The 56589-nt window shown below is 62.8% G+C and carries 52 protein-coding genes (2 of these 52 only partly in view); 32 read left to right on the top strand and 20 right to left on the bottom strand.

All coding sequences use genetic code 11. The features are described 5' to 3' along the window. Positions 1-362, bottom strand: the start of a protein-coding gene (locus tag ACZ5U1_RS14225; RefSeq protein ID WP_464780560.1) for a crotonase/enoyl-CoA hydratase family protein. Its footprint begins 439 nt before the window's first position; only the first 362 of its 801 coding nucleotides appear in the window; it begins with the start codon at positions 360-362; the stop codon falls past the left edge of the window. A gap of 105 nt (positions 363-467) precedes the next feature. Here ACZ5U1_RS14225 and ACZ5U1_RS14220 point away from each other — a divergent pair, with 105 nt between their 5' ends. The 9 genes from ACZ5U1_RS14220 to ACZ5U1_RS14180 all read left to right on the top strand — a co-directional run bounded on the left by ACZ5U1_RS14220 (position 468) and on the right by ACZ5U1_RS14180 (position 11395). Next, positions 468-1337, top strand: coding sequence for a LysR family transcriptional regulator (locus ACZ5U1_RS14220; RefSeq protein WP_464780559.1), 870 nt, complete (start codon positions 468-470; stop codon positions 1335-1337). Positions 1338-1425: 88 nt separating this feature from the next. Beyond that, positions 1426-2580 (top strand): acyl-CoA dehydrogenase family protein, encoded by a 1155-nt coding sequence (locus ACZ5U1_RS14215; RefSeq protein ID WP_464780558.1) that lies wholly within the window; start codon positions 1426-1428, stop codon positions 2578-2580. 13 nt (positions 2581-2593) lie between these two features. Beyond that, entirely contained in the window at positions 2594-3517 is a 924-nt protein-coding gene (locus ACZ5U1_RS14210) for an acyl-CoA dehydrogenase family protein (RefSeq protein WP_464780557.1), read from the top strand. A gap of 133 nt (positions 3518-3650) precedes the next feature. Next, positions 3651-5087 carry an NAD-dependent succinate-semialdehyde dehydrogenase gene (locus tag ACZ5U1_RS14205; protein ID WP_464780556.1) on the top strand — a complete coding sequence of 479 codons (1437 nt, stop codon included), beginning with the start codon at positions 3651-3653 and terminating at the stop codon, positions 5085-5087. Between the two features lie 128 nt (positions 5088-5215). Further along, positions 5216-6162, top strand: a protein-coding gene (locus tag ACZ5U1_RS14200; protein ID WP_464777875.1) for an IS630 family transposase whose coding sequence is annotated in 2 segments (ribosomal slippage) — positions 5216-5552 and positions 5552-6162 — 948 coding nt in all. Because the reading frame shifts where the segments join, the coding sequence is not laid out codon by codon here. 170 nt (positions 6163-6332) lie between these two features. After that, the gene (locus ACZ5U1_RS14195) at positions 6333-7412 is read left to right on the top strand and encodes a zinc-dependent alcohol dehydrogenase (RefSeq protein WP_464780555.1); all 1080 of its coding nucleotides are present in this window, start codon (positions 6333-6335) and stop codon (positions 7410-7412) included. 33 nt (positions 7413-7445) lie between these two features. Then, positions 7446-8717 carry a sulfotransferase family protein gene (locus ACZ5U1_RS14190; protein WP_464780554.1) on the top strand — a complete coding sequence of 424 codons (1272 nt, stop codon included), beginning with the start codon at positions 7446-7448 and terminating at the stop codon, positions 8715-8717. Beyond that, positions 8717-9376 (top strand): TetR/AcrR family transcriptional regulator, encoded by a 660-nt coding sequence (locus ACZ5U1_RS14185; RefSeq protein ID WP_464780553.1) that lies wholly within the window; start codon positions 8717-8719, stop codon positions 9374-9376. Before ACZ5U1_RS14190 ends, ACZ5U1_RS14185 begins: the two co-directional genes overlap by 1 nt. A 75-nt stretch (positions 9377-9451) precedes the next feature. Then, on the top strand, positions 9452-11395 hold the full coding sequence (locus ACZ5U1_RS14180; RefSeq protein ID WP_464780552.1) for a flavin-containing monooxygenase: 1944 nt from the start codon (positions 9452-9454) through the stop codon (positions 11393-11395). Between the two features lie 82 nt (positions 11396-11477). Here the strand turns inward: ACZ5U1_RS14180 and ACZ5U1_RS14175 are convergent, their stop codons facing one another. Genes ACZ5U1_RS14175 through ACZ5U1_RS14155 form a run of 5 tightly spaced genes read right to left on the bottom strand, consistent with a single transcriptional unit; the run spans position 11478 to position 15888 of the window. Beyond that, complete coding sequence (locus ACZ5U1_RS14175) at positions 11478-12230, bottom strand: SDR family NAD(P)-dependent oxidoreductase (RefSeq protein ID WP_464780551.1); 753 nt, start codon at positions 12228-12230, stop codon at positions 11478-11480. Then, positions 12227-13354, bottom strand: coding sequence for a Gfo/Idh/MocA family protein (locus tag ACZ5U1_RS14170; RefSeq protein WP_464780550.1), 1128 nt, complete (start codon positions 13352-13354; stop codon positions 12227-12229). The genes ACZ5U1_RS14175 and ACZ5U1_RS14170 overlap by 4 nt, the downstream gene beginning before the upstream one ends. Then, positions 13351-14208 carry a sugar phosphate isomerase/epimerase family protein gene (locus ACZ5U1_RS14165; protein ID WP_464780549.1) on the bottom strand — a complete coding sequence of 286 codons (858 nt, stop codon included), beginning with the start codon at positions 14206-14208 and terminating at the stop codon, positions 13351-13353. The genes ACZ5U1_RS14170 and ACZ5U1_RS14165 overlap by 4 nt, the downstream gene beginning before the upstream one ends. After that, positions 14205-14618 (bottom strand): VOC family protein, encoded by a 414-nt coding sequence (locus ACZ5U1_RS14160; protein ID WP_464780548.1) that lies wholly within the window; start codon positions 14616-14618, stop codon positions 14205-14207. Before ACZ5U1_RS14160 ends, ACZ5U1_RS14165 begins: the two co-directional genes overlap by 4 nt. Before the next feature lie 4 nt (positions 14619-14622). Next, positions 14623-15888, bottom strand: a complete 1266-nt coding sequence (locus ACZ5U1_RS14155; protein ID WP_464780547.1) for a DUF1214 domain-containing protein — start codon at positions 15886-15888, stop codon at positions 14623-14625. Between the two features lie 241 nt (positions 15889-16129). Here ACZ5U1_RS14155 and ACZ5U1_RS14150 point away from each other — a divergent pair, with 241 nt between their 5' ends. Continuing rightward, complete coding sequence (locus ACZ5U1_RS14150; RefSeq protein WP_464780546.1) at positions 16130-17200, top strand: hypothetical protein; 1071 nt, start codon at positions 16130-16132, stop codon at positions 17198-17200. 70 nt (positions 17201-17270) lie between these two features. Here ACZ5U1_RS14150 and ACZ5U1_RS14145 read toward each other — a convergent pair whose 3' ends face one another. After that, complete coding sequence (locus tag ACZ5U1_RS14145) at positions 17271-17681, bottom strand: nuclear transport factor 2 family protein (RefSeq protein ID WP_464780545.1); 411 nt, start codon at positions 17679-17681, stop codon at positions 17271-17273. A gap of 180 nt (positions 17682-17861) precedes the next feature. On the opposite strand from ACZ5U1_RS14145, the gene ACZ5U1_RS14140 reads away from it, so the two are divergent. From ACZ5U1_RS14140 to ACZ5U1_RS14125, 4 genes are read left to right on the top strand one after another with little or no spacing between them, the layout of a single operon-like run. Continuing rightward, a complete protein-coding gene (locus tag ACZ5U1_RS14140) occupies positions 17862-18941 on the top strand; it encodes a Rieske 2Fe-2S domain-containing protein (protein WP_464780544.1) in 1080 nt (359 codons plus the stop codon). A gap of 13 nt (positions 18942-18954) precedes the next feature. Next, positions 18955-19818 (top strand): SDR family NAD(P)-dependent oxidoreductase, encoded by an 864-nt coding sequence (locus ACZ5U1_RS14135; protein WP_464780543.1) that lies wholly within the window; start codon positions 18955-18957, stop codon positions 19816-19818. 11 nt (positions 19819-19829) lie between these two features. Beyond that, entirely contained in the window at positions 19830-20582 is a 753-nt protein-coding gene (locus ACZ5U1_RS14130) for an SDR family NAD(P)-dependent oxidoreductase (protein ID WP_464780542.1), read from the top strand. A gap of 30 nt (positions 20583-20612) precedes the next feature. Next, a complete protein-coding gene (locus ACZ5U1_RS14125) occupies positions 20613-21410 on the top strand; it encodes a sugar phosphate isomerase/epimerase family protein (RefSeq protein WP_464780541.1) in 798 nt (265 codons plus the stop codon). Positions 21411-21579: 169 nt separating this feature from the next. Here ACZ5U1_RS14125 and ACZ5U1_RS14120 read toward each other — a convergent pair whose 3' ends face one another. From ACZ5U1_RS14120 to ACZ5U1_RS14105, 4 genes are all read right to left on the bottom strand, one after another. Next, positions 21580-22722 carry an LLM class flavin-dependent oxidoreductase gene (locus ACZ5U1_RS14120; RefSeq protein WP_464780807.1) on the bottom strand — a complete coding sequence of 381 codons (1143 nt, stop codon included), beginning with the start codon at positions 22720-22722 and terminating at the stop codon, positions 21580-21582. A 74-nt stretch (positions 22723-22796) separates the two neighbouring features. Further along, positions 22797-23873 (bottom strand): helix-turn-helix transcriptional regulator, encoded by a 1077-nt coding sequence (locus tag ACZ5U1_RS14115; RefSeq protein ID WP_464780540.1) that lies wholly within the window; start codon positions 23871-23873, stop codon positions 22797-22799. A gap of 56 nt (positions 23874-23929) precedes the next feature. Further along, the gene (locus ACZ5U1_RS14110; RefSeq protein ID WP_464780539.1) at positions 23930-26197 is read right to left on the bottom strand and encodes a TonB-dependent receptor; all 2268 of its coding nucleotides are present in this window, start codon (positions 26195-26197) and stop codon (positions 23930-23932) included. Between the two features lie 123 nt (positions 26198-26320). Beyond that, positions 26321-26854, bottom strand: coding sequence for a nuclear transport factor 2 family protein (locus ACZ5U1_RS14105; RefSeq protein WP_464780538.1), 534 nt, complete (start codon positions 26852-26854; stop codon positions 26321-26323). Positions 26855-27031: 177 nt separating this feature from the next. Here ACZ5U1_RS14105 and ACZ5U1_RS14100 point away from each other — a divergent pair, with 177 nt between their 5' ends. Continuing rightward, complete coding sequence (locus ACZ5U1_RS14100; protein WP_464780537.1) at positions 27032-27805, top strand: SDR family oxidoreductase; 774 nt, start codon at positions 27032-27034, stop codon at positions 27803-27805. Positions 27806-27847: 42 nt separating this feature from the next. On the opposite strand, the gene ACZ5U1_RS14095 is transcribed toward ACZ5U1_RS14100, so the two are convergent. Genes ACZ5U1_RS14095 through ACZ5U1_RS14080 form a run of 4 tightly spaced genes read right to left on the bottom strand, consistent with a single transcriptional unit; the run spans position 27848 to position 32127 of the window. After that, positions 27848-28702, bottom strand: coding sequence for an SDR family NAD(P)-dependent oxidoreductase (locus ACZ5U1_RS14095; protein ID WP_464780536.1), 855 nt, complete (start codon positions 28700-28702; stop codon positions 27848-27850). 30 nt (positions 28703-28732) lie between these two features. Further along, positions 28733-29527: a glucose 1-dehydrogenase gene (locus ACZ5U1_RS14090; RefSeq protein ID WP_464780535.1), complete on the bottom strand. Its 795-nt coding sequence runs from the start codon at positions 29525-29527 to the stop codon at positions 28733-28735. A 28-nt stretch (positions 29528-29555) separates the two neighbouring features. Then, positions 29556-30500, bottom strand: a complete 945-nt coding sequence (locus ACZ5U1_RS14085; protein ID WP_464780534.1) for an SDR family NAD(P)-dependent oxidoreductase — start codon at positions 30498-30500, stop codon at positions 29556-29558. Positions 30501-30534: 34 nt separating this feature from the next. Then, positions 30535-32127: a GMC family oxidoreductase gene (locus ACZ5U1_RS14080; protein WP_464780533.1), complete on the bottom strand. Its 1593-nt coding sequence runs from the start codon at positions 32125-32127 to the stop codon at positions 30535-30537. A gap of 291 nt (positions 32128-32418) precedes the next feature. Here ACZ5U1_RS14080 and ACZ5U1_RS14075 point away from each other — a divergent pair, with 291 nt between their 5' ends. The 10 genes from ACZ5U1_RS14075 (at position 32419) to ACZ5U1_RS14030 (ending at position 42717) form a co-directional block, all read left to right on the top strand. Then, positions 32419-32937, top strand: a complete 519-nt coding sequence (locus ACZ5U1_RS14075; protein WP_464780532.1) for an SRPBCC domain-containing protein — start codon at positions 32419-32421, stop codon at positions 32935-32937. Positions 32938-32953: 16 nt separating this feature from the next. Next, positions 32954-33859, top strand: coding sequence for a LysR substrate-binding domain-containing protein (locus tag ACZ5U1_RS14070; RefSeq protein ID WP_464780531.1), 906 nt, complete (start codon positions 32954-32956; stop codon positions 33857-33859). Between the two features lie 125 nt (positions 33860-33984). After that, positions 33985-34971: an NADPH:quinone oxidoreductase family protein gene (locus ACZ5U1_RS14065; protein ID WP_464780530.1), complete on the top strand. Its 987-nt coding sequence runs from the start codon at positions 33985-33987 to the stop codon at positions 34969-34971. A gap of 14 nt (positions 34972-34985) precedes the next feature. Beyond that, positions 34986-37070 (top strand): 3-hydroxyacyl-CoA dehydrogenase NAD-binding domain-containing protein, encoded by a 2085-nt coding sequence (locus ACZ5U1_RS14060; protein ID WP_464780529.1) that lies wholly within the window; start codon positions 34986-34988, stop codon positions 37068-37070. Continuing rightward, a complete protein-coding gene (locus ACZ5U1_RS14055; RefSeq protein ID WP_464780528.1) occupies positions 37067-38269 on the top strand; it encodes an acyl-CoA dehydrogenase family protein in 1203 nt (400 codons plus the stop codon). The genes ACZ5U1_RS14060 and ACZ5U1_RS14055 overlap by 4 nt, the downstream gene beginning before the upstream one ends. Continuing rightward, positions 38262-39305, top strand: a complete 1044-nt coding sequence (locus ACZ5U1_RS14050; RefSeq protein WP_464780527.1) for a phosphotransferase family protein — start codon at positions 38262-38264, stop codon at positions 39303-39305. The genes ACZ5U1_RS14055 and ACZ5U1_RS14050 overlap by 8 nt, the downstream gene beginning before the upstream one ends. Next, the gene (locus ACZ5U1_RS14045; RefSeq protein WP_464780526.1) at positions 39302-40342 is read left to right on the top strand and encodes an alpha/beta fold hydrolase; all 1041 of its coding nucleotides are present in this window, start codon (positions 39302-39304) and stop codon (positions 40340-40342) included. The genes ACZ5U1_RS14050 and ACZ5U1_RS14045 overlap by 4 nt, the downstream gene beginning before the upstream one ends. After that, entirely contained in the window at positions 40339-41166 is an 828-nt protein-coding gene (locus ACZ5U1_RS14040; RefSeq protein WP_464780525.1) for a TIM barrel protein, read from the top strand. The genes ACZ5U1_RS14045 and ACZ5U1_RS14040 overlap by 4 nt, the downstream gene beginning before the upstream one ends. Positions 41167-41296: 130 nt before the next feature. Then, positions 41297-41503, top strand: a complete 207-nt coding sequence (locus ACZ5U1_RS14035; RefSeq protein ID WP_464780524.1) for a ferredoxin — start codon at positions 41297-41299, stop codon at positions 41501-41503. Continuing rightward, a complete protein-coding gene (locus tag ACZ5U1_RS14030) occupies positions 41500-42717 on the top strand; it encodes a cytochrome P450 (RefSeq protein WP_464780523.1) in 1218 nt (405 codons plus the stop codon). Before ACZ5U1_RS14035 ends, ACZ5U1_RS14030 begins: the two co-directional genes overlap by 4 nt. A gap of 41 nt (positions 42718-42758) precedes the next feature. Here ACZ5U1_RS14030 and ACZ5U1_RS14025 read toward each other — a convergent pair whose 3' ends face one another. Both ACZ5U1_RS14025 and ACZ5U1_RS14020 read right to left on the bottom strand, forming a co-directional pair. After that, a complete protein-coding gene (locus ACZ5U1_RS14025; protein WP_464780522.1) occupies positions 42759-43616 on the bottom strand; it encodes a helix-turn-helix transcriptional regulator in 858 nt (285 codons plus the stop codon). Between the two features lie 175 nt (positions 43617-43791). Continuing rightward, a complete protein-coding gene (locus ACZ5U1_RS14020) occupies positions 43792-44661 on the bottom strand; it encodes a helix-turn-helix domain-containing protein (RefSeq protein ID WP_464780521.1) in 870 nt (289 codons plus the stop codon). 124 nt (positions 44662-44785) lie between these two features. Between ACZ5U1_RS14020 and ACZ5U1_RS14015 the strand changes: the two genes are divergently transcribed. The 5 genes from ACZ5U1_RS14015 (at position 44786) to ACZ5U1_RS13995 (ending at position 51126) form a co-directional block, all read left to right on the top strand. Beyond that, the gene (locus tag ACZ5U1_RS14015; protein ID WP_464780520.1) at positions 44786-46507 is read left to right on the top strand and encodes a methylmalonyl-CoA mutase family protein; all 1722 of its coding nucleotides are present in this window, start codon (positions 44786-44788) and stop codon (positions 46505-46507) included. 5 nt (positions 46508-46512) lie between these two features. After that, entirely contained in the window at positions 46513-46938 is a 426-nt protein-coding gene (locus ACZ5U1_RS14010) for a cobalamin B12-binding domain-containing protein (protein WP_464780519.1), read from the top strand. Then, complete coding sequence (meaB, locus tag ACZ5U1_RS14005; protein WP_464780518.1) at positions 46938-47900, top strand: methylmalonyl Co-A mutase-associated GTPase MeaB; 963 nt, start codon at positions 46938-46940, stop codon at positions 47898-47900. Before ACZ5U1_RS14010 ends, meaB begins: the two co-directional genes overlap by 1 nt. Next, positions 47897-48514, top strand: a complete 618-nt coding sequence (locus ACZ5U1_RS14000) for an EthD domain-containing protein (protein WP_464780517.1) — start codon at positions 47897-47899, stop codon at positions 48512-48514. Before meaB ends, ACZ5U1_RS14000 begins: the two co-directional genes overlap by 4 nt. 230 nt (positions 48515-48744) lie before the next feature. Next, positions 48745-51126, top strand: a complete 2382-nt coding sequence (locus tag ACZ5U1_RS13995; protein ID WP_464780516.1) for a TonB-dependent receptor — start codon at positions 48745-48747, stop codon at positions 51124-51126. 239 nt (positions 51127-51365) lie between these two features. On the opposite strand, the gene ACZ5U1_RS13990 is transcribed toward ACZ5U1_RS13995, so the two are convergent. Genes ACZ5U1_RS13990 through ACZ5U1_RS13980 form a run of 3 tightly spaced genes read right to left on the bottom strand, consistent with a single transcriptional unit; the run spans position 51366 to position 55506 of the window. Then, complete coding sequence (locus ACZ5U1_RS13990; protein ID WP_464780515.1) at positions 51366-52775, bottom strand: efflux transporter outer membrane subunit; 1410 nt, start codon at positions 52773-52775, stop codon at positions 51366-51368. An 8-nt stretch (positions 52776-52783) separates the two neighbouring features. Next, positions 52784-54331, bottom strand: a complete 1548-nt coding sequence (locus tag ACZ5U1_RS13985; protein ID WP_464780514.1) for an MDR family MFS transporter — start codon at positions 54329-54331, stop codon at positions 52784-52786. Further along, positions 54328-55506 (bottom strand): HlyD family secretion protein, encoded by a 1179-nt coding sequence (locus ACZ5U1_RS13980; protein ID WP_464780513.1) that lies wholly within the window; start codon positions 55504-55506, stop codon positions 54328-54330. The genes ACZ5U1_RS13985 and ACZ5U1_RS13980 overlap by 4 nt, the downstream gene beginning before the upstream one ends. Before the next feature lie 393 nt (positions 55507-55899). On the opposite strand from ACZ5U1_RS13980, the gene ACZ5U1_RS13975 reads away from it, so the two are divergent. Continuing rightward, positions 55900-56415, top strand: a complete 516-nt coding sequence (locus tag ACZ5U1_RS13975) for a nuclear transport factor 2 family protein (protein ID WP_464780512.1) — start codon at positions 55900-55902, stop codon at positions 56413-56415. Next, on the top strand, positions 56412-56589 hold the 5' end (the start) of the coding sequence (locus ACZ5U1_RS13970; protein ID WP_464780511.1) for an alcohol dehydrogenase catalytic domain-containing protein. The gene runs 896 nt beyond the window's last position; the window shows 178 of its 1074 coding nt (coding positions 1-178); the start codon lies at positions 56412-56414; the stop codon falls past the right edge of the window. Before ACZ5U1_RS13975 ends, ACZ5U1_RS13970 begins: the two co-directional genes overlap by 4 nt.

The raw sequence follows: 56589 nt of genomic DNA, 5'->3' as shown, positions 1-56589 counted from the left end.
ATGTCCAGGCCAAGGCCGATCGCCGGGCCATTGATCGCCGCAATGATGGGCACTTCCAGTTCATGGATAGCCGGGCCAATCATCTGCACGCTGGTGCGATAGGCGTTGCGGATCTCATAGGGCGTGCCGCCGAACATGCCGGAACGCTCGGCCATATATTTGACATTGCCGCCCGCGCTGAACGCCTTGCCATTGCCGGTCAGGACGATCGCTCGCACCGAATTGTCGCGCACCATCTGGCGGCAGAAATCGACGATCTCCTCGCTATGCGCGACCTCGGTGATGGTGTTGCGTTCTTCGGGGCGGTTCAAACGGGCGATGACGACGGGGCCGTCGCGCTCGACGAGAAGAAACGGGTCCAAGCGGGGCTCTCCCAATCCAAACATGAAAAGTTCGCGGCGACGCTAGGCGCTCGCTCCCTATCAAGCTAATATTGATTTTCGATTGTTCGATATATGAAAGCTATCATGGAACTGCGCCAGCTCCGCTATTTCGTCATGCTTGCCGAAACCGGCAATTTCCACCGCGCGGCGGAGCGGCTCAATATGTCGCAGCCCCCGCTGACCGTCGCCATCCGCAAGCTGGAGGACGAACTGGGCGCTGCTCTGTTCGTGCGAAGCGCGCGCGGCGTTACGCTGACGGCGGCGGGCCGTGCCTCGCTCGACATGGCGCGGGCGACCTTGGCGCAGGCCGATCGTTTCCGGGAAGCCGCGCGGGAAGGCGCGGCGGGGGAACGCGGTCAGTTGCGGGTGGGCTTTGTCGGATCGGCCACCTTCGAACTGCTCCCCCGCCTCATCGCCGAATATCGCCGCCGCTATCCCGCCGTCGAACTGGTGCTGGAAGAAGCGACCAGCGCCGAAATCGCGCGAAAACTCGCCGCCGCCGAGTTGGACGTCGGCCTCGTCCGCCTGCCGCTGCTCCAGATCGCGGCCGTGGACACGCAGGTCATTGACCCCGACGAACTCCACGCGGCCTTGCCCGAAGGCAGCCCCTTCGCCGATGCGGACAGCGTGGAACTGGGCGATCTGGCGCAGCAACCCTTCATCCTGCAAAGCCGCATCAGCGTCCTCCACTCGATCACGCTCACCGCCTGTCAAAAGGCCGGCTTCATGCCCATCGTCGCGCAGGAAGCCGCGCAATTGAGCGCCGTCCTCGCCCTGGTCCGCTCCGGTCTCGGCGTCGCGCTCGTCCCCTCCCGCGCCGCAGGCTCAGTGCCCCAAGGCGTCCGCCTCGTCCGCCTTGCGAGCCAAGTGCCCGTCCTCACCGGCGTAGCCCTCCCCCGCGACGCTAGCCCACTAGCCAAAAACTTCGCCGCCATCGCCTCCGATAGTCATTGAATATCGAATAACCAAAATTCGATATTGGACTATAAAGTCACAAAACGCGATCTATTCGCCACTTCCTTAATGGTTTCACGAGGCCGGCTTGTTCGAAACACTGACCCTTTCCACCCTGCCGCCCGAGGATGAGGCAATCCGCCCCGCCCTCCGCGCTCTTATCCAGGAAGCCATCGCCGAACTGCCGGTACACCGCCGCGCCCGATCCTGGCAGGGTTTCGACGCCGCCTTCAGCCGCAAGCTGGGGCAGGCGGGTTATCTCGGTCTCTCCCTTCCCAAGGAATATGGCGGCGTCGGCCGCGGCCCCTTCACCCGCTTCGTCGTGGTCGAAGAACTGCTCTCCGCAGGCGCCCCGGTCGCCGGTCACTGGATCGCCGACCGCCAGAGCGGTCCCCTGATCCTGCATTATGGCACCGAAGAACAGCGCCGCTTCTACCTCCCCCGCATTTCAAAGGGCGAAGCGCTTTTCTGCATCGGCATGAGCGAGCCGGGCTCCGGCTCCGACCTCGCCAGCGTCCGCAGCCGCGCCGATCAGCAGCCGGACGGCGGCTGGTTGCTGAATGGCCAGAAGATCTGGACCACGAACGCGATGCACAGCGATTACATGATCGCTCTCGTCCGCACATCGGGCACCAGCGCCGATCGCCAGCAGGGCTTGTCGCAGCTGATCGTCGATCTGAAGGCGCCGGGCATCACCATCCGTCCGATCGTCGATCTCACCGGCGACGCGCATTTCGCCGAAGTCTTCTTCGAAGACGTCCGCCTCGCCCCCGACGCGCTGATCGGTGCGGAAGGGCAGGGGTGGAAGCAGGTCACCGCCGAGCTGGCCTTCGAACGCAGCGGCCCCGAACGCATCTATTCCTCCGTCGTGCTGATCGACGCCTGGGTCCGCCATCTGGAGGCGGTCGGGCGGAAGGACAGCGCAACGCTGCGCCTCGTCGGATCGCTGATGGCGCAACAGGCGGTGCTGCGCGAAATGTCGCTCGCGGTGACGGCGCGGCTGGTGGCGGGGGAAAGCCCGGTCGTCGAAGCATCGCTGATGAAGGACCTCGGCACCAGCTTCGAACAGGCTGTGCCGCAGCTGATCGGCGATGATCTGGCGGCTAACCCGGACGAGCCGGTCGATCCCGAACTGTACCGCACTTTGCTTTACGTAACCCATATCGCGCCCAGCTTCTCGCTGCGTGGCGGCACGCGCGAGATTTTGCGCGGCATCATCGCCCGCGGCCTTGGCCTGCGTTGAAGGGAGCCACTTCATGGACATGTCCGAACTGATCGATCCCTTCGCTCGCCTGATCGAAGACGCCTGCACCCCCGCCGCGATCCGCGAGGTCGAGCAGGGTGGCGACAGCAGCCCGATGTGGAATGCCTTTGTCGAATCCGGTTTTCTTGACGCCCTCGTCGCCGAAGAGTCGGGCGGGGCAGGGCTCTCGCTGGAGGACGCCGCGCCGCTGATCGCCTTGCTCGGTCGCCATGCCGTCCCTCTGCCGGTCGGCGATACGATGATCGCCCGTGCGCTCCTCGCCGCAGCTGGCATCGAAGCGCCCGAAGGCCCGATCGCCATCGCCACCGGCGCGGGCGCAGTGCCCTTCGCCGCAGTCGCCTCGCACATCCTGTCGGGCACCCCGGACGCGCCGGTGCTGACCGCCGCAAAGGTCGAGCCGACCGGCGTTCCGCATGATGGCGACGCCTATGTGGCCGGGCTGAACGGGGCCGCATTGCGCCCCATCGCTGCTGTGCTGCGCGCGCAGCTGATCTCCGGCGCGGCGGGTCGGGTGATGGAAATGACCGTCGCCTATGCCAATGAGCGTGTCCAGTTCGGCAAGCCCATCGGCAAGCAGCAGGCAGTGCAGCAGCAATTGTCCGTCCTCGCCGAACAAGCCGTAGCCGCCCGCATCGCTGCCGCGATCGGCGCGCGCTCGGGACTTCAGCCAAAGCTCACCGACGCCGCGATCGCCAAGCATGGCACCAGCCTCGCGGCAGGGCAGGTTGCGGCGATCGCCCATGCCGTGCATGGCGCCATCGGCATCAGCGAGGAATATGACCTGCAACTGCTCACCCGCCGACTGCATGGATGGCGGTTGGCCGATGGGTCGGAAAGCTATTGGGCCGGTGTTCTGGGCGAATTGAGGCTGGCGTCCGCCGCATCGCCGACCGCCGACTTCATTCGCGGGGCCTGAACGGGCCTTTTTCATTGGCGGCTGGGTCTTGTCCCTTCCATGGCGGGAAGGGTAAGAGGCCGCCAACTAATGCGCGCGCAGCTGTCCAGTGGATGAGCTTTGCAGCGCATGCCGGACCTGGAGGATCAAGCACATGACCAATTCGACGCCCCGTCCCATCATCGACGGTCAGGAACGCAGCCAGGGTTCGCTCGGCACGATACAGCTGGTCAACCCGGCCACCGAGGAACTGATCGCGACACTGCCGTCCTGCGGGGCTGAAGAAGCCGCTGAAGCTGCGCGCCTGTCGGTTGAGGGTTTCGCGCAATGGTCCGCCATCTCGCCCTTCGAACGCAGCAAGGTACTGCGCCGCGCCGCCGACTTGATGCGCGCAGAGGCTGACGAAGCCGCCGCCGAAATGACGCGCGAAGGCGGCAAGCCGCTGGCGCAGGCGCGGGGCGAATGGCTGGGATCTGCCGACCTGCTCGACTGGTATGCGGAAGAAGGCCGCCGCGCTTACGGACGTCTGATCCCCACACGGGCGAGCGACATGCGCTGGGCGGTGCAGCGCCGTCCGGTCGGCCCGGTCGCGGCCTTCACGCCGTGGAACTTCCCGGCATGGACCGTCATGCAGAAGGTCGCACCAGCATTGGCGGCAGGTTGTTCGGTCATTCTGAAGTGCGCCGAAGAAACGCCCAGTGCGGGCTGGCGCATCGGCCGGGCGCTGCTGGCCGCTGGCCTGCCGCCCCGTGCGATCAGCGTGATCTGGGGTGATCCCGCTGCGATTTCCGCCACCCTTTGCGCGGCGCCGGAAATTCACAAGGTGACGCTGACGGGATCGACCCGCGTCGGCCGCCTGCTCGCAAGCGCCGCCGGGCAGCACTTGAAGAAGGTGACGATGGAGCTTGGCGGACATAATCCGGTGATCGTCGCGCGTGATGCCGATCTTGCCACGGTCGTTCCGCTGGCGGCGGAATTCAAGTTCCGCAATGCAGGCCAGGTCTGCGTATCGCCCACGCGCTTCCTGATCGAAAAGCCGCTCTATGCCGATTTCGTCGCGGGCGTGACCGAAGTGGCCAGCAAGCTGCGCGTCGGTGACGGCATGGCTGCGGACACGCAGATGGGGCCGCTAACGACAGCAGGCCAGCTTTCCAAGATCGAGGCGCTGGCGGCGGACGCGGTGCAACGTGGTGCGAAGATCGAAACCGGCGGGTCGCGGATCGGCAATCGCGGCTATTTCTTCCAGCCGACTGTCCTGTCAGGCATGACGCCCGAAATGGATGCGATGAATGAGGAGCCGTTCGGCCCCCTCATGCTCGTGATGCCGGTCGATGATATCGACGCCGCGCTGACGGAGGCTAACCGGCTGCCCTATGGCCTTGCATCCTATGCCTTCACCAATAGCATGAGCACCGAACGCAAGATTTCCGAAGGCATCCATGCGGGCATGCTGGGCATCAACCATTTCGCGATGGCGATGCCGGAAACGCCCTTTGGTGGCGTCGGCGACAGCGGCATGGGGTCCGAAGGCGGCAGCGAAGGCATGGAAGCCTATCTGCGGCCCTTCCTCATCTCCGCCAAAATCGGATGAAATAGCCGTCGTGCCCCGGCGCGAAGGGGCCGCTTAGAGCGGTTTTCGACCGTTTTGAATCGATGAGGGATTTCCCTCCGGTCTGATTTGTGATTCAGAATCTGTGCTGGTGAAGGAGGCCGGCATGGATGGGTCACCCTCTGTCGATGGATTTGCGCACGCGGCTTCTGGCGGCGATTGATGGCGGGCTGAGTTGCCGAGGAGCGGCGGCGCGCTTTGGGGTTGCGCCATCGACAGCCATTCGCTGGCAGGCGCAGCGTCTGGAAACCGGCGCCTTCGCTCCCAAGCCGCAAGGCGGCGACATGCGATCCCGCCGAGTGGAGGAGCGAGCCGCCGATATCCTGGCCTTGTGGGAGGCGCGCAAGGACATCTCGCTCGAAGAACTGCGCATTGCCTTGGCCGAAGCGGGCCTGACGGTGTCGGTTGCCGGGCTGCACCGCTTCTTCGCCCGACGAGGCATGACGCGCAAAAAAAGACTGGGCATGCCATCGAGCAAGACCGCCCCGACGTCCTGAGGCAGCGCCACGACTGGTTCGAGAACCAGGTCGATCTGGAGCCGGAACGCTTGGTGTTTATCGACGAGACGTGGACCGCCACCAACATGGCCCGCAGTCACGGCCGTTGTGCCAGAGGCGAGCGGTTGCGGATGGGATACCCGCATGGCCATCGCAAGACCACCACGCTGGTCGCGGGCCTCCGCATGAGCGGCATGGTCGCACCGATGGTGCTGGACGGTCCGATCAACGGTGACTGGTTCGAAGCCTATGTCGCGCAGGTTCTCGTACCGGAGCTGCGGCCTGGCGACGTCGTCATCATGGACAATCTGTCGAGCCATAAGCGCCCCGCTGTCCGCGACCGGATCGAGGCGGCAGGGGCAGCGCTGCGCTTCCTGCCGCCCTACAGCCCCGACTTCAACCCGATCGAGAAGGCCTTCTCTCGCCTCAAGGCCATGCTCCGAAAAGCAGGTGAGCGCACCGTCAGCGGCCTGTGGGGCCTCATCGGCAGGCTCGTGGACATCTTCCAGCCCGCCGAATGTGCCAACTACTTCAGCTCGTGCGGCTATGATCCAGACTGATCGAAAACCGCTCTAATGCTGATCGAATGATGCTGCCCCGTGCCTGTCAAAAGGTGCGGGGCAGTTTTCGTTCGCGCTACATTCGGCCCGCCGTCAGCCGTTTCCCTTCTTGACTCGGAAACTGATTGGTTTACCAGTTTCGCCGAACAAAAAAGTGAGGAGAGGACGTCATGAGCGATTCCCAAGGCGCGGGCGCTAATCCGGATCAGCAAAATTCCGCAACCATGCCGCTGGCGCGCGTTCATGGCGTTGGCGACATGCGCGTCGATCAGGTCGCGATGCCGGTCGTCGGTCCCCGTGATGTGCTGGTGCGCATCGGCGCCATCGGCGTGTGTGGTAGCGACCTGGGCTATGTTGCCGCAGGTGGCCTGGGCGGCGGCGCGCCGCTCGCTGAACCCCTGCCGATCGGCCATGAATTTGCAGGCATCGTGGAAAAGGTGGGGGCGCAGGTGCATGGCATTCAGCCGGGCCAGCGCTGTGCCGTCAATCCCGACGCGGGCCTCATCGGTGGGGGCGGGCCGACGGGCGCCTTCGCTTCGTTCATCCTTGTGCCCGATGCGCGCGCCGGATCAGACATCTGCCCCATCCCCGACAGCCTCCCGCTTGAAAAAGCGGCGTTGGCCGAGCCCCTGTCCGTCGGTCTGCATGGTGTGAATATCGGCCGGGTACAGCCGGGCGACAAGGTGGTGATCCTCGGCGCGGGTCCGATTGGCCTCTGCACAGTCATCTGCCTTCGCCATCGTGGCGTGAAGGACATTCTTATCGCTGATCTTTCGGATGCCCGGCTTGAACGCGCTCGCCAGCTTGGCGCTGCCGTCACCGTCAATCCCTCGCGCGAACCGCTGGTCGAGGCGATCGGGAAGGCGCACGGAACCGGTGAGAGGTTCGGCATGCCCTTTGTCGGCACGGACGTCATCATCGACGCCGCCGGAGCGCAGCCGCCGTTGGCCGAGTTGCTCGACGTCGCCAAATTCCGCGCGCGGATCGTGATCGTCGCGCTTCACAAAAAGCCGATGCCGGTCAATCTGTGGAAGATGATGGCCAACGAGTTCAGCATTTCCGGATCTATCGCAACCGACCGCGAGGATGAGTTCAACGAATGCCTCCAGATGCTGGCCAGCGGCGAGATCAATGTCGATCCGCTGATCAGCCATCGTATCGAATTCGATAAATTGGACGAGGCCTTCCGCATCGCCGCCGATACCGAAGCATCGGCCAAGGTCATCGTCACTTTCCCACAGGCTGCGTGAAGCTGGTTTCAGCCACGCCAAAGGATTCATAAAATGAGCGAAGCCATGCTGCCCGAGCCGCAGGAAATTCATATCGACGACATGGCGGACCCGATCGTCACGCCGATGATCGCCGCAGCCCGTCAGGGACCCGCCGACCGGCCTGATCGCATGACTGTGGACGATGTTCTGGTCCAGGCCATCGCCAATTCCGGCGGCCTTGATGATTTCGGTGAGGATCAGAGCTTTCGCGAACGCATGGCGGTGACGCTTCAGGCGTGGGATGAGGATAAAGGCCTGACCCGTGGCGGCCGCATCACCCTGCTCGACCATCTGGTGCGCGTGATGGTGAACCGTCTTCGGATCGAGGATATCGTCAAGCGGCATCCGGAAATCCTCGACATCCAGATCGATCGTCCGCTGTTCATCGCGGGGCTGCCGCGTTCGGGTACGACGCATCTCGTCAACTGGCTCGCGCGGGATGAGCGTCTGCGGTCCCTGACGCTGTGGGAAGCCGAGGAGCCCGTCCAGGTGCGCGAACTTGCGCCCGGCGAAGTTGACCCGCGTATCACCCGCAGTGCCGAACTATGGAGCGCGTTCGAGGCGATGCTGCCCCACATGGCGGCGATGCACGGCATGGATGCAGCATCGATCCATGAGGATAATGAGCTGCTCTATATGGATCTCAACTGTTACAGCTGGGAGTTCCAGTCCCGCATTCCCCGTTGGATCGACCATTATTTCGCCCATGACCGGACCCCCAGCTATGCCTATGAAAAGAAGGTGTTGCAGGTGCTCACCTGGCACCGGGGGCCTAATCGTTGGCTGCTGAAATCACCGCAGCACATGGAAAATCTGGCCGCGATCAAGGCTGTTTTCCCCGATGCCACGATGGTCATCACGCATCGTGATCCCATCGCTGTTCTGCGGTCGCTGACCACCATGCTTGGCTATAGCGACCGTATCCGCCGCGATCCGGTCGATCCTCCTGCGCTTGCCCGCCTCTGGCTGGACCGGATCGAGCGGTTGCTGCGCGCCTGTGTCGATCAGCGGGACGCATGGGGGCCGGACCAGTCGGTCGACCTGTTGTTCCACGAATATATGGCCGATCAGGAACGGGTGATGCGGGAGGTTTACGCGCTGGCGGGATTGGAATTGACCCCAGAGGTCGAAAATCAGCTGCTTGGTTATCTCAACGAAAATCCGCGGAACAAGCATGGCAAGGTGATCTACGACCTCGAAGGCGTGTTCGGCCTGGACGAAGCCGCCGCACGGGAACGCTTCGCCTTTTACTATGACCGCTTTCCAGTGCGGCATGAGGCCTGATGGGGACGTCCGCAACCGCATCTGCTGAGGTGGAATCGGTGCCTGTCCCGACGCGGATGGGCCGGGCAGACCAGACTCTCGCGAAGAAGCGGCGTCTGTTGCAGATCGCGCGTGAGGAGTTCATCCGCCAGGGCTATCGTGCGGTCACCATGGATGCGATCGCGCAGGCGGCAGGTGTCTCCAAGCGCTCCCTCTATCTCTGGCATGAGGACAAGGCGGCCCTTTTCCGCGCCTGCCTTGCTGCGGGGATAGAGCGTTTTCCCCTGCCCCAACTTAGCGATCCTGCTGAACCGGAAGCGGATCTGCGTGCTTTCGGGATCGCGCTGCTGATGGAATTTACCAGGCCATCGACCATCGGCATGGCGCGGCTGTTGTTGCGGGAAGCGCATGAGTTCACCGAATTCGGCCCGATGATCCGGCAGAGTCAGGATGATTATCTCATCCTGCCCTTGGCGAACCATCTTGAGCGGGCCGGGATCGCAAATGGTGACAGGATGGCGGCTGCGAAATTGCTCCTCGCCATGTTGCTGATGCCGGTTCATAATTACCTGCTGATCGATGCCGCGCTCCCGGATGAAAGTGGATGCGAGGGTCATGTGAGCATGGCCGTGCGCACCTTTCTTCAAGGGTGCGCGGGGCGCCGGAACAGGACGGATTGACTCAAAAAACGATGTTCATTATCCATAAGTAAGCGTTTACTCACAAACGAATGAGTCGGAGAGGATTTCAGGACGATGGTTGGACATGTCGATGGCGCGGTAATGGCACGAGACTGGCACGACCGTAGCCTGCCGCTTGCCGATAGCGAAGAATTGCGCAACGCGCTGGAGGAAGCCAATATCCAGACGCTGCTGATGGTCTATGTGCATCTGACCCACGACGCGGCGATGCTGGACATTTTCGGCAACTATATCAAACCGCCTTTCTCCGTTCCCAACACCGAAATCCCCACCGAATATAGCCAGGAACTACGCGCCAAGCTGCTCCACGTGCTGACGACCCCTGGCGCCGCGCGCGAGGATGATCCCTCCGACGCGCTGATGAAGCGGATGATGAGCGTCGGCGTGGGCGAGGAAGTGGCTGACGAATTCCTGCCGCTGCTGTTCGACCAGATCGGTTTCAAATTGCCCAAGCCGCGCAAGGAAATCGAAGGCCGTGTGGCACCGCAGCCGGACTTCAAGGTGCTGGTCATCGGCGCCGGCATGACCGGCCTTGCCGCCTCGCTGAAACTGGAAGAAGCCGGTTACGAGCATATCGTGATCGAAAAGAATCCCGAAGTCGGCGGCACCTGGTACGAAAACCGCTATCCCGGCGTGGGCGTCGATACGCCCAGCCACTTCTATTCCTATTCCTTCGAAATCACGCCCGAATGGTCGCATTACCATCCCAAGGGCGTCGATATGCAGAAATATCTGCTGCACGTGGCCGACAAGTACGACCTGCGCCGCAACATCCGCTTCAATACCGAAGTCGTCGCCCTGCGCTATGACGATGCCGAGGCAGTGTGGAACGTCACCGTTCGCGGCAAGGACGGCACGGAAGAAGTCATCCGCGCCAACGCCGTCATCAATGCCCATGGTCCGGTCAATCGCTGGAAGTGGCCCGACATTCCCGGCCGCGAGGAATTTCAGGGCAAGATGATGCACACCGCGACCTGGGATCCGTCCGTCCGGATCGAGGGCAAGCGCGTCGGCATCATCGGCACCGGCGCCAGCGCCGCGCAGCTGATCGGCGCGATCGCGGATCAGGTCAGCGATCTCACCGTCTTCATGCGCACGCGCTACTGGTCGATCTACAATCCCGAGATCAATCATGAGGTGTCGCCGGGCATGAAGTTCGCCTTGCGCTACATCCCGCATTTCCGCGAATGGTTCCGCTTCCGCGTTTACTGGTTCGCGGCCGACGGCCTCTACGCCAATGTCGTGAAGGACCCCGAATGGCCGGTCGACAGCCCGTCCGTGTCGGCGGCCAATGAAGGCGCGCGGCAGTGGGCGCTGGCCCATCTGGAAGCGAAGTTCCACGACCGTCCCGACCTCAAGGAAAAGCTGACGCCGGACTTCCCGATCTTTTCCAAGCGCATCATCCTGGACGCGGGCTGGTTCGACGCGCTCAAGCAGCCCAATGTCACGCTGGAAGATGGCGGCATCGAATGCTTCACGCCCAAGGGCATCCGCACCAAGGACGGCAAGGAGTATGAGTTCGACATCATCGTCTGCGCCACTGGCTTCGACGTCGCCAACATGATGGGCAAGCTGGAAATCCACGGCAAGGGCGGCCGATCGCTGCGCGACGAATGGGGTAAGGACGACCCGCGTTCCTATCTGGGCGTGACCGTGCCGGGCTATCCCAACTATTTCATGACGGTTGGCCCCAATAGCGCGCCCAACCATGCGGCGGGCCAGAACCTGATTTCCGAAGCGCAGGTCAACTACATCATCGAATGCCTGGACTGGATCAATGAAAGCGGCGCTCGTGCTGTCGAACCCACGCAGCAGGCGTTCGAACAGTGGAACCGGGAGGTCGAGGAACAGATGAAGAATATGATCTGGACCCACCCACGGGCGAACAGCTACTATAACAACTCGACAGGCCGAGTATTCCTGTCATGGCCGTGGCGACTGGTGGACCTTTGGAACCAGACACGTGGTCCCGCCAAGGAGAATTTCGAACTGCACTGATCGCGGGTCGAAAGGAATGACATAGGATAAGAGCCGGTCTGGAAGGACCGGCTCTTATCGTTTCTGCGCGTTTCTTATGGGATCAGCCGGAGACTGTGTACCCGCCGTCAACGGCCAGCGTCTGACCCGTGATCCACGCCGCGCCGGGGCTCGACAGGAAAAGGATCGCGTTGGCGATATCTTCGGGCGCGCCCGGCCGACCCAGGGGCGTCCTTGCGAGCGTGGGCGCCATCCAGTCTTCCTGCGCGAAGGTTCCTTCGGTCATGCGGCTGCGCGTCAGCCCTGCCGCGACGGCGTTGACGCGGATGCCGCGCTCCCCCCATTTGACCGCGAGTGACCGGGTCAGGCCGAGCAAGCCGGTCTTGGCTGCGCCATAGCCCGGTACGATCGGAATGCCGAAATAGCTGCTCATCGATGCGATGCTGACGACGCTTGCGCCGCCTGCCATGCTGCTTTGTGCCAGAAGATCCGCGCTCTGCCGGGCCATGCGGAAAGCACCTACCAGCAGCATGTTGACGGCGCGGGCGAATATCTCGGGCTCATATTCGTCGAGGCCGAGGCTGGGCAGTGCCATCCCGGCATTGTTCACCAGAATGTCGAGCTTATCCAGGCTGGCCGCCACCGCGTCGATGCTTTCGCCGTCCTCAACATCCATCTGAAGATAGCGGTAGCCTGACAGATCGCCGTCATAGTCGGCGGCACTGCCGCGCGTGCCGGTAATCGTCACATTCGCCCCGGCTTCAAGATAGGCGGCGGCGGCGGCGGCGCCTATGCCGCTGGTGCCGCCGGTGACGAGGACATGCGCCCCGGAAAAATCATAGGATGGGTTCGTCATACAGTCTCCACTTCAACCCAGCGGCCTTCCGCCGCAGAAAGGCGCGCGGCATCGAGCACGGCCTGTCCTGCCGCCGCATCAAGAAAATCGCCCGCCGGATCAGGCAGGGGCGGCGTGCGCCCTTCGATCCTTGCCTTCAACTGGCGGAACAGCTTGGCATAAGGGGCGACATCGAACCCCTGCGTGTGCCAGCGATCCATTTCCGTCTGGATCAGCTCCGCGACGGCAAAGGGTTCGGGCGCAGGATTGACCAGTTCGGCAGGCATCGGAACCTGCCGCGCGCCGTCCGCGTCCTTGATCCACACCTCTTCGGGATCGCCAAAGGCGCTGCCCGACTGGATCCAGGCTGCGCCCTTCGTTCCCGCCACCTTGGTCGCCATGACGAACGGGCCGGGGAAGTTCATCGCCGCCTCGATCACGCCCATGCACCCGTTCGCGGTCCTGAACTGCACATTATAATAATCGTCGGATGTCATCGCAGGGCGGGTCGTGGTCAGCTTGCGCAAGATCGCGTTGACCGCCACGATCTCTCCCAAGGTCGAACGAACCTGATCGATCATGTGCGTGCCGAAGGCGCCCAGGAAGCCGCCGCCCTGCGCCGCATCGGTCCACCAATCGGCCAGCGGTTCTTCCTCGCCCGTGCCCGGCTGTTGGTAGATGCGGCTGAACATCAGAGGATCGCCGATCAGGCCGTCCTGCACCACGCGCCGCAGCAGCGCCTGCGCACTGTCGAAACGGAATTCCGCGCCCAGTGCATGGACGACGCCAGCCTTGTTCGCCGCATCCAGCATCTCGCGCGCCTGCGCCAGATCGCGCGCAAAGGGCTTCTCGCACATCACATTACGCCCGGCGGCAATGGCCTGCATGACGGGCGTGTAGTGCGCATGTGGCGGCGTTGCGACCGTCACCAGGCGGATCGCCGGATCGTCGGCAAGCACCTTTTCCAGATTATCCGACGCCAGCGGGATGCCAAGGGGTGCCGCACGCTCCGCCGTGCGTTCCCGGTTGCGCCCGACAATGGCGCGAACCTCAAAGCTCGCCTCCCGCAGCGCCCTGACATGCGTGAACAGGCCAAAGCCAGTGCCCACGACCACCGCGCCTATCGGTGTTTCTTCTCCATTCATTGTATTTCTCTGGCCTTTCTGATGATGTCGCGGGCTGCTGGCGCCCATGAGGCGATGGCTTCAGCCATGGGCGCCGAACTGGTCGCGGCCGAAAATATCTCGACCGAAATCGGCGCTGTCGCCCCGATCCGATCAAGTGTGCGAATGAAACGGGTGAGGTCGAAGCTGCCCTGTCCCGGCACAAGGCGGGCGGTCATAGTCTCGTGAACCAAGTCTGATTGCGGCTGTGCGGGCGCGTCATTTATCTGGATCGTGTGGATGCGCGACCCCGGAATGCGATCCAGCAGATCGAAGTTCGCCCCGCTGCGGAAGAAATGCCAGCTGTCGAGGGTCAGGCCGCCATTGGGTCTGCCCGCCGCCTGTACGATCGCCCAAGCGCTTGCAAGATCGGGGATGCCGCCAAAGGGCAGGAATTCGATGTGCGCCTTTAAACCATGATCGGCGGCGAGGTCGCACAAATCGGCAAAGGCTTCCGCAGCTTCATCAAGCGACGGAGCGACCCCCATCATCTCCACCGCCGTGACGGAGGGTGACCCGATGCGCGCGGCGGTTTCCACCACGCGGTCGGGCGTCATCGAGCGGAGCAGGGCGGCCATCGGCACATCATCCCCCGCGCTGCGATGGCTGGGCAGCCAGCAGGCCGTGCAATCCATCTCCATGATTGCCAAGCCATGATCCGCTATCCGCATGCCGATGTCGGCGGCATTCATCCCCGCCTTTTCCAAAGCCCAGATGTCGCCGGGCATCAGCGATATGGCGGAAAACCCTGCATCGCGCGCGGGCGCCAGCCGTTCCAGCAGCGGCACATGGACGAAGGGTGGGGCGGACAGGACAAGCATCGGATCGTTCGTCATGCCTGATCCAGACGGAAATTCAGTTCCAGGATGATCCCGTTCCGCTCTTCCACGAACAGTTGGCAGAGATTGGCCGGCGGATAATCCTTTCGCACGACGCCAAGACCGGCGGCTTCCAGTCGCGCGAACATCGTGGGCAGGTCGTCGCATTCCAACGCCACATGATGCACAGCGCCGCTGCCCCGCGCGGGGGTGAAGGGAAACGCATCATCACTGGGATAGCGGCCCTCGACAGGGCCGATATGAATGATCGGACGATCGCCAGGATCATATATCCAGCAGCCCTTGTCGATCGACTCCGCCCCCGGCGCGACATCGGCGCGCAGGCCCAGCACGTCGCGGAAAAAGGCGGCGGTGCCGGGCACGTCGGCGGTCCGGATGTTCACATGGTCGAGCGTTCGTACGGCCATCGCATCAATCCACGAACTGGCCGGTCAGGATCGCCGCGCCTGCATCCAGCGCGCCCGTGCCCTCCGCCTCCAGCCGGGCGAGCGGCAGGCGCCATAGATTGACGTCGGCAGTGCTTTCGGTTCGCACCAGCCGAAGTCCCCAAATCCCACGTTCATGCCCATAGCTGTTGACCCAGTTGCCGCCGAGGCCGGGATCGCGTTCGGCTATGACGATGCGCACTCGGCCATCAGGTTCGGCAACGAAACGATAATTGTTCACCCATCCATTGCCATCCTCGAACGTGTCGAGATTTTCCTGCCACATGTTGCAGATCTGGAAGTTCCAATATTCGCACTCTGGCGGCACGAATTCCAGAACCAGCGCTTCGTCGAGCCCCTTTTCCCAGCCGCCAAAGGCGACGTGACGATCAGGCACGCCACCGTTCGACAGATATTGCGCACGGCTATAGTCGAGCCGGTTGAGCTTCGCCGCGAAATTGCCCTGCGTGCCGTTCCACCAGTTCCGCACCAGTTCCGCATAGCCCAGCACGCCCTGCGCGGCCCAGGCCAGGTTGTTCGCCATCAGCGCTGGCGTCACCGGTTCGGGCGCCGCGCCATCCATCCGCTCGATCCGCAGACCCGGAGCGATCTCCTTTTCCCGGTCGCTCCAGACCAGCCGGATGAGGATGCAGTTGGTATCGGGTTGCAGCTTCAGCCAGTTCTTGCCTTCGCCCGGATCATTTTGCGACATGATGATCTCGAACGTCCCGTCAGCTTCGATATGAAGCTGCTGACTGCCGAGGAAGCCGGTGGTTTTCAGATTGGAAGGGTCGAACTGTTTCAATCCCTCTACGCCGAGCTGTGCCCAATCACGTGCGCCCAAATCGTCGGGCGCTGGGGCGGTCAATATGGCGAGGACGAAATAGGGTATGGTCCCTCGTGTGCCAATGATCCGGTAATCGCGGGCTTCATCGAACTGGCACATCAGATGGTCCTGATCGACCGTCTGCACGTTGATCGACTGGCGCCACACCATGTCGCGCAGGCGCGGCCGGGTGGGTTCGGCATTTTCGATCAGCCGCTCAAAGCTCGACCGGGCGACCCGCGTCAGGAACCGATACCATTCCGCCCTGTCGAGATCGGACGGGTCATCGCCGAACCGGTCTATCATTTTACCGGCGACTTTCAGGACGTCGCAGAAATCTTCCCATGACTGGCCGGACAACAGCCGCTGCGCCGCACGCGTTTCAACCTCGCGCTTGTCCATCGATCCTTTCAAGGCGTCAGTCATCGCGCCGCATCCTCTCCTGATTTGAGGCAGGAAGGTGCCATCATCCCTGTCGCGCGGCCAGCCAATCTTCTGTCGATACCGTGCCATTATCCTTCCTGTGTGACGCAAAACATCCGCAGCGGGGGCGATGGACATTTCCGTGCCGCCGAGGATTGACCAAAAAGTTATAGTACGATAACTTTGTGATGTTTAAAGGCGGATCGAATGATTCGTCCGGTTTCTGGAGAGGAGTTGCAAAGTCATGTTGAGCAATGAACAGAAGCGGCGGTTGTCCAACCTGCTGCAGCCTGTTTCACCCCCCCGTGAATTGAGCAACGTCTACACCGAAGATCAGCGTCGGCGGTTGCTGGATGTCGTCCATAGCGGCGCCTGGAAGCTCATCATCGCGCAGCATTTTCCAACGCCGGAATCTCTGATTGCGACGTTCGCGGGCGGTTTTCCGGAAGGGTTCGAGCCGACGCTCGACATGTTCCTGACGCCGACATTCCGCGGCTTCTACGCCAATTATTCGACCTGCATGTACCCGGAGATTCAGGATACCTTCTACAATCCGACGTTCCTGGAATATGCCAAATCCTATTGGAATGCGGACTACGCCAAGCCGCAGATGATGCTGTTCAACGTGAACGGCCCCTGCGGCAATACTGATCCGGGCCATCTGGATTCGCCCAGCTTCCGTGGCGTTCGCTATGAAAACTCGCCCACATGGCTATGTTCGATCATGGGCCGGTCGGGCCTGTTCCAGGACTATCTGATCAAGATGGCTCAGGTGATCACCTGGTTCAGCCATGATCCCAATAGCGGCTTCACCTACTGGCCCAAGGGTCCGCTGGAAAAGCCCGCGCGGTTGCAGCCTCCCGTTTATAACCGTGGCGTGGTTGTGCAGAACGAAATGCTCGTCCATCGCGGCGAAGCCAACGGCCCGATCGAGCGCCGCAAGCCGCAGGGCCTGGGCTTTGACTCCCTGTTCAGCGGCGAACCGGGCAACCCCGATGGCTGGCTGGTGAAGACCGGGGACGAAGTCATCGAGCGTTATCATACCGACGATCTGCGCTTCCTTGTCCACTGGTCGGCGGAAGTGTTTGAAGATTATGCCGAGCTTAAGAAGAACATGGATGGGTCGGATAACCTCAGCTATGATCAGGTGTTCGACACGCTGATCAAGGATGTCCGTTCGCGCGGTTTCCAGATCGAAACGCCGACCGATCCGATCAACGATCCGGTTTTCATCAAGGCGCTGAACGCCGCTTACGACTATGGTGGCCCGGCCGAATATCCGGCCGAAGCCCCGCGCGAGCTGGTCGCCGCCTGAGCGCTGCCGAACAGAAAGAGCAGGAATAAGGGGCGTCCCGTCAGGGCGCTCCTTTTTTCATGGCCACCGTTCAGGGGGCTGGTTCCATGTCTTCCGGCCCCCAATAGGCCTTCAGGCTGGTGATGCGTCCTTCCGCGTCGAACGTGCAGACATCCAGCGACCTGATCAGCAGGCGCGGGCCTTCCGGCGGTTGAAACGTCACATCGAACACGAGCGCCGCCGCATTGGCATGCGATCCCCGGATCGGTGCGACCGGCCGGATGTGTGTGTCAAAAGCGATCGTGTCGCTAAACCATGCACGGATTTCCTCGCCCGTCTTGGGCGGAGAACCAACCGGGTCCTCTATCACCGCATCACGTGCGAATAGCGCCAGAACGCCGTCCCGATCGCCTGCGTTGATGCGATCCACATAGGCCTGAAGCGCGGCCCGCATGTGCGTTTGGTCAGGTCCCGGCACGCTGGGTGGAGAGGTTTCGGACATATCCTGTTTACCTCGTTATCCATAGAGTCATAACGGCGATTAATCGCGCATTTAACATATAAACTTGCCTTTATAATGATGTTTTGCGTAGAAAGCGGAAGATTTCAAAAAGGCTATAAGCGAGGCTGTGACTCGCCGCATTAGCTGCTAATTTGCCATGGGCAGTGAGAGGATCAAGAAATGGCGACATCGTCGGACTATCGTCTGGGAGAATTCACCTTTCCGCGTGGCTGGTTCATGGTGGGTGAGAGCGCCGAGGCGACGAGCACGCCCAAGGCGATGCGCTACCTCGGCCAGGACATGGTGATGTACCGTGGCGAGAGCGGCAAGGTTTATGTGACGGAAGCCTACTGCCCGCACATGGGCGCGCATCTGGCGAAGAACACGACGAGCTATATCGTGCGCGATGGCGAGCAGGTGGAGGGCGAGTCGATCCGCTGCCCCTTCCACGGCTGGCAATATGGCCCCGACGGCCAGTGCAAGAACATCCCCTATTCCGACTTCGTGCCCAAGGCGGCGAAGCTCAAGACCTTCCCGGCGATGGAACGGGCGGGCACGATCTGGATCTGGCATGATCCCGAAGGCCTCGAACCCAATTTCGACCTGCCCGATTTCGGCGGCCATTATGATGCGCCGGGCTGGGTCAATTGGAAGATCGACTATATGGGCGATCTCGACATCCACCCGATCGAGGTGGTCGACAACATGGCCGACTTTGGCCATTTCATCCCGATCCATGGCGCGAAGGATTTCGTCTACTTCGCCAATGAGTTCAAGGACCATATCGTCCACCAATATTATGCCGCCGGGCACCGCACGCTGGTGCAGAACCCCGATGACGTGCTGACGCTCGATACCTGGTACACTGGCCCGTCGATCCTCCAGTCGGAGATGGCGGGAACGTTCGACAGCTTCATCATGATCACCCACACCCCGATCGAGGATGGCAAGATCCGCGTCTGGCACGGCCTGATGGTGCAGGTGAATGACGGCTCCGCGCCGGTCACCGACGAATTGCGCGCCGCAGCCCTCGAATATCAGGAAGGCAGCCGCCTCGCCTTCGCGCAGGATGTCGAAATCTGGCAGAACAAGCGCGCCTGCCTCAACCCGCTCGTCATCCCCAATGACGGCCCCTATGGCAAGGTGCGCAGCTGGTACAAGCAGTTCTACAATCCCCGCGACAAGACGCCGGACATGCACAAGCGCACCAACGGCCTGCATGTCACACTCGACAAGCGTAGTTCCACGCAGGCGGCCTGAAGGAGAAAAGACAATGGAGAGAAGTGAACGTCCGGTCGCGATCGTCACCGGTGCCAGCCGAGGCGCGGGTCGTGGCATCGCGGTGGCGCTGGGAGAAAAGGGCTATCGCGTCTATGTGACGGGTCGCTCCATTCGCGAAGGCGATGCGGAACTGCCCGGCACCATCGGCGCCACTGCTGCACAGGTTGACTCAGCCGGTGGCGAGGGCCGCGCGGTGCAGGTCGATCATGCCGACGAGGTTGCGATCGCTGTCCTGTTCGAACGTGTGCGGGACGAAAGCGGCAGGCTCGACATATTGGTCAACAATGTCGCCGCCCTGAATGACGATCTGGTCAAGCCCGGTCCCTTCTGGGAAAAATCCCCCGGCCTCGTCGATATATTGAATGTCGGCCTGCGGTCCCATTATCTGGCGAGTTGGCACGCCGCGCGCATGATGGTTCCGGCTGGCAGCGGCCTTATCGCCTTCACCTCATCCTTCGGGTCCGTCTGCTACATGCACGGCGCCGCCTACGGCGCGCAGAAGGCTGGCGTGGACAAGTTCGCCGCCGACATGGGGGTCGATTTCCGGGGAACCGGGGTTGCGGCGATCGCGCTCTGGATGGGGCCTCTGCACACCGAGCGCAGCGCGCGGACGCTAGGCGAGCATCCTGAGCAATATGAAAAGTTCATGGCCGATGCCGAGACGCCGGAGTTCAACGGCCGGGTCATCGCCGCGATCCATGACGATCCCAAGCGGGACGAACTGAACGGCCAGACGCTGATCACGGCAGAGATTGCGCAGCGATATGGCATCACCGAAGCTGGCGGGCGCACCCCGCCATCCTATCGCGCGATGCTGGGCGATCCCCGCATTCCGCATCCTGCCATCGTGGCGTAAGGAAGCAGGCCATGGACTTCGGGCGCCGATTTGCAGGCAAGTCGATCATTGTCACCGGCGCTTCCTCCGGCATAGGCCGCGCGACGGCTATCCGACTGGCTGCCGAAGGCGGTCGGCTGCTCGCGGTGGACCTGGATGAGAAGGGGCTGGAAACGCTAAGGCAGGAACAGCCCGGCATTGCCATCCGCGCTGGATCGGTTGCTGACGAACCGACCGCCCGCTCGATCGTGGCGCAGTGGGTCGAAGAGGCCGGGCAACTCGACGTCCTCGTCAACATGGCGGGCATCATCCGGTCGAGCCATGCGGCCACGACCGACTATGAAGCTTTCATGTCCCTCATCGCGGTCAATATGGGCAGCACCTTCCTGATGTGCCGCGAAGCCTTGCCGCATCTGGAAAAGGTGAAGGGCAACATGGTCAACGCCGCGTCCACATCAAGCCATTTCGGCCATCCCTTCCTCACCGGCTATGCCGCCAGCAAGGGCGCGGTTGCGGCCTACACCCAGAGCCTCGCCTGGGAATATGTGAAGCGCGGCGTGCGGGTGAATGCGGTTGCGCCGGGCGGCATCGAAACGCCGCTCGCCAACAGCGTCCAAACCGGCATGGTGGAAGGCGCCGATTGGGAGTTGTATAATCATCTCGGCCCGATCAATGGATTTGCGACCCCGGACAAAATCGCGGGCGTCATCGCCATGCTGGCGAGTGAGGATGGAGGGCACATGAATGGCGCAATCGTGCGTATCGACGGGGGCGTTCACGCCTGAACTATCAGGCGTGGCAGGGGGCTGGTTTTCATGACGCCCCCTGAAAATGGCTTTTGCCTGGACCATCTTTCGCTGGTGAACCTCGACGCCCTGACGGTGATCGAGGCGGCCGCCAGCGCAGGCTTCACCGCCGTCAGCCTGTTCATCACGCCGATCCCGATCAGCCCGACGCCTGACCTCATCCTGGACAAGAGCGCGCGCAAGGCGGTGATTTCCGCATTGCGCGATACCGGCCTTCGAGCAGGCGTCATCGAGCCTTTCATGCTGGATGCCGAACCCGATTGGGGGCTGCTGGAAAGCAGCGCCGAACTGACCGCCGAGCTGGGCGGGACCGTCAATATATTGGGCCTCGACCCAGATCATGCACGGCTGCGGGAGTCGCTGGCGCGCATGGTTGGGATTTGCCAGCGGGCGGGTGCTCCCGCCATCATCGAACCCTATCCGCTATCCTCGATCCGGTCACCTTCACAGGCGCTTGAGATCGTCCATTCCCTGGGCGCCGAGGTGGGCTTGTGCATCGACACGCTCCACGTCATTCGCAGCGGCGGAGGCTGGGACGATGTGGCCTGCCTGCCGCCTGAGCGTATCCGCCATGTCCAGCTGAACGACGGCCCGATCGAGCCGCCGCATGACCGCGTCAATGAAGCGGTGTTCGACCGCTTGCTTCCCGGTGAAGGCGAGTTTGGTCTCGGGGCGCTGCTCCCGCTGCTTCCGGATCATGCGACGATCGCGGTGGAAGCGCCGTCGCGTACGTTGGCGACCGGGGAGCCGCACGAGAGGGCGGCGCGGCTGATGCAAGCGATGAAGGCTTTGTACGCTTCGGGCTAGGCATTGCCCTACACCTCACCCCCGTTCGCCCTGAGCTTGTCGAAGGGTTCTACTTCTTAAAAAGAAGGCTTCGACAAGCTCAGCCCGAACGGGTGAGAGATACGTTCTATGAATCGGACACAGTCCGCCAACAATTGCGGGCGAAGCACTGCCCCGCCCGGACAATCCATCATTCCGCAGCCAGCGTCGCCTGCTCACGGAAATAGGGGATCACCTTCTCGCCGATGTTGCGGATGGTCTCCATGATCACTTCATGCGGGATGCCGCCCATCTGGAACATGAAGAGAATTTCGTCGGCGCCCGCGTCCTGCAAACGCTTGACCTGCCGAATGCAATCTTCCGGCGTGCCATAGGCGTCTTCGACAACCTCGAAGGATTCGGTGTGGTGGCCACCGATGGTGATCTTCTCTTCCGACAGCCAGGCCACCGTTTCTTCCTTGTGGCGCTGAAGCGCGGCAAGGCTTTCGCTCGCGTCCAGGTCCTCCACATCGGGAGCGGGGCCGCCCGAATACCAGTGGCCCAGCGATTCCACGAAGAAGCGCTGTCCGCGAAGGCCGATGCGGCGTGCCTTTTCCCGGTCTTCCAGAACCACGGCGGGGCAAAGCGCCGCGAGATGCTCGGTCGGACGGTAGCCAACCTGATCCTCTGCCTTGCGGTTGGCGAAGGCCTCACGATAAATGGCGTTCTTCTGCGCGATGTCGCTCGGTCCGGCAAAGCCGAGGACCAGTGCGCCAATGCCGCGCGATCCGGCGGTGGTCAGCGTGTCGGCGCGGGTGCAGGCCATGTAGATCGGCGGATGCGGGTCCTGCATCGGGCTCGGGTGGATCGGGCGGAACGGGATCTTCACGAACTCGCCATCATGTTCGATCTCGCCATGCTTCAGGATCTTGGGGATCAGATACATGCTCTCGTCGATCATCGGCGGCAGGTCTTCGAGATTATAGCCGAAGGTGCCCGCTTCCTGCTGCGTCCCGCCCTTGCCCATACCGAAATGGACGCGGCCATTCGACAGAATGTCCAGCGTGGCGATGCGTTCAGCGACCTTTACCGGATGGTTCATCGCGGGCGGCAGGCAGACGACGCCATGGCCGATGCCGATGCGCGACGTGCGCCCGGCGAGATAGGCCAGGAAAGTTTCCGGTGCGGACATGTGCGCATATTGGGTCAGCGCGGTATGTTCGACGGCCCAGATCGTGTCGAAGCCCATTTCCTCGGCATGGATGGCTTGCTCGATAATGTCGCGGAACACCTGCTGTTCGTTCTGACGCGACGTGTCCGCCATCTGCGCTTCGTAAATGATCGAGAATTTCATCATCTTCTCCACAAAACTTTCTTTCGTGGAGACAGGCTATGCCGAGTGCCGTGCCGCCACATCATCCAAATGGATCAGATTTCAGACTCGCTGCCGATGGAACGCAGCAGCGTGACCAGTTCGACCTGCCGATGCGTGTTGGTCTTGGCGAATATCGCGCGCAGATGGGATCGCGTCGTATTGTAGGCGATGCCCAAAGCGTCCGCGGCGTCCGCTAACGTGGCGCCGTGCGCCAGATGAACGGCAAGTCCCGCTTCCGCCCGCGTGAGGTGAAAGCGTTCGCGCAACAGCTCTTCCGATGGACCTGCGGGTCGGCTGGGGTCCGCGATGAACAGGGCGATCCAGGCCCCGTCGCCATAGGCGGAGGAAGGGATGGCCCGCGCCCGCGCATGCAGCGGCTGCCCGACGGTAGAGTTGATCTCGAACAGGATTTCCTCGCCCAGTGGCGGCGGGGAGGAAAGGATGCGGTTGATCGCCGCAGCGCTGGAGCCGGTCCTGGCCTCCAGCTTGCCATGCTGCTCGGAAACGATGGCGCCCTCTTCCAGCATATGCGTGGCGAGCGTATTGCGGCGCAGAATACGGCCTTCCCGATCAAGGATCAGGGTCGCTACCGCCAAACCAGCCATGGCACTGCTGAACAGCTGGCTTTCCGCCTGCGTACTTGTGAGCCGCGCGTGTAGGTCAAGCGCGATGCGCAGATGCGGGATCAGCCGTTCGAGCAATTCCCGTTCGGTATCGCCAAATTGCGCATGGTCTTCGTCCCGCGTCAGGCGCAGCCGGACGGCGATATCAGGCAGACGATGCAGGTCTACGCCCAGAATTTCACTGCTGCGCGCCACGTCCAGCCAGTCGCGGAAGCGCGCCGGGACATGGCTGACGAAATCACGGAAGGAAACGACTCGCCCCTCGGGCAGGCCGACGAAGGGATCGGCCTGCGAGATGCGCTGATATTCCTGTGTGCGCTCCGGGTCCGCGCCGGGGGTGACATGGGCATCGATCCCGGCGCTCCCCCGACCAATCAGCAGCGTGGCGAAGGTCGTGTCGGTGATGGCCGCCAGCGCCCGCAGGAAATCCTCCCATGGCGGTGATCGCGTCAGCCCGCCGTAGAGCGTCTGCAACAGGTCGGCAAAGGCGGTATCATCGCTCATCATTCAGATTCCCGCCTCCAGCCTCGACGATGGCAGTCACCGTCGAGGCCGTACCCGGTTCAGCGTCGCAGGGCCAGCGTCACGCTGTAGCGGCGGGGCGGCGAATAATAAGCCTCCGTAAAGCCAAAGCTGGTCGATGCATCATAGCCCGCCGTGATGATACGGCGATCGGTGATGTTATCGACGCCCACGCGCACCGACAGGCCGCTGTCCGCAAAGCGCAGTTCGGCGCTGGCGTTGAGGATCGCATGGTCGGGCTGGCGCAGCAGCGGCGTGTTTTCCGCATCGACAAAGACCTGGCTTTTATAGGCTGCGTCCAGCCGCAGTACGCCTTCGACATTGTCGCTGAGCGGCGCTTGATAGACCGCGCTGGCATTGGCCGTGATATCGGGCGCCTGCTTCAGCTTGCGGTTGCTGACGTCGGTCGGCACACCCCCAATGACTGACACATATTCCAGATATTTGGCATCCAGCAAGCCCAGCGCGCCGGTAACGGTGAAGCGCGGCGACACCTTGAACGCGCCTTCCAGCTCGATGCCCTGAATGCGGGATCGGCCCGCATTTTCGTTGCGGACGACGATCAGGCCGGTTGTCGGGCTGACGGTCGATACCAATATCTGCTGGTCGCGATATTCGTTGCGGAACACGGCTAGGTTGATGGTGGCGATACGGCCGAAACCTGCCTTCAGCCCCGCTTCGTAGGAGGTCAGATGTTCCGGATCATAGGAACCGATTTCCTCAAGCGACGTAGGCCGCCCGTTGAACCCGCCAGACCGGAAGCCGCGCGAATAGGAGACATAGGTCATCAGGTTCGGCCGGAACTTGTAGGAAAGCGAGGCGCGGGGCGTGAAGGCGTCCCAACTCTTTTCCAGCGTATAGCTGGGCGTCCCCGCCAGAAGCGGCTCGCCCGAATAAATGCGGATCGCGGATTGGGAAAACTTCTTCTTCTCCCACGTATAACGCGCACCCAGTTCCAGCGAGAGGCCGTCGGTCAGCTCATAGTTGCCGTTCGCGAACAGGGCGAGATTGTCGGTGCGCTGCCGGTTGCGGAAATCGATGTTGAAGTCGAGCGAAGACGCTGGAACCGCAAAGGGCGGGAAGGGGACCGGGAAAGGATCAAGCCCTGCCGCCACCAGCGCGTCAAACAACCCATCCGCCACGATCAGCCGCGTATTGTCGCGCGTCTTTTCGCGGTAGGCAAAGGCGCCCAGCAACAATGTGCCGCGCCCGCCAAGGTCGAGCGACAGCTGCAATTCCTGGCTGATCTGCCGCGCCCGCTCATCATGAATGTCCCCGGCATAATTGATCGCCGACGACGCATCGCCATCACGCCCGAACAGCGCATCAACATAGCGATAGGCTGTGATCGACTTCAACGTAGCTCCGCCCAGATCCTTGGTCAGGGTCAGCGATGCGTTCACTGCATCGGTCTGATCCTTATTCAGTTCCGAATTGGTGTCGGTTCGGTCGATGTCCCCCGGAACAGTGCAGCAGGGCGTCAGGAAGGTCGATTGCAGGAAGGAGAAGAAGGTCGGCGTGAAGGCGATCATGCTATGCGGCGCGCTGTGCTGCCGCCGGTGCAGACCATCGACCTGCAACACCGCGTCCAGCCCTTCGCCATCATAATGCAGCGCCAGCTTGCCCGCGACGACGTTGCGATTGCCCAGATTGTCGCCGGACGGGATTTTCTGCCACCCCTCGCCAAATTCGCCCAGCGCCGCGACGCCCAGCGACCAGCTGTCCGACAGCGGCGTTTCGGCATAGACGCGCCCGCGCACCGTGTTGAACGATCCATATCGCAGGTCGGCTTCGATCTTCCGCTCGCCTTGCGGCACCGCCGACACGATGTTGATCGCACCGCCCACCGTATTCTTGCCAAACAGCGTGCCCTGCGGCCCGCGCAGCACTTCGATCCGGTCGATGCCCAGCAATTCGGTCGTCGCGCCAAAGGTGCGCGCGACATAGACGCCGTCGATATAGACGCCGACCGCCGGATCGGACGTGATGATGAAGTCGTTTTCGCCGACGCCCCGGATAAAGGGCGCGATGCCACCGCTATTGCCGCCCTGGCCCGGCGTGAACTGGATATTGGGCGCGATCTGGCTGATCTGCGTCACATTGTCGAGGCCCCGGCTGTTCAGAGCCGAAGCATCAACCGCGCTCACCGCGATTGGCACATCCTGCAACCGTTCTTCGCGGCGGCGAGCGGTGACAACAATGTCACTGTCACTGGCGGCGTCTGCTCCCGCCGTTGCCGTCTGGGCCAGCGCTGCTCCCGGCGCGGCCAAGGCAATTAACGATACGATCGGATATAGCGTCTTGCGCATGCTTTCCTCCCCAAAAAAAGCGTAATTTTGTTATTGCGGGCGACTATAACGCCGCCCGCCTTATTCTCTAGCAGGCCGCCGCAAAAATGCCGCAGCTGTTGCGTTCGTGCATCATCCGTTGGATCAGGCCGCTTCCCACTCGATCAAATGGCTGATATCGCTGCGCTGTTCGGGTTTGCGGCCTGCGGTGGCGAGGTGGTGCGAGGTGATCTGCGCATCAGCGGCCAACGGGCGGATCATTTCGAACACGCGGTCATATTCGGTGCGCGCGATCTTCCATACGCCGTCTTCACGCCGATAGACGTCGCGGTAAATGGCGCTGCCGATGGTGTGGCTGCTCCGTTCCACATCGATGAAGATATCCTCCAGATACCAGAGTCCCTCGGCGTCATTTTCGCCGGTCAGGGTGATTTCGGGCATATGGCCGTGATGCATGGCAACCGCGCCGGAATGGAAGCTGTTCGCCAGGAACTCCAGCATATTGTCGCGGCCCGCCAACCGGACGCGATAGGTGCCGCCACGATAATCGACGGTCAGATCGTTGGTGAAGAGCGTGCCGAGCAGCGCAAGATCGGCGGTATCGATTCCCCGAAAATAACGATGCTTGAGGGTCCGGATATCTTCCAGATCGCTCAGCTGCTGCACAGTATAAGCCATCAAACCTCTCCATATGTGACGCGATATGCGATTATTATGCGTCCCCTATACCCGATCTGCGTAACAATCTGCAATGACCACTGCATTATGTCTGGCGAAGGATGGTGCAAATTGAGTATGGGGCCTATCCATGCGATGCGCCCGCTGCGCATTCCTCGAAACTGAAAGGATAGGGCCGTGGGCGAAACGGGAGTTGGCAAGGTTGCGATCGTCACAGGCGGTACGCGCGGCATCGGCGCGGCGATCGTCCGGCGTTTGTTGGCGGAGGGCTATGCGGTAGCGACCTGCGGCCGAACTGCTCCGGATGAACCGATCGGGGTCGATGGAAAGACGGCGGAATTCGCATCCTGCGACATTCGCGATCCTGCGGCGGTGTCCGACTGGATTGCCCAGCTTGTCGCGCGCCATGGCCGCATCGACCTTGTCGTCAACAATGCGGGCGGATCGCCGCAGGCCGACGCTGCAACGGCCAGCCCGCGCTTTTCCGAACGCATCCTGCAATTGAACCTGCTCGCCCCGCTGCATGTCGCGCAGGCGGCCTATCCGCATCTGAAGGCCGTGGGCGGATCGATCGTCAACATCGCCAGCGTCTCTGGCGCGCGCCCTTCACCCGACACCGCGATCTATGGCGCGGCGAAGGCGGGCCTGCTCAGCCTCACCACCAGCCTGGCGCAGGAATGGGGGCCGGATGTGCGGGTCAACGCCATCATCGTCGGCCTGATCGAGACCGAGACGGCCGAAATGACCTACGGCACGCAGGCGGCGCAGGATCGGATCGCGTCATCGATTCCGCTGAAGCGCATGGGCCGGGGCAGCGACATTGCCGAAGCTGTGGTGTTCCTGGGTTCGTCAGCCGCCGCCTATGTCAGCGGCGCGCGCCTTGAAGTCCACGGCGGCGGCGAACGGCCGCTGTTCCTGGAAATCGTCAAGGAAGAGGCCGCGAAGGCCTGATAAAGAAGGGCCGGGCGAGCCTGAACCTGCCCGGCCTTTGCTTCAGATACCCAGCAGCGCGCGCTGCTGCTCGCCCAGTTCCGGATTGCTCTGTTCCTGGAAGAAGGCAATGCGGCCAGCGACCGCCTGCTCGGTCATTTCCGGCTGGCTCGAAATCCAGAATTTGCGCGCGGCAAGGCCTTCGACAAACACGCGGCAGCCTTCGTCCAGGTCCATGCCGTAATTGGTCATCAAATGGGCCATGGTGGCACGGTGCCCCGCAGCGCTCTCCGGCTCGCCAACGCCTGCATCGGCGTCGAAGATGCTGGTCTTCAGCATGCCCGGAATGATCGAGCAGACGTTGATCGGTGCCTTGGCGACCTGCATCTCCAGATAGAGGCACTCGCTGAACGACTGGATGGCGTGCTTGCTCATGATATAGGCCGCCTGCGTCGGCATCTGGCCGAAGGAGCCGACGGACGCCAGGTTCGCGATCCATGCTTCCTGACCCACGCGCAGCATGTGCGGAACGAATGCGCGGACACCATGCACGACGCCATGGATGTTGACGTTCAGCGTCGTTTCCCAACGCGCCGTCGGGATTTCCCAGACATTGCCGATGGTTTCGATACCCGCATTGTTGATCAGCAGGCGAACCGCGCCATGCCGATCGAACACGTCCTGCGCCAGCGCGTCGAGCGCTTCGGGCTTGGACACATCGAGCTGGATCGCCTCCGCCTTACCTCCCGCCGCGATGATCTCGGCGGCAACCTTGTCGGCGCGGCCCTTGTCGATGTCGGTGACGACGACAGTCATACCGATCTGGCCGCAGCGGCGGGCAAAGCCCATGCCGATGCCAGCGCCAGCGCCGGTGATGACGGCGACGCCGCCCGAAAAGACCTTTTCTTCTTCAGTCATGTTCATGCTTCTCCGAAAACCAGTAAGCTATTAGATAGAGCTCAATCCCGCAGGCGCTGCAGGCAGATAATGGTGATAATAGCCAGCCGTCCAGCCGCCATCGACCGCAAGTTCAGCGCCGCAGATGTAGCTGGCCTCGTCCGAACAGAGGAATAGGGTGGCGGCGGCGATTTCCTCAGGCTCGCCCATCCGCTGCAACGGCACGCGCTCATAGCCGTAATTCTTCGCATCGCCTTCCAGCGCATTGGGGTTGCCCATGGCCGTGTTGACGCCGCCGGGGTGAACCGAATTGACGCGCACGCCCTGATGGCTGAACTCCATCGCCGCGCTCTTGGTAAAGCCGCGAACCGCCCATTTGGAACTGCTGTAAAGCGATACCGCGTTCACGCCGCGAAGGCCGTCCACTGACGATATGTTGACGATGGCCCCGCGCCCGGCAGCGCACATCTTCGCCCCGACATGCTTCAGGCCCAGCATCGTACCCTTGACGTTGATGCCCAGAACGCGGTCGATCTCTGCGACGGTCAGGTCGATGATCGGCCCGAAAGCCACGACCGCCGCATTATTGACGAGCGCGTCGATCCGGCCATGGCGCGCGATGACCGCATCGACCAGCGCAGTCCAGCTGCCTTCGTCCGATACATCGAGGCGCTGGAACATAGCGGCATCGCCAATATCGGCGGCCAACGCCTGGCCTTCGGCTTCCAGCACGTCGGCGATGACTACCTTAGCGCCCTCGCGCGCGAACAGGCGGATCGTCGCTTCGCCCATGCCACGCGCACCGCCGGTGACGATGGCGACCTTATCTTGCAACCTGCCAGTCATGATTCCTGCTCTTCCTTGTTGATCAAACTTACTGAATAAAGGCCTTGAACGCGTCCCAAGGCACGTCCGAGGTGTAGAGGGCGGCTTCGTCCATCGAACCAGCCGGGATATGGAAACCGTTCGTGTCCATCACTGTGTCGAATTGTGCAAGCGCCGTTTCGGGGGTCCAGTCCTTGTCGGTCGCCCGATAGCCGCGAGTGACGCCCGCGAACACCCTTGTATAACTGCCCCCGCCAGCCGTGAACATCTCGCCATTACACGGCGCGCTGTCATGGGCCAGCATCGCCACGACGGGGGCCACCGCCCGCGCGGGGAAGTCACGTTCCATCAGGCCGTGAATTTCCGGTCCCATTAGTTGCGTCATCCGGCTGCCCGCTATCGGCATGATGGCGTTGATCTTGACGTCCTTGCCCTGCGCTTGCGTCGCGGCGGCGAGGCCGCGCGTCATGGCCCAAACCGCGCCCTTGGCGGCGGGATAGGGCACCGCACTGCCCATGCCGAACCATGATCCGGACGAGATGTTGACGATCCGCCCGAAATTGCGTTCCAGCATGCCGTCCCATACCGCGCGGCACAGGTAAAAGGTGCCGCTGGCCGACACGGCCATGTCGTTATCCCATTGCTCGTCGGTCACCGTCGACAATATACCCGACGCACTGACGATGCCCGCATTGTTGACCAATATGTCGACGCGGCCCCATCGCGTCAGCGCGTCCTGCACGATCGCCTCCGCACCCGCCGATGTTGCGACACTGTCGCCATTGGCCTCTGCGATCCCGCCAGCTTCGCGGATTTCGCGGGCAGCGGCGTCGGCATAGCCCTGATCGCTGCCCTCGCCCTGAAAATTGCCGCCAAGGTCGTTGACCAGCACCTTGGCCCCGCGCGCCGCGAGCAGGGCGGCATAGGCCTTGCCCAATCCACCTCCCGCACCCGTGACGATCGCCACCTTATCGTCGAAACGCAGTTCAGACATCGGCCTCTCCTTCATCTTCCCGATCGCAACAGCGTCAGGCTTTCAAGATCATGTCGGCGGCCTTTTCGGCCACCATCATGGTCGGGACATTGGTGTTGCCGCCGGGCACGCGGGGCATGACCGATGCATCGACCACGCGTAGCCCTGCCACTCCGTGGACACGCAGTTGGGGATCGACGACCGCCATCGGATCATGTCCCATGCGGCAGGTGCCCACGGCGTGAATGTCGGAAGTGGCGGTCTCGCGCAGATAGGCGTCCAGTTCATCATCCGAATGGATACCTGCCCCCGGCGCCAGTTCCTCGCCCCGGAAAGGATCGAAGGGCGCCTGCGCGAAAATGTTGCGCACCGCGCGGATGGCGGCGCGGCCCATCGCCATGTCGTTGGCGGTCGACAGGATGTTGGGATCGATCGACAGCGGCGCGGATGCATCCGATCCCGTCAGCTTGATCTCGCCCACGCTTTCCGGGTTCAGCAGGTCGATATGCGCGAAATAGCCATGATCCATGATCAGCTTGCGCCCCATCGCTTCGTAAAGGGCCATCGCGAAATGCACCTTCACGTCGGGATATTCCGCGCCCGGCATGGTCTTCAAATAAGCGCCGATCTCCGCCGGAGGACTCGCCAGCGGCCCCTTCCGGAACAGCAGGAAGTTGGCGACCGCCTTCGCGGCGACCAGCGGGTGGAAAACGTTGAAGAGCGACACCGGCTGCGTGCAATATTGCTTCACGCTGACCGCGACATGATCCCGGTAATTCTGACCGACGCCGGGCAAGTGATGCACCACCGGCGCGCCAACCTGACGCAGATGGTCCGCGTCACCAATGCCGGACAGCATCAGGATCCAGGGCGAATGGATGGCGCCTGCCGACAGAATAACCTCGCGCGTCGCCTTCGCCTGTTCAAGCTGTCCCGCGCGCCGCCAGCTGACGCCGGTTGCGCGTCCGTCCTCCACGATCACCCGCTCCACATTGGCGCCGGTGATGACACGCAAATTCGGCCGCTTGAGCGCAGGCGTCAGATAAGCGCGCGCCGCGCTCCATCGCCGCCCGGCCGACGCGGTGACATCGGCGGGCACCACGCCCTCGCGCTGCGATCCGCTGGGATCGTCATTATAGGGCACGCCCGCCGCCACCGCAGCATCGCGGAACGCCTTGGCCAGCGGATTGTGGATGCCCGGTCGCGAGACCAGCACCGGCCCGCCCCGGCCATGATAGCCTTCCTCGCCGCCGGGCTGGAAATCCTCCAGCTTCTTGAAATAGGGGAGCACATCTTCATAGCTCCACCCTTCATTCCCTAACTGCCGCCAGCCATCATAGTCCGCCGCCGCGCCCCGGTCATAGACCATGCCGTTGATGGAGGAGGAGCCGCCCAGCACCTTGCCGCGCGGCGTATACATCTGCCGTCCGCCAGCGTTCGCTTGCGGCACGCTGACATGCATCCACTGGAACATGCCACGATACATGATCGGCAGCAGCCCGCCCGGCGCATGGATGAAAATGCTTTTATCCTTGCCGCCTGCCTCAAGCAGCAGCACGCGGTTGCGCGGATTTTCCGACAGGCGCCCGGCCAATGCGCATCCCGCAGACCCGCCGCCCGCGATGATGAAGTCGTAACTATCGGCCATTATCTCTCCCGCGCGTCATGCTGACGTCTGTCGTGCTGTGCGATGCCGACGCCGCAGGGACTCGGCCGAATATGCCGGTGCAAGCGGGGTCGCATATGATGTCTTGCGTGCTGAATTGGTCAATATGATACGCAGGTCAAGCCGGATTTGCCCGGCTACCTGCCATTGACCCGCGAACGACCGCTGCTATTGTCTACGCAAACAAACGCGCCATTCAGCGGAAGCTGCAGCATTCGCGTCGCTAAAATGCGGTGCCACGCTTGCCGGTTTGCACATATCAAGGAGAAGAGGATGTCCACCGAAACCCTGACCGCTGATCGCTTCGATCCGTTCAAACTCTATGATCCCGAGACGCTGGTCGCATCCGACCCCATCGAAATCGATGCGCCCGCGATGGTGGTGTGGAAAATCCTGACCGACATGCCGCGTTATGGCGAATGGAACCCGTTCTGCGTGTGGGCGGAATCCACGCTGGAGATGGGCGCGCCGGTTTACATGCGGCTCGTCAATTACGCCAATCCCGGCTCGCTGGCGCCTAATTGCGAATATGTCTGCGCGTTCGAACCGGGCCGCCTCCTGTCCTGGGAGCTGAAGCATAGTGAAGCCTGGCCCTATCCCGCCCGCCGTGACCAGATCATCGAAGAACTCGGCCCCGAAAAGTGCCGCTATCAATCGACCGACGCCTTCACCGGCCCGAACGGCATCCATGTCATGCGTTTCTGCGGCCCGTGGGTCACGCGTGCCTTCAACGACTCGGCCAAGGCGCTCAAGGCACGCGCCGAAGCGATGCACCGCGGCGAAATAAGCTGATCGCCGCTGCCAAGGGGTGAGGATAACATTACGCCAGATCGCGGTATTCGAAGCCGTCGCCCGCACCGGCAGCGTGGCGGGCGCGGCTGACGAAATCGGCCTCAGCCCCTCGGCCGCGAGCATGTCGCTCAAGGACCTCGAAACCCATCTCGGCGTCCAGCTGTTCGCCCGCTCGGGCCGCCGCATGATGCTGACCGACCGGGGACGGCCGATGCTGGAAATGGCGCGCGGCATATTGGTTCAGGTCGCGGACCTCGAATCCCTGTCCCTGCCCGAAGAAGTGCGCGGCCGGCTGCGCATCGGCGCGGCGGTTCCCGTCGGCGATTATGTGCTGCCCGGCCTTTGCGCCGCCTTCATGCGCCTGCACCCCGGCGTCCGCGTCGAAATGCGCATCATGCCGTCTCATGAAGTGATGGAGGGCGTGCGCAACATGGCGCTGGACGTCGGCTTCGTCGGCGCGCCGGTCAACAGCAGCTATCTGGAGGCCGAACCCTGGCTGCGCGACCGGCTGGTCGTGTGCGCCGCGCCAGACCACCCCCTCGCCGGGCGCCCGGCGGTGCCGCTGGCCGAATTGGCGGGCGAGCCTTGGGCGCTCGAAAAGACCTTATCCAGCGAACGCATCTCCTTCACCGTCGAAACGCTCAAATCCATGAACTCGCTCAACATCGTCTTCGAAGGCGAAAGCGTCGAAGCGATCAAGCGGATCGTCCGCGACGGCGCCGTGCTCGCCTGCCTGTCCAGCCTGACCGTCGCCGATGAACTGACGCGCGGCGAGCTGGTCGAACTGGCCGTGCCCGAATTGCATTTCACCCGCATCGTCAGCCTCGTGAGCCGCCGCGATACCCAGCAGCCTCAAGCCTGCCGCGCCTTCCACCAATTCGCTCGCCAATGGGGCGAACAATCGGGCGAATCAGGAAAATAACTCTCCCAACCGCCAATCCATCAGTTTTTCTGATGTCATGCGTCGGAAATACGAATTGGTAGCATCGCCTCCAAAGGCCTAAATCAGGTCTCACACGCCCGGTAGGTGTGTTCAAGGAGAGTGTTGTGAAAGCCATGATCTGCAGCGCGTTCGCGCCGGTCGAAGAGTTGCGACATGGCGATTTCCCCGAGCCTCAAGCAGGGGCGGGGGAAGTGGTGATCGACGTCGCAGCCGCCGGGGTGAATTATCCCGACGTGCTGATCGTGCAGGGCAAATATCAGACAAAGCCACCCCTGCCGTTCGTCCCCGGCAGTGAAGCAGCGGGGCGCATAGCCGCCGTTGGACCTGACGTTACAGGCTTCACTGTCGGGGACCGCGTCATCGCCTTCACCGGCAGCGGAGCCTTCGCCGAGCAGGTGCGCGTCCCCGCGACGCAGGTCTGGTCGGTGCCCGACGGCGTCGATCTGGAAGTCGCGGCGGGTATCTCCATCACCTATGGCACATCCTATCATGCGCTGAAGGACCGGGCGCAATTGAAGCCCGGCGAAACGCTGCTGGTGCTGGGGGCGGGCGGTGGCGTTGGCCTGACCGCCGTGGAACTTGGCAAACATATGGGCGCACGCGTCATCGCCGCCGCCTCCAGCCCCGAAAAGCTGGCACTGGCGAAGGCGCAGGGCGCGGACGAACTCATCGACTATGCGCAAGAGGATTTGCGCGAACGCATCAAGCAGCTAACCGACGGAAAAGGCGTCGATGTCGTCTATGACCCCGTCGGCGGCCCCATGAACCTGACCGCGGTGAAAAGCCTCGCCTGGGGCGGCCGCCTGCTGATCATCGGTTTTGCCGGTGGCGAAATCCCCTCCATCCCCGCCAATCTGCTGCTCTTGAAAAGCGCGTCGGCCGTCGGCGTCCTCTGGGGCAACAGCGTCCGCGCTGACCCGGTCGCGCAGGGCGAAAACATGCGCCAACTGCTCACCTGGCTGGCGGACGGCTCACTCAAGCCCGTCATCGACACTCGCTTCGCCCTGTCCGATGCAGTGGCGGCGCTCCAGCATCTCGAAAAACGCAAAGTGAAGGGCAAGGTGCTCCTGACCCTGAAGCCCGCATCCTGAACAGGAAATCCCTCATGTCGCAAACAGTCAGCTTCCACACCCACGGCGCGATCGCCGAAGCGGTGATCGACAATCCCCCGGTCAACGCCACCTCCGCCAGCGTGCGGCAGGGCCTTGCCGAAGCCATCCGCAAACTGGAGTCCGATCCTGCCCTCCACGCGCTCGTCATCCGCTGCGAAGGCAAGACGTTCATCGCGGGCGCGGACATCAAGGAATTTGGCAAGCCGATGGCCAATCCGGGCCTGCCGCTGGTCATGGAAATGATGGACCATTCGACCAAGCCGATCATCGCCGCCGTCCATGGTACGGTGCTGGGCGGCGGCCTCGAAGTCGCGCTCGCCTGCCATTACCGCATCGCCGCGCCGGGCACCAAATTCGGCTTTCCCGAAGTGAAGCTCGGCCTCATGCCCGGCGGCGGCGGCACGCAGCGGACGCCGCGCCTCGCTGGCCTTGCCACCGCAATCAAGCTGGTGACCGAAGGCAATCAGATCGGCACGGATGACGCGCTGAAGTCCAACCTCATCGATGCCGTAGCGACAGGCGGCGACCTCACAGCCGAAGCCCGCAGCTTCGCGGAAAAGCTGGTCGCGGAAGGGAAGGGCGCGCGCAGCTCCTCCACGCTCCCCATGCCCGCCGATGATCCGGCCCTGTTCGAAGAAGCCCGCAAAACCGTCGCCAAGAGGATGCGTGGCCAAACCGCACCCCTGCGCGCGCTCGAAGCCATGCGCCTAGGCTATGAACTGCCCTTCGACGAGGCGGTCAAACAGGAACTCGCCATCTTCCGCGAATGCATGAACGGGTCGCAGTCCAAGGCGCTGCGCCACCTCTTCGCCGCCGAACGCGAAGTCGCCCGCATCCCCGGCCTTTCGCCCGACACCCTGACCCGTAACATCGAGCGGGTGGGCGTCATCGGCCTTGGCGTCATGGGACGCGGCATCGTCATGGCGGTCGTCAGCGTCGGCATCCCCGTCATCGCCGTCGGCCTTGATCAACCAAACATCGACGCCGCGATGAGAGCCATCACCAAAATGTGGTCCTCCTCCGTCGCCAAGGGCAGCATGTCGCAGGAGACGATGGACAAGCGCCTCGCCCTCATCACCACCAGCGACGATCCCCGCGACCTGTCGCCCACGCAATTGGTGATCGAGGCGGTGACAGAAGACCTGGAAACCAAAAAGGCCGTGTTCGCGAAATTGGGTGAGGTGACGCCCGCCGGGACGATCCTTGCCTCCAACACCAGCTTCCTCAACATCGACACGCTGGCCGAAGCATCGGGGCGGCCCGAAGATGTCTGCGGCATGCACTTCTTCAACCCCGCCAATGTCATGCGCCTGCTAGAAAATGTCCGCGCCGCAAAGACGGACCCCGAAGTCGTCGCGACGATCATGGCGCTCGGCAAACGCATCGGAAAATTGCCGGTCCTGTCGGGCGTATGCGATGGTTTCATCGTCAACCGCATGCTCTCCAAGCGCTCACGCGAAGGCTTCTTCCTGGTGGAGGAGGGCGCCAAGCCCGCCGCCATCGACAAGGTGCTGCTGTCCTACGGCTTCCCCATGGGTCCGTTCGCGCTGGGCGACCTTGCGGGGCTGGACGTTCAGGCCGCCGCCCGCAAGGCCCGCGCCGCCACCGCGACGGAGCGGGAACTGCGCGCCGACTTCCCCGAACAGATGGTCGCCGCCGGACGGCTGGGGCAAAAGACCGGCTCTGGCTGGTACAGCTATGATGAGAACCGCAAGGCCAGCGCCAACCCGCTGACCGAAGAGATGATCGCCGCCCATGCTGAGCGCCACGGCCTCAAACTCTGCGACATCGGCGAGGATGAAATCCGCGAACGCCTGCTCTACGCCATGGTCAATGAAGGCGCGAAGCTGCTGAGCGAAGGCATCGTGCCGCGCCCGCACGAGATCGACGTCGCGCTGGTGAACGGCCTCGGCTGGCCGAGCTACACCGGCGGTCCCATGCACTGGGCGGATCAAATCGGCCTCGACAAGCTGCTGGCGACGATCGAAAAGTTCCGCGCCGAACAGGGCGACGCCTATTGGACCCCCGCGCCGCTGCTCGTCCAATATGCGCGCGAGGGCAGGGGTTTCTACGCATGAGCTACGATCCCAACGCGAAAACCGCCGACCTGCTCGCCCGGTTGCGCGCCTTCATGGACGCGCACATCTATCCCAATGAGAAAGCCTATTATGAGGAGGTCGCGACCGGCGACCGCTGGGCGCACGTCACCCTGATCGACAGGCTAAAGCCTTTGGCGAAGGAAGCGGGCCTCTGGAACCTGTTCCTCCCCGAAAGCACGCATGGCGCTGGCCTGACGAACCTCGAATATGCCCCGTTGTGCGAGGAAATGGGCCGCGTCCACTGGTGCCCCGCCGTGTTCAACTGCGCCGCGCCCGACACCGGCAATATGGAGACGTTGGAGCGCTTCGGAACGGACGAGCATAAGGAGCGCTGGCTGAAGCCCATGCTGGCGGGCGAGATGCGCTCCGCCTTCGCCATGACCGAGCCGCAGGTGGCTTCGTCCGACGCGACCAACATCGAAAGCTCGATTGTCCGGGACGGCGATGACTATGTCATCAACGGTCGCAAATGGTGGATTTCCGGCATGGGCGAGGCGGACTGCGCGCTCATGATCTTCATGGGCAAGACCGATCCGTCCGCGCCCAAGCACAAGCAGCAGTCAATGATCCTGGTCCCGCGCGACACGCCCGGCATCACCGTGCTGCGCCCGATGACCGTGCTCGGCTATGACGACGCGCCGCACGGCCACATGGAAATCCTGTTCGAAAATGTCCGCGTGCCCGCTTCCAACATGCTGCTCGGCGAAGGACGCGGCTTCGAGATCGCGCAGGCGCGCCTCGGCCCCGGCCGCATCCATCATTGCATGCGCATGATCGGCATGGCCGAACGCGCGCTGGAAGCCATGTGCCGCCGGGTGAAGTCGCGCGTCGCCTTCGGCAAGCCGCTCGCCGAACAGGGCGTCATCATCGAACGCATCGCCAACAGCCGCATCATGATCGATCAGGCGCGCCTCCTCACCCTGCACGCCGCGCACCGCATGGACACGGTCGGCAATAAGGTGGCGAAGGCCGACATAGCGATGATCAAGGTCGCCGCCCCCAACATGGCCTGCCAGGTCATCGACTGGGCGATGCAGGCGCATGGCGCGGCAGGCATCAGCCAGGACTTCTTCCTCGCAAACTATTATGCCCACGCCCGCAAGATCCGCTTCGCCGACGGCCCGGACGAGGTGCACCGCCACCAGCTCGGCCGCCTCGAACTCGCCAAATATGACTGACGTCCGCACGCTCGACACCAGCCGCCTCGGCCCATGGCTGCATGCTCATGTGCCGGGCGCGGACGGCGAGATCAGCGCGGAAAAATTCGCAGGCGGCCAGTCCAACCCCACCTACCTTCTATCGGTGGACGGCACCCCACGCTTCGTCCTGCGCCGCAAGCCCGACGGCGTGCTCCTCCCCTCCGCCCACGCGATCGAGCGCGAATATCGCGTCACCGACGCGCTAAAGGACAGCGCCGTCCCAGTCGCCCGCCCGCTCGCCCTGTGCGAAGACGCGGGCATAGTCAGCACCCCCTTCTTCATCATGACCTATGCGCAGGGCCGCAACTTCTGGGACGCGCGCCTGCCGGACCTGACGCCCGCAGACCGCGCCGCCATCTATGACGAGATGAACCGCGTCCTCGCCGCCCTCCACGCCATTGACCCCGCGCAGGTCGGCCTCACCGACTATGGCAAGCCCGGCAATTATTTCGCCCGCCAGGTCGCCCGCTGGACCAAGCAATATCGTGCCACCCAAACCCAGCAGCTCGACGCGATGGAGCAGCTCATCGACTGGCTCCCCGCCAACGACCCCGGCCTCGAAGCCAGCCGCATCGTCCACGGCGACTATCGCAACGACAATATGATCTTCGCCCCCACAGAACCCCGCATCATCGCCGTCCTGGACTGGGAACTCTCCACCCTCGGCCATCCTCTCGCCGACCTCGCCCAGCATCTCATGGCCTGGCGCGTGCCCAAGCAAGGCTATCGCGGCCTGTCCGACGCAGACCTCCCTGCACTCGGCATCCCATCCGAAGCCGACTATCTCCAACGCTACGCCGAACGCAGCGGCGCAGGCCCGATCGACCCAGCCCATTGGCGCTACGCCCTCGCCTTCGCCATGTTCCGCAACGCCGCCATCCGGCAGGGCGTCTATCACCGCGCCATCAGCGGCAACGCATCCAACGAAGCCGCCGCCGTCCACGGCGCCCGTGCCGGAGAAATAGCAAGCCTCGCATGGCGCATCGCCCGCGGGGAAGAGGATGCCCATCTATGACAGAAAAACGGATCGACGTAGGCGGCTATCACCTCCGCGCTATGGAACAGGGGGAGGGGCCTCTCGTCCTCATGATCCACGGCTTCCCCGGCCTAGTCTGGTCATGGCGGCACCAAATGGAACCGCTCGCGGAGGCAGGCTTCCGCGCCGTCGCCATCGACAGCCTCGGCTATGGCGGCAGCGATCGCCCCACTGACCCCGCCGCCTACGACGCTGACCACATGCAGGCCTATCTCATCGCCCTGCTCGACCATTACGAAGCGGACAAGGCCGTGATCGTCGGCCAGGATTTCGGCGCACAATATGCCTGGAACCTCGCCGTCCGAGCGCCCGATCGGGTGGCCGGCCTCATCGCCACCATCCCCTACGACTATGACATGGCCGGACGCGCCATGCTCGGCAGCGCTCCACGTCTTCCAGCCGACGCGCCCGCCAAGCCAGAATCATCCTCCCCTGACCGCCTCCCCAGCGAACGCTTCGCGGCCATGGCCGCCAAGCATTTTGTCCACTTCCACTATTTCATGGAAGCAGGCCCCGCCGAACGCGAACTGGCCGACCGAGCCCCCGAATTCCTCGCCCGCCTCTTCTACGCCCTCTCATCAAAAGGCGATCTCTGGAGCTGGAAAACGGTCTCCTCCGTCGGCAGCGGCTATCTCGACGTCCTGCCACCCGCGCCGCCGCTCCCCTGGCCCTGGCTCACCCAGGCAGAGTTCGACCGCTTCGTCAGCGAATATATCGATGCCGACCCGATGTTGCGCTTCATCGGCGGCCTCAACAGCTACCGCACCGCCGACGTAAATTGGCGTATCGGCCAAAAATGGGCCGACCATGATGTCGAAACGCCAACCCTGTTCCTCTACGGCGAAAAGGACCCATCCTTCGGCTTCTTCACCGATTGGGAAGAGCGGTTACGCAAGCGCGTGCCGGGCCTGCGCGACATCATCGCGGTCCCGGAGGCAGGCCATTTCGTCCAACAGGAACAGCCCGCCGCCTTCAACAAGGCCCTTCTGGACTTCGCCCGCACGGTGACGCAATGACCACCCGCTGTCCCATCGCCGGTCATCTAGGCCTAAGCTCTCCCGACCGGCCGATGCTGGCGCACCTCGCCCGCTCCGTGAGCCCACTGGATCAGATCGACGCGCTTGCTGACCATGGCTTTCGCGGCGTCCAGGACCTGTTCCTGATGCTGCGGCCCGAGGCTGAGCAAGTCGCGATGGCCGACCGGATGGCGAGCCGCGGCCTTGTCCTCTCCAGCTTCAGCGACCTCAAATATTGGAACCAGCCAGTCTGGAGCGCCGAGGATGAAACAGGCCTCGACCATCTGCGCAGCAGCGTAGAGCTGAGCATCGAGATCGCCACCCGCTTCAACGGCGGCAGCGTCGTCTGCGTGGCGGGCCTCGACAATCAGCGCCCCCGTAAGGCGCAACTCGACGCCATGACGGAAAATCTGAAGCGCCATGCCGAACAGGCCGCGCGCAGCGGATTGACGCTGCTCATCGAACCCATAGCGCCCAGCCGCATCCCCGGCCTCCTGCTCGACAAACTCGAGGACGCGGTGGAGATGGTCCACTCCGTCGCCATGCCCTCGGTCCGCCTGCTGTTCGACACCGGCCATGTCGCGATGATGGGCCATGACGTGCCCTCATCCTTTGCCTCCTGCGCCAAGGAGACCGGCCTTATCCAGTTCGCCGACGTTCCCGATCGCGTCGACCCCGGCCTCGGGAAACTGGATTGGCCCGCAATCCTGCAAGCCATTGACGGCTATGACGGCATGATCGAACTTGAGTTCGAACCGGCCGACCCGACCGCGACCGGTGAAACCCAGATGCTCGACCGCTTGAAAGTGCTCGACCTCTTCTAACCCGCAGCCCAAAGCCAGCACCAATGTCCTGATCTGCTCCTTATGACGCATTTTGCCCCTTCCCGGCAATAGGCCCTCGATCACCGCTTTGGTAAAAGGCGGCAACGAAAGATCAGGAGAGTCTGCCTCGATGAGAGTGGTTGCCAATCATGCCGTGTGCCAGGGGCACGCCCGATGCGAAGACCTATGCCCGGAGGTATTTTCTACCGACGCCGTGGAGGGCAAGGTCGTCATAGAACAGCCTGAATTCCCACCGGAACTTGAGGAAAAAGTCCGGATCGCCGTGCGCAATTGCCCCGAAGGCGCGCTGCGTATCGCAAAGGGATCGGCTGCATGACCGTGACCTTCTACCCCGCCGCGCCTGATCATGTGCCGGATGATCTGATCCACGACTTCGACTTCTTCGACATGCCAGCGGACATCTCCGATCCGGTGCAGATATGGCACGGCCTTATCCAAAAAGGTGTGCCACCCATCTTCTACACGCCGCGCAATGGCGGTCATTGGGTATTCCTGCGCTACGCCGATATTGCCGAAGCCTATCGCAATCACGAGATTTTCTCGACGCACAAGGCGCAGATTCCCCCGCTGGAACCCTATCCAATTCTTCAGCCCAACGGCGTCGATCCGCCACAGCATGACGTGTTCCGCAAATTGCTGGCCCCGATGTTCACGCCGCTTGCCGTCCGCCGGATGACGGACGGACTGCATAGCCGCGCCGAAAGGCTCATCACTGGTTTCGCCGGGAACGGCGGGTGCGATTTCGTCAAGGATTATTCGGCAAAATTTCCGACCGGCACCTTCCTTGAGCTGTTCGGGTTGCCGGAAGAGCGCCTGCCCGAATTCCTGCGCATCTCCGACACTTTCTTCCGCAGCACCGACCCGGATATTCGCGCCGCGAACCTGCTCGAAATCTATGACATGCTGGAGGAACTATTCCGCGAGAAAGAGCGCAATCCGGGCACGGATATCGCCTCTACAGTCGTGCAGTCGCGTGACGCGGACGGTAATCCCTTCCCCTGGGAAGACATCATCAACTGCGGCTTCCTGCTCTTCGTCGCGGGGCTCGACACAGTCACCAACACCATGACCTATGTCTGGCGCTACCTCGCGACTTCACCGGACGCCCGGCAGAAGTTTCGCGACAGGCTGGACGACCCGTCCGCCTTCCTCCTCGCGATCGAGGAACTCATGCGGATCAACGCGGTCTCCAACATCTATCGCCGCGTCACCCATGATTGCGAGTATAAGGGCGTGCAGTTCCGTCGCAACGACCGCGTCGTCCTGCCTAACACAGTGGCCAATCGCGACCCGCGCACGTTCAGCGATCCGCAGACGATCGACCTCGATCGCAAGGTCAATAACCATGTCACCTTCGGCCTAGGACCGCATCGCTGCATCGGGTCGCACCTCGCCAAGCGGGAAATCATGATCTCGCTACAGGAATGGCTGCGGCAAATTCCCGAATTTGAACTGGACCCGGATCAGAATGCGGATTCTGTGTTCGGTGGTCCGGTGATGGGCTTCACCTCGCTCAAATTGCGCTGGTGACGACAAGGCGCGGGGGGCATCGCATAAGCCCTCCGCGCCCCTCACTCCATCAAAGCCGACGACCGCTGCCGATATTCGCGCGGCGACAATCCCGTTGCACGGCGAAAGGCGCGCGCAAAGCTGTTGCCGTGGGAAAATCCGGCTTGCTCGGCCACCTGCTTCATCGGCACGTCGCCACGCGCCAGCAGCAGCTTCGACTGCTCGATGCGGTAGGTTTCGATATAGTCTGAAATCGTCTTGCCGGTCAGCGCCAGGAACTGCCGGTGCAGATGCCGTGTGCTGATCCCGCACAAGGCGGCAAGTTCGGCAACGCCGGGCATGGGCGCGCCTGCCTCTATCCGTTCGCGAATACGGCGGAACTGCCAGGGAGCGAGACGGCTTGCCGTCGCCGCACCCGCCGCCTGATGGAACACGCGGCCCAATTCTATCCGCACGAGCTGGAATAACGCTTCCATGGCCTCGTCCGAACGATCCACCGGATTGATGAGCTCCCGATGAGCAAGCCGCATCAGGCTACGCAGCGCGTCGTTACGGATATTCAGCAGCCCTTGCAGGAAAGGCAGCGAAGGCGCACCCGCCCCGATGATCGCCGCGCCATGCCGCTCATCGAACACGCATCGTACCACGCGAATTTGCCTGCCTTCCGATCGGCCGCCGATGGCGATGCCCGGATGACGGACGAACAATGCCCCCATGAAGCAGCGGCGATCGGGATCAATGTCGGGGAAATAGGCCGATGCATCGGCTGCCATCGGGGGGAGGGACATTTCCAGCATCAACTGCTGCTGCGTCTGCTCAAAACTCACCATGTCCGGCCAGTGCCATTCCACCAACTCGAACCGCCCGCCCGACACCGGGCAGGATTCGATGACTGTGGCGGTGAAGTCGATTTCGCTCATTGATCTTGGTCCTTAGAACGTCTCTTTCCCGGTTTGAACCATCCGTTCAAGACCACTTTTCCTCCGTTCGCCCTGAGCTTGTCGAAGGGCTCTACTTCTTCATAGGCTTCACGTCAGAGGGGAAGTGAAGGGCTTCGACTAGCTCAGCCCGAACGGGGGTAGGGGTATCTTACCCCTACCGCATCAACGCCCGCCAAGCCCCAGGCGGCCGCCCCGTCTCGCGCCTGAACGCAGCGCAAAAAGACGGCGCCCCCGCATAGCCCAACGCCCGCGCAACCTCCTCAATCGATCCCTTATCCTCCGTCAGCATCGCCTTAGCCCGATCGATCCTCCGCCGCCGGATCGCCGCACCCGGACTGATCCCCGTCGTCTGGTGAAAGCAGCGGATAAAATGATCCCTGCTGATCCCACACCGCTCCGCCATCGCATCGATCGACGGGGCAGGGCCGGGCGCATCAATCATCGCCAGCGCCACCCGCAGCGCCCGCGCGGATAGCCCGCCCCGCCGCCGCCCCGCGCGCTCCGTCGCCTGCGCAAGGAACCGCCGCAAATCGAGCAGGATCAGCGACACCAGCGCCTCCCCAATATCCGCGCTGTCACGTCCGGGATGCTCAACCTCCGCCGCCAGCCGCAGCATCGCCTCTTCGATCGACGGCGCATGCATGTCGAAACAGGCGCTCAGCGTCGCATCATCAAAACTGATCGCCGCCAGCGCCGGGGCAATCCGCTGGTCATCGAAGCGGACGCGGATGGTGTCGAACGCGCCTTGCGCGACATGAAACTCCATCGGCACGCCAGCCGGACGCAGTGCCAGCGCCCCCATGCGCGCGAACGGGCGGCGCGGGTCGCCTGCCTTTCGTCCCTCCGACCCGGTCAGCAGTCGCGATAGGCCCAGCATCAGGACCGACTGCGGTTCGATCATCTGGACCGTTTCTTCGCGCACTTCGGGAAAAGCGCATATCTCCACCACGGCGCCATCGACCCTCAGCGACCCGCGCACGAGATCGGCGCGCTGCCGCGCCTGCCGGATCGAAATGGCATCCATGCCCCGCGCTTATCATATAGCGATGAAAATTACGAGATCATGCGACAATCATGCGCATCGGCTTCGACGATCCTTGAGCCAGCCCTTCGGCGCCGGATAGCAATAGGCCAAGGAGAGTGCCCGCATGAATCGTCCGACCGGACCCATTGCGCCCGCAACGGACGCCATCGCTCAGGAAGAAACGCGCTGGCGGCAGGAAACGCGTGGTCCCGCCATCGAAGGGCGCCCGGAACGCCGCGATCCCTTCGTGACGCAGGCGCTTAAATGGCCGATCAAGCCGCTCTATACACCCGCCGACCTCGATGCGGTCGGCTTCGACTATATGGCGGACCTCGGCTTCCCCGGCGAATATCCCTATACCCGCTCGACCCGCCCCAACGGCCATCGCTCCGATTTCTGGACGATGACCCAGGTCACCGGCTTCGGCAAGGGCGAGGATTGGGCAAAGCGCGCCCGCTACATGCTGGATCAGGGCCTCTCCGGCCTCATCCTGGAATATGACCTCGCCACCACCAATGGCTATGACAGCGACGATCCCATCGTGGAGGGCGAAGTCGGCCGCGCAGGCATGGCGCTCGACAGTCTGGAGGATCTGGAGAAAGCCTTCGACCTCCCCTTCGACAAGCTCAAATATCTAATGAGCGTCTGCAACGCGCCGCAGCCGGTCAACCTCGCGATGATCATCGCCGCGCTGGAGAAAAAGGGCGTCGACCCGCAGGACTTCGTCCTTCACATCGTGAACGGCATCCTGATCGAATATACCTGCGTCGGCCGCTACATATACCCGCCTGAACATGGATTGAGGATCGCCACCGACTGCATCGAATATATCATCCGCAACCATCCCAATTGGGCGCCGATCTCGATCATCTCCGCCCAGCTTCAGCCTGCCAAAGCAAACCCGGTGCAGGAGATCGCCTACTCGCTCGCCATCGCCTGCGCCCATATCGATGCGGTGCTGGAACGCGGGCTCGATATCGACACGGTCGCGCCCTACATCAATCATTTCGTCGTCAATGTGGACATGGATTTCTTCGAGGGCGTCTGCAAACTGCGCGCCTTCCGCAAATGCTGGGCGCGGCTGATGAAGGAGCGTTACGGCGCGACGAAGCCCGAAGCGCTCAAGATCCGCATGATGACTTCCCCCACCACCATCGCGCTGACGCTCCAGCAGCCGCTCAACAACATCGCCCGCCTCGGTATCATGGCGACGGCCTGCGCGCTCGGCGGGGCAGGGGAGGCGATGACGACCCCCCTCTACGACGAGGCCCACGCCCTGCCAGCCGAAAACGCCATCCGCGTCGGCGCTGCCATCCAGCATATCGTTGCCCATGAAACCGGCGTTGCCGAGACGATCGACCCCCTCGCAGGCTCCTATTATGTCGAGACCCTGACCAAGCAGATGGAGGACGCCGCCTTCGCCGAAATGGACAAAATCTTCGCCATGGGCGGGGCGCTGAAAGCCATCGAGACCGGCTATATCCAGCGCGCGCTCGGCCGCGAACAATATGAGCGCAACAAGGACGTGGAAGAGGGCCGCCGCAAATGGGTCGGCGTCAACCATCTCACCCGCGAGGATGAGGAGCGCGAGATTGAAATCTTCCGCCTCGATGACGCGATGGAGGAGGAGCAAATCCGCAAGGTCCGCGACCTGCGCGCCCGCCGCGACCAGCCCGCCGTCGATGCCGCGCTGGAAGAAGTCCGCGCAGCCGCCCGCACCGGCGCGAACATGGTCCCGCCCTGTCTGGAGGCTGTAAAACTCTACGCCACACACGGCGAAATCTGCAACGCAATGCGCGACGTCTTCGGCGTCCACAGCGCCGACAGCCAGCTGATGGGGATTTGACGGACATGACCACATTCAAACGCCCCCTGCGCGTCCTGCTCGCCAAACTCGGCATGGACACCCACACCGTCGGCGTCACCGTCATCGGCCATGCCCTGCGCGAAGCGGGGATGGAGGTCATCTTCACCGGCCTCAAGCAGACTCCCGAAATGGTCTGCGCCGCCGCGGTGCAGGAGGATGTGGACGTCGTCGGCATCTCCACCCTGTCCGCCGGCCACACCCGCAGCCTGCCCAAGCTCGCCCGCCTGCTCCGCGAAGCAGGCGCGGCCGACAAACTACTCGTAGCAGGCGGCGTCATCCCCGAAGAGGACAAGCCGATCCTCGAACAAGCAGGCGTCGATCGCATCTTCACCATGGGTGCGGACACGCGCGACATCGTCGCTTATCTCGAAAGCTGGTGGGCGCAGCGTCTGGCGGAGGACGCCGCCTGATGAGGCAAGACCCGGCGGACGTTGCCGACCGCCTTCTCGCCGGAGAAGTCGCGGCGGGCGCCCGCGCCATCCGCTGGCTGGACGACCGCGACCCGCGCGGCGCGCAAGTACTGGCGGCCATCTACCCGCACACCGGCCGCGCGCAACTGGTGGGCGTCACCGGCCCGCCCGGCGCTGGCAAATCCACCCTCACCGACGCGCTTGTCACCGAATGGCGCAAGCGCGGCCAGCGCGTCGCCGTCATCGCCGTCGATCCGTCCAGCCCCTTCACCGGCGGCGCGATCCTGGGCGACCGCGTCCGCATGAGCCGCCACGCACTCGACCCCGGCGTCTTCATCCGCTCGCTCGGCACGCGGGGCCAAGCGGGCGGCCTGTCCCGCTCCACCCACGATGCCTGCCTCGTCTTCGACGCCATGGGCTATGACATCGTCCTCGTCGAAACCGTCGGCGTGGGCCAAGACGAAATCGACGTCGTCAACCTTGCCCACACCACGCTCATCGTCGCCGTGCCGGGACTAGGCGATGAAATTCAGGCAGTAAAAGCTGGCCTCATGGAAGCAGGCGACATCTTCGTCGTGAACAAGGCCGACCGCGACGGCTATGACGCCACCCACCGCCAGATGGAATTGATGCTCCACCTGCGCGCCCAAACCGTCCCTGACCAGCGCTGGCAAGTGCCACTACTCCGCGCCGTCGCGGCAAAGGGGGACGGCGCGGACGCCATAGCCGACGCCATCGCTGCCCATCGCGACTTCCTGCAAGAACAAGGAGATTTCACCGCTCGCAGCCGCCTGCGCGCAAGGGAGCAGCTCTTCTCGCTAGTCCGTGACGCGCTCGCATCCCGCGCGATGGCGCTATGCGGCGACGCCATCCTCGATCGGGTCGAAATGCGGCAGCTTGATCCCTACGCCGCCGCAGAACAAATTGTCGCAGCCCTTCCCGATAAGAGTGCCCCCGCATGACCAAGTCCATCTGCGCTCTGGCCCACAAGCCGGGCACCACTCGCGAAGATTTCCAACATTACTATGAAGACCATCACGCCCCACTGGCGATCAGTCATTTCCCCTTCTCTGCCTACGCCCGCAACCACGTCACCGGGGCGCAGGAGTTCCACTGGGACACGATCAGCGAATTCTGGGCCGACGATATAGAGGCAGCGGCGGCCCTCATGGCCGGGCCGGTCGGAAAGATCATGGCGGCTGATGAGGAACGCTTCATGAACCGGCCCCTCATCGCCTCGGCGGGGGTCGAAGAAGTCATCTTTTCCCCCGGAGACCCCGCCGGAACCGACGGCCGCCGAACCGCTTTTCTCGTTCAGCATGCCGCCGAAGGCGTCGATCTACCCTCAACGGTGATGGAGTGGGCGAAGGGATTCGCCCATGACATGCCCGGCGTCTCGGTCGACCTTACGACCAACTGGACCGCCCAAGCCTTTCCAGCAAAGGCCGTCCTGTGGCTACCGGGATGGCAAGCCCAGGCGGCCATTCCGTACGGTCTTTCCACCCAAACCCTACTGATCCGCCATGTCAAAACTCCGGCTGCCCAATTGCTGGGCGCCCATTCCGCCCCTCGTTAGGCGCTAAGATTGCCGGTGTGCAAATGTGCAACAGCGTAGATATAAACGTCAGATGTTACGCAGATTGACGCAATCATCCTTGATGTAAGCGATAATTGCGACTAACGGAGCTACATCGGACATGTTTATCCATGTTCGGGATCAACAGGCGCTTTTTCCCGTGTGGCGCGTGCAGATAACGATAAAGAGCCGGGACTGTTGACCAAGAGCAGCATGTGTTGGGAGGATGTATGAAATCCATATTGCTTGCGGGCGTTACCGCAATTCTAGTGCCTTTTTCGGTTTCGGCGAACGCTCAGGAACAAAGCGCCGCTCAGGAGCCATCGACCACTCTCGGTGACATCGTCGTGACTGCGCGCCGCTCCGCGGAAACGCTGCAGGACGTCCCTGTCGCCGTCACCGCACTCAGCGGCGACTTCATCGAACGGCAGAATATCTCTGATCCGACCGATGTGCCGAACTTCGCGCCGAACATCACGATCGAACAGCAGCCGTCCAGCCTTTCGGCCGCGACCATCTACATTCGCGGCATCGGCAACAACGAACCTTCGGCCGTGTCCGAACAGGGCGTGGGCGTCTATCTCGACGGCGTCTACCTCGCCCGTGCGGCGGGTGCCGTGTTCGACCTTATCGATCTGGAGCGCATCGAAGTGCTGCGCGGTCCCCAGGGTACGCTGTTCGGCCGCAACACCATCGGCGGCGCGCTCCAACTGATCACGAAAAAGCCCGCCAACGACATGCATGTCACCGCGAAGGCTGGCTACGGCCGCTTCAACGAATGGTATGCCCGCGCGCGGCTCGATACCGGCTATATTCTGGGCGACGTTCTGAAGGCGTCGATCGCCTATCAGCATCGCCAGGGCGACGGCTATGTGAACAACACGTTGACCCCGGCCTCGCAGGACCCCGGCTCGCTCAATGCGGACTCGGTCGCGATCGGTTTGCAGGCAGACCTTGGCGATCTCACGGTCAATTATAATTTCGACTATGACAATCGTAAGGGCACGCCCGCTTTCTTCCAGATCGTGGCGGCCACGCCGACCGCGCAGGATTATTATTCGCAGTCGCCCAGTTTCGGCGGCGCGCCTTTCCTCGTCAGCCCGGATCGTCAGGGCACCGTTCAGCAGGCGGGTTTCACCGACCGCAACGGCAATTTCCGCTATGGCAGCAAGACCCGCGTTCAGGGCCACGGCCTGACGCTCAGCTATGAAGCAATCCCCGAACTGACGCTCAAGTCGATCACCGGCTACCGGAAGTTCTTCCAGGACACGATCCTCAACCTGTCGGGTAACGGCGTGCTGCGCGGTCCAGTTGTCGATTTCAACTCGGCGACCCTTACTTCGATTCAGGATGTTGTTCCCTACACCGGAAACAATGCACCGCAGAAGCAGTGGCAGTTCAGCCAGGAATTCCAGGCTCTCGGCAAGGTCGGTGACCTCAGCTACCTGCTTGGCATGTATTATTTCTACGAAAAATCGTCGGAATATAACCAGCAGGCATTGACGATTTTGGCGCCGGTAGCTGCGCTTGATTTCTATGGCTTCCCCGCCGGCACCGCAGCAGCCGTGGCGGCAGCCAACCCAGGCCTGGCTACCGTTGGCATCAACGCCAACCCCGTTCAGGCATTCGGCGGCACGTCACAGTCGATGGCCCTGTTCGGCCAGGTCAGCTGGAAGCCGCCCTCGCTCGACGACAAGCTGGAAGTCACTTTGGGCGGCCGTCACACCGCCGATGACAAGACCATCTATCTGGCCGGTGACGTCTTCCCCGTGCAGCGTGGCCGCCGCAGCTTCGACAATTTCTCCTGGCTGGGGTCGGTCAGCTATGAGGTGATGGACGATGTCATGGTCTATGGCCGCGTATCGACCGGCTATCGCTCGGGCGGCATCAACCCGCGCGGCGGCAGCATCAACGGCTTCGATCCTGAAAAGGCGACGTCTTATGAGGCTGGCTTCAAGTCGCAATGGTTCGACAATCGCCTGCGCCTGAACGTCGCTGGCTACATCACCGACTATAACGATCTTCAGGTCCAGCAGTTCGCCGCAGGCAGCGGCGGCGCCACCTCGCTGATCGTCAACGCGGGCAAGGTGCGCCTGTCGGGCTTCGAAGCGGAACTGACGGCGGCCCCCTTCCGTGGCTTCCAGATCGACGGTTCGGTCGGTTATGTGAAACATGACTATAAGACCTTCCTCTTCCGCGATCCGGGCACCAACACGGTGGTCGATGTCGCTGACGAGGCACGGCCGCTCTACACGCCAAAGTGGAACGTCCATGTCGGCGCTGAATATTCGCATCCGATCGGCGGCGGTGACACGCTCGTCCGTCTGCGTGGCGACTATTCCTATCGCACGAAGATCTACTTCAACGCGCTCGACAACACGGCTCCGTTCAACGAACAGATCGTTTCGCCCAGCCAGACCAACGTAAAGGCGCGTCTGTCTGTCGAAGGCTTCGATCTTGGCGGTGGTAAGCTCGACGTGGGCATCTGGGGCGACAATCTGCTGAACCAGAAGCGTCTGGTCTACGGCATCGACTTCGGTGCTCTGGGCTTCGCAGGCGCGACGTTCAACAAGCCGACTTCCTACGGCGTGGACGCCAAGATCGCCTTCTGACCTCAAAATCCTCCCTGCGCGAAGCGTGGGGAGGGGGACCAGCCGCAGGCTGGTGGAGGGGAAAATGGCACAACCTGTGAAATTTCCCCTCCACCCTTCGCTTCGCGAACGGTCCCCCTCCCCATCTCACGATGGGGAGGATCAATTTCCGCATTTCCACCCTTTAACGAAGAACTGCCTTGCACTGCTCAGCCCGAACCGGGTCAGGCGAACAAGGAAAAGACGCCCCCTAAATGGCCTCAGCGCCCGCTCATCCCCTGCCACCCAAGGCCCAAAGCCTTCTGAACATTGATAAAACTCACGGTCAGTCCTGCCGCCGCCTGCACCCTCGCCTGCGAAGCCGCCAAAACCAGACGCCGTTGCTTTAAATAGTCTATTCCTGAAATCGTCCCCGCCTGACTGCGCTGCCGCGCCAGCTCTGCTCCCATTGCCGCCTGTCGTTCGGCCCGCGCCAGATCGGTCAGGCTTTCGCGTTGCCGCTGAAACCGCGCCAGCGAACCCTCGGCATCCTGCAACGCGTTCAGCACCGCCGCGCGGTAATCCGCTGCCGCCTCATCCCGCTGCGCCTCCGCCGCATCGATCCGCGCGCGCGCTTTCCCGAAATCCAGGAAAGACCAGCTGATCCGGGGAACCGCCGCCACCGTGAACTTGTCCAGATCGACCAGATCCTCCGGCGACGATCCGCCCAGCCCGATCAGCCCCAGGAAGCTGATATGCGGAAAGCGCGCCGCATCCGCCACGCCGATCCGTGCGGTCTGGGCGGCCAGCTTGCGTTCCGCCGCGCGTATATCGGGGCGGCGCTGCAACAGGGCGGCCGGATCACTCACCGCGACCTCGGCAGGGGGCAGCGGCAGAGCAGCCGTCCGGTCGAGCAAGCCGTCCAGCGTCCCCGGCACCGCGCCGGTCAGCACCGCCAGCTTGTCCTTCAACGCGTCAATCTCGGCCCGCATCGGTGCCAACTGCGCGCGCGCCCGATCCCTGTCGGACTCCTGTTGCAGCAGTTCGCCTCGCGCAATCGTCCCGCGTTCAAAACGTTGGCTGGTGAGCGCGACCTCTTCATCCTGCAACGCCAAAGCCTCGACACCCAAGGACAGGCGCTGCTGCCGATCGCGCAGCTCGACATAGCTTTGCGCAACCTCCGCAGACAGGCTGACGCGGGCGTCGTCCAGCCCTGCCTCGCTCGCCGCGACATCGGCGCGCGTTGCCTCGATAGCCCGGCGGCCGCCGCCGAAAAGGTCCAGTTCCCAACTCGCATCGAAACCGACATTGTACAGGTCGAGCGTGGTGGCGCTCCCATCCTCCGACTGTCCGGGCAAGCGCGCCTTTGCATAGATGACGGAGCCGTTGATTGTCGGCAGCTCTTCCGCCCTTTTCTGGCGGAGAGCCGCACGCGCCTGCCGAATGCGCGCGGCTGCGGCGTCCAGGCGGGGGTTCCCGGCCAGCGCCCGGTCCATCAACTGGTTCAGCACCGGATCGCCAAGGCTCGTCCACCATGGCGCGGCTGCTTCCACGGGCGCGGCCCCGGCATCCCCCCGGACAAAATGCGGCGGTGGGGCAGGGGCCACGTCCGCAGGGCCGCGATAATCGGGGCCAGAGGTGCAGGCCGTGGTCAGGAGCAAGGCAAAGGCAAAGGCGGATCGGTTACGCATCGACAATCTCAATGAGCGGCCACTGGTGCGGCATGCTGTGGCAGCGGGCGGAGGAAAAAGACGAGCGGCGCGGTGCACAGGATGGCGATGATCAGCATCCAGAACAGGTCGATAAAGGTCATCGTCAGCGCCTGCGTCTGAATGCCCTGTTCGATCATGCGGAATGCTGCATCGCGGCCGCCCAAGGCGAGAGCCTGCGCATCGACATAATGTTGAAGATCAAGGCCATTGGCCGCCAGATTCTCCTCCATCCTGCGCGCATTAAGCCATAGCCGCTGGTCCTGCACCACCGCGATGCCAGCCAGCGCGAAGGAGCCACCCAGATTGCGCGCGGCGTTGTAGAGGCCTGACGCATCGGCTGCCAAGGACATCGGCACGGAACGGATGGCCGCCTGGTTCAGGAACATCATGACGCAGATGGTGCCGACGCCGCGCATCAACTGGGAATCAACGAAATTGGCACCCGTGGACACCGACGTCAGTGATGTTTCCATATAGGTGCTCAGGATCAGCAGGACCAATCCGATCAGGACCGAAAGATGGATCGGCACCGTGCGGATCGCCCATGGCATGAACGGCATCATCAGCACCATCGGTACGCCCGACAGCAGCACGATCTGCCCCGACTGGAGCGCATTATAGCCTGCGATCAGCGTCAGGAATTGCGGGATCACATAGGATGTGCCGTAAATCACCATGCCGATCATCATCGCCATGATGAACACCGCGCCAAACTGCCGGTCCAGCAGCAGGCGCAGCCGGATAACCGGCCGTTTCGCCAGCAACTGCCCGGCCAGCAGCATGGCGAACCCGGCCACGGCCGTGATGGTCAGCCATATGATCGTCGATGACTCGAACCATTGCTCCCGCTCGCCCTCCTCCAGCACGACGGTAAGCCCGCCCAGCCCCAGGATAAGGCCGAACACGCCCAGCCAGTCCGCTTCACCGATAAGGTCAAGGCGCGGCCGCTCATGGGGAAGCGCGACCAGCAGCAGAAGAAGCAGGGCAAGCCCGACCGGCAGGTTGAGGAAGAAGGCATAATGCCAACTGATATTCTCGGTCAGCCATCCCCCCAGCACCGGCCCCATGATAGGTCCCAGGATCGCGGTCGCCCCGAACAGGGAATTGCCCACAGCTTGCTGATGACGCGGCAATCGCGTCGCGATGATGGTCATCGCCGTGGGGATCAGCGCCCCGCCCGTAATGCCCTGACCGATCCGCCCCCCGATCATGACGGGCAATGTCTGCGCCATGCCGCAGATCATCGAAAAGCCCACGAACCCCACGGTGGCGATCAGGAGGAAATTGCGCAGGCCCAGCAGCCGCTGCAACCAGCCCGCCAAGGGAATGATGATGATTTCCGCGACGATGAACGACGTCGCGATCCAGGTCCCTTCCGTCCCGCTCGCGCCGATTTCGCCCTGGATGATCGGCAGGGCGGAGTTGACGATGGAAATGTCGAGCATTGCCATCATCGCACCCAGCGTGCCTGCCGCCACCGCGAGCCAGTCCGCGACGCTTGCGCGCTCGGCTGTCTCAGGCAGTCTTGCGTTCACTTATGCGCGTCCCGCCGGACCTGCTTGCTATTCTTCAGCCGTTCCAGCTCCTCGCGGGCCGATCGGGTATCCACCGAAACCTCAACCGACATGCCGGGCAGCAACAGCTTCTTGATCGACGGGTCCGCATCTATGGCGATGCGCACGGGCACGCGCTGCACGATCTTGGTGAAGTTCCCCGTCGCATTTTGCGGAGGCAGCAGCGAAAATTGCGCTCCAGTACCGGGCGCAAGGCTGGCGACATGGCCATGCAGCGTCACCCCTGGCAAGGCGTCCACATCGATCTCCGCCGGTTGCCCCTGACGCATCAGCCCCAGCTGCGTTTCCTTGAAATTCGCTTCCAGATAAAGCTGTCCCACCGGCACGACCGACATCAGGCGCAGGCCGGGTTGCACGAACTGGCCGATGCGCGCCGAAAGATCGCCCACCCGCCCCGCGATGCTGGCGCGTATAACCATGTCCCGGACGTTGCGCTGCGCCGCGTCCAGCTGGGCACGCGCGCTCTGGCCTTGCGCTTTCGCCTGCGCGATCTGGGCGCGCAGGCTGGCGATCCGCCGCTCCGCGCCCTGTGTCGATGCTTTCTGCGCCGCCACATCCTGCGCGGCCTGAGCCGCCTGGGTGCGAAGCGTCGCCAGCTTTTCGGCCGGTTCCGCGCCACTCGCCGCCAGCGGACTGTATCGCGCAACTTCGGACGCTGCGAAGCGCGCCTTCGTCTGCGCCGCCGCCAGCATCGCCCGCGCCTGCTCGATCGCCGCTTCCTGTTCCCCGATCAGCGCTTCCGCATTGGCGGCGTTTGCCTGCGCCAGGTTGATCTGCGCCTGCCCCTGCGCCGCCTGCGCCGGATAATCGGGCGCTTCGATCCGCAACAATGGCTGGCCGGGCTTCACATCCTGATTTTCATGGACCAGCACTTCACTGACGTAACCGGACACCCGCGCCGAAACGGTGACGCTGTCGGCCTGCAAATAGGCGTCCTGCGTGCTTTGCTGATATTTGCCGTACAGCTGGTAGCGGGCAAACCAGAACGCACCGGTTATGAGAATAACCACGCCCGCAATGCCCAGAACTAGGCCCAGCCTCCGCCGCTTCGGGCGGCTTGCCCCTTCGCCAATCGCATCGTCGGGCAGGGGCTCTGCATCGACCGCATCGGCCAACGACCCCTTTGGCTCACTCATAGAAATCCTACCGTCTGGGCTTCGAAGCGATGACTTAAAGTTTGCCGCAGGCGGAAGGCAAGTTTTTTCCGACGCGGAATCGGAAATGAAATTATGTCAGCAGAAGGATGACGCTGAATCCCACTAGCGCGGACAGGCCGCTGGCCAGGCACAGCAATCGAAATGGACAGAGCAGAAATACCGAGCTGTCAGGTTCCATCCTCTTCCCCATTTTCTTTGGCGGGGTTGCATGGATAATAGGCGATTTACGCTCCATCGCCAAATGATTTGGACGGGAAGTCGCCCTGTCGCGAAAATGGCAGACGGGCTCTTTTGCGCTTTCCTTACCGGCGGGATGAGGGCTATCCCGCATAACGATAATATGCGCGTAACCGCCCGCTAATGGAGAGATAGATGTCGCAGCCATTGCTCGACCGGATTGCACTACAGGATCTGGTCATGCGCTACTGCCGTGGATGTGATCGCCGCGACTTCGCCTTGGTGCGAACGCTGTATCATGATGACGCGATCGACGATCACGGGGCAATGTTTCAGGGAGGTCCCGACGACTTCGTTGCCTGGTTGCCGGAAGTCACTTCGCATTGGGACCTCACTCGCCACAATATTACAAACAGCCTGTTCGTGATCGATGGCGACCATGCCGAGGGTGAACATTATGTGGAGGCATGGCACCGGACCCACGGGCCGGGCGCAAAGCTGTTCATCGCCCTTGGCCGCTATCTCGATCGATATGAACGGCGGGATGGCGAATGGAAATTCACTTATCGCAGCCTGGTGTTCGATCATGGATCGATCGTGCCCGTTGATGAAGAGGCTTTTGAACGCATGAGCAAGGACGCACCCAATGGCCGCGCGGATCGGGACGATCCCTCCTTCCGATATCCCCTGCTGGCGGGGTTGAGCGCATGAGGGCCGCGATCTGGGATGGACAGTCGCTCTTCGTCAGCGACCAGTTGGCGCTTCGCCCTGTCGGCCCCGGCGAGGTGCGCGTCCGCGTGCTGCGGTCGGGCATCTGTCATAGCGACATCGCGATGTTGACCCCGCATCTGCCCAATTTGCCGGTCGTCCTGGGCCATGAAGCGG

The sequence above is a fragment of the Sphingobium sp. TomTYG72 genome (assembly GCF_055394715.1).
The sequence above is the reverse complement of the archived record's forward strand: the minus strand, read 5'-3'. Positions and strand labels throughout refer to the sequence as shown.

What these genes read in the sequence shown, in the direction of transcription:
- ACZ5U1_RS14220 (WP_464780559.1), top strand. Translation starts at nt 468, where the DNA reads ATGGAACTGCGCCAGCTCCGCTATTTCGTCATGCTTGCCGAAACCGGC.
- ACZ5U1_RS14210 (WP_464780557.1), top strand. Translation starts at nt 2,594, where the DNA reads ATGGACATGTCCGAACTGATCGATCCCTTCGCTCGCCTGATCGAAGAC.
- ACZ5U1_RS14205 (WP_464780556.1), top strand. Translation starts at nt 3,651, where the DNA reads ATGACCAATTCGACGCCCCGTCCCATCATCGACGGTCAGGAACGCAGC.
- ACZ5U1_RS14195 (WP_464780555.1), top strand. Translation starts at nt 6,333, where the DNA reads ATGAGCGATTCCCAAGGCGCGGGCGCTAATCCGGATCAGCAAAATTCC.
- ACZ5U1_RS14190 (WP_464780554.1), top strand. Translation starts at nt 7,446, where the DNA reads ATGAGCGAAGCCATGCTGCCCGAGCCGCAGGAAATTCATATCGACGAC.
- ACZ5U1_RS14185 (WP_464780553.1), top strand. Translation starts at nt 8,717, where the DNA reads ATGGGGACGTCCGCAACCGCATCTGCTGAGGTGGAATCGGTGCCTGTC.
- ACZ5U1_RS14180 (WP_464780552.1), top strand. Translation starts at nt 9,452, where the DNA reads ATGGTTGGACATGTCGATGGCGCGGTAATGGCACGAGACTGGCACGAC.
- ACZ5U1_RS14175 (WP_464780551.1), bottom strand. Translation starts at nt 12,230, where the DNA reads ATGACGAACCCATCCTATGATTTTTCCGGGGCGCATGTCCTCGTCACC.
- ACZ5U1_RS14170 (WP_464780550.1), bottom strand. Translation starts at nt 13,354, where the DNA reads ATGAATGGAGAAGAAACACCGATAGGCGCGGTGGTCGTGGGCACTGGC.
- ACZ5U1_RS14165 (WP_464780549.1), bottom strand. Translation starts at nt 14,208, where the DNA reads ATGACGAACGATCCGATGCTTGTCCTGTCCGCCCCACCCTTCGTCCAT.
- ACZ5U1_RS14160 (WP_464780548.1), bottom strand. Translation starts at nt 14,618, where the DNA reads ATGGCCGTACGAACGCTCGACCATGTGAACATCCGGACCGCCGACGTG.
- ACZ5U1_RS14155 (WP_464780547.1), bottom strand. Translation starts at nt 15,888, where the DNA reads ATGACTGACGCCTTGAAAGGATCGATGGACAAGCGCGAGGTTGAAACG.
- ACZ5U1_RS14150 (WP_464780546.1), top strand. Translation starts at nt 16,130, where the DNA reads ATGTTGAGCAATGAACAGAAGCGGCGGTTGTCCAACCTGCTGCAGCCT.
- ACZ5U1_RS14145 (WP_464780545.1), bottom strand. Translation starts at nt 17,681, where the DNA reads ATGTCCGAAACCTCTCCACCCAGCGTGCCGGGACCTGACCAAACGCAC.
- ACZ5U1_RS14140 (WP_464780544.1), top strand. Translation starts at nt 17,862, where the DNA reads ATGGCGACATCGTCGGACTATCGTCTGGGAGAATTCACCTTTCCGCGT.
- ACZ5U1_RS14135 (WP_464780543.1), top strand. Translation starts at nt 18,955, where the DNA reads ATGGAGAGAAGTGAACGTCCGGTCGCGATCGTCACCGGTGCCAGCCGA.
- ACZ5U1_RS14130 (WP_464780542.1), top strand. Translation starts at nt 19,830, where the DNA reads ATGGACTTCGGGCGCCGATTTGCAGGCAAGTCGATCATTGTCACCGGC.
- ACZ5U1_RS14125 (WP_464780541.1), top strand. Translation starts at nt 20,613, where the DNA reads ATGACGCCCCCTGAAAATGGCTTTTGCCTGGACCATCTTTCGCTGGTG.
- ACZ5U1_RS14120 (WP_464780807.1), bottom strand. Translation starts at nt 22,722, where the DNA reads ATGAAATTCTCGATCATTTACGAAGCGCAGATGGCGGACACGTCGCGT.
- ACZ5U1_RS14115 (WP_464780540.1), bottom strand. Translation starts at nt 23,873, where the DNA reads ATGATGAGCGATGATACCGCCTTTGCCGACCTGTTGCAGACGCTCTAC.
- ACZ5U1_RS14110 (WP_464780539.1), bottom strand. Translation starts at nt 26,197, where the DNA reads ATGCGCAAGACGCTATATCCGATCGTATCGTTAATTGCCTTGGCCGCG.
- ACZ5U1_RS14105 (WP_464780538.1), bottom strand. Translation starts at nt 26,854, where the DNA reads ATGGCTTATACTGTGCAGCAGCTGAGCGATCTGGAAGATATCCGGACC.
- ACZ5U1_RS14095 (WP_464780536.1), bottom strand. Translation starts at nt 28,702, where the DNA reads ATGACTGAAGAAGAAAAGGTCTTTTCGGGCGGCGTCGCCGTCATCACC.
- ACZ5U1_RS14090 (WP_464780535.1), bottom strand. Translation starts at nt 29,527, where the DNA reads ATGACTGGCAGGTTGCAAGATAAGGTCGCCATCGTCACCGGCGGTGCG.
- ACZ5U1_RS14085 (WP_464780534.1), bottom strand. Translation starts at nt 30,500, where the DNA reads ATGTCTGAACTGCGTTTCGACGATAAGGTGGCGATCGTCACGGGTGCG.
- ACZ5U1_RS14080 (WP_464780533.1), bottom strand. Translation starts at nt 32,127, where the DNA reads ATGGCCGATAGTTACGACTTCATCATCGCGGGCGGCGGGTCTGCGGGA.
- ACZ5U1_RS14075 (WP_464780532.1), top strand. Translation starts at nt 32,419, where the DNA reads ATGTCCACCGAAACCCTGACCGCTGATCGCTTCGATCCGTTCAAACTC.
- ACZ5U1_RS14060 (WP_464780529.1), top strand. Translation starts at nt 34,986, where the DNA reads ATGTCGCAAACAGTCAGCTTCCACACCCACGGCGCGATCGCCGAAGCG.
- ACZ5U1_RS14055 (WP_464780528.1), top strand. Translation starts at nt 37,067, where the DNA reads ATGAGCTACGATCCCAACGCGAAAACCGCCGACCTGCTCGCCCGGTTG.
- ACZ5U1_RS14050 (WP_464780527.1), top strand. Translation starts at nt 38,262, where the DNA reads ATGACTGACGTCCGCACGCTCGACACCAGCCGCCTCGGCCCATGGCTG.
- ACZ5U1_RS14045 (WP_464780526.1), top strand. Translation starts at nt 39,302, where the DNA reads ATGACAGAAAAACGGATCGACGTAGGCGGCTATCACCTCCGCGCTATG.
- ACZ5U1_RS14040 (WP_464780525.1), top strand. Translation starts at nt 40,339, where the DNA reads ATGACCACCCGCTGTCCCATCGCCGGTCATCTAGGCCTAAGCTCTCCC.
- ACZ5U1_RS14035 (WP_464780524.1), top strand. Translation starts at nt 41,297, where the DNA reads ATGAGAGTGGTTGCCAATCATGCCGTGTGCCAGGGGCACGCCCGATGC.
- ACZ5U1_RS14030 (WP_464780523.1), top strand. Translation starts at nt 41,500, where the DNA reads ATGACCGTGACCTTCTACCCCGCCGCGCCTGATCATGTGCCGGATGAT.
- ACZ5U1_RS14025 (WP_464780522.1), bottom strand. Translation starts at nt 43,616, where the DNA reads ATGAGCGAAATCGACTTCACCGCCACAGTCATCGAATCCTGCCCGGTG.
- ACZ5U1_RS14020 (WP_464780521.1), bottom strand. Translation starts at nt 44,661, where the DNA reads ATGGATGCCATTTCGATCCGGCAGGCGCGGCAGCGCGCCGATCTCGTG.
- ACZ5U1_RS14015 (WP_464780520.1), top strand. Translation starts at nt 44,786, where the DNA reads ATGAATCGTCCGACCGGACCCATTGCGCCCGCAACGGACGCCATCGCT.
- ACZ5U1_RS14010 (WP_464780519.1), top strand. Translation starts at nt 46,513, where the DNA reads ATGACCACATTCAAACGCCCCCTGCGCGTCCTGCTCGCCAAACTCGGC.
- meaB (WP_464780518.1), top strand. Translation starts at nt 46,938, where the DNA reads ATGAGGCAAGACCCGGCGGACGTTGCCGACCGCCTTCTCGCCGGAGAA.
- ACZ5U1_RS14000 (WP_464780517.1), top strand. Translation starts at nt 47,897, where the DNA reads ATGACCAAGTCCATCTGCGCTCTGGCCCACAAGCCGGGCACCACTCGC.
- ACZ5U1_RS13995 (WP_464780516.1), top strand. Translation starts at nt 48,745, where the DNA reads ATGAAATCCATATTGCTTGCGGGCGTTACCGCAATTCTAGTGCCTTTT.
- ACZ5U1_RS13990 (WP_464780515.1), bottom strand. Translation starts at nt 52,775, where the DNA reads ATGCGTAACCGATCCGCCTTTGCCTTTGCCTTGCTCCTGACCACGGCC.
- ACZ5U1_RS13980 (WP_464780513.1), bottom strand. Translation starts at nt 55,506, where the DNA reads ATGAGTGAGCCAAAGGGGTCGTTGGCCGATGCGGTCGATGCAGAGCCC.
- ACZ5U1_RS13975 (WP_464780512.1), top strand. Translation starts at nt 55,900, where the DNA reads ATGTCGCAGCCATTGCTCGACCGGATTGCACTACAGGATCTGGTCATG.